Origin of the sequence: Gardnerella vaginalis (assembly GCF_040427915.1) — a bacterium.
Classification (GTDB): domain Bacteria; phylum Actinomycetota; class Actinomycetes; order Actinomycetales; family Bifidobacteriaceae; genus Bifidobacterium; species Bifidobacterium vaginale_C.
On record NZ_JBETXJ010000002.1, the window covers coordinates 1 to 57,671 of the forward strand.

Genomic DNA, 57,671 nt, shown 5'->3' on the forward strand with positions numbered 1-57,671 from the left:
GAAGCCAGCTGCTCCAACCGTCACTACCCCAGCAAACGGAGACGGTCAAGGCTCAGCCAAGATCACTCCAGCAACCGGTACTGATAGTCTGGAAATCACTTATACGCCAGAAGGTGAAAACAACGAAAAGACCATCACTGTCAAGAAAGGCAATGACGGAAACTGGACTGGTGAAAACATTCCAGAAGGCGTAACCGTTGATAAAACCACTGGTGAAGTCACTATTCCAGCAAACAAAATCAAAGACAATAGTGATGTAACCGCTCAAAACTCTAAGAACGGTACCAAGAGCGAAAAAGCCACTGGTAAAACAGGAACTAACCCATCAACCACTCCTGAAACTAAGCCAGCTGCTCCAACCGTCACTACCCCAGCAAACGGAGACGGTCAAGGCTCAGCCAAGATCACTCCAGCAACCGGTACTGATAGTCTGGAAATCACTTATACGCCAGAAGGTGAAAACAACGAAAAGACCATCACTGTCAAGAAAGGCAATGACGGAAACTGGACTGGTGAAAACATTCCAGAAGGCGTAACCGTTGATAAAACCACTGGTGAAGTCACTATTCCAGCAAACAAAATCAAAGACAATAGTGATGTAACCGCTCAAAACTCTAAGAACGGTACCAAGAGCGAAAAAGCCACTGGTAAAACAGGAACTAACCCATCAACCACTCCTGAAACTAAGCCAGCTGCTCCAACCGTCACTACCCCAGCAAACGGAGACGGTCAAGGCTCAGCCAAGATCACTCCAGCAACCGGTACTGATAGTCTGGAAATCACTTATACGCCAGAAGGTGAAAACAACGAAAAGACCATCACTGTCAAGAAAGGCAATGACGGAAACTGGACTGGTGAAAACATTCCAGAAGGCGTAACCGTTGATAAAACCACTGGTGAAGTCACTATTCCAGCAAACAAAATCAAAGACAATAGTGATGTAACCGCTCAAAACTCTAAGAACGGTACCAAGAGCGAAAAAGCCACTGGTAAAACAGGAACTAACCCATCAACCACTCCTGAAACTAAGCCAGCTGCTCCAACCGTCACTACCCCAGCAAACGGAGACGGTCAAGGCTCAGCCAAGATCACTCCAGCAACCGGTACTGATAGTCTGGAAATCACTTATACGCCAGAAGGTGAAAACAACGAAAAGACCATCACTGTCAAGAAAGGCAATGACGGAAACTGGACTGGTGAAAACATTCCAGAAGGCGTAACCGTTGATAAAACCACTGGTGAAGTCACTATTCCAGCAAACAAAATCAAAGACAATAGTGATGTAACCGCTCAAAACTCTAAGAACGGTACCAAGAGCGAAAAAGCCACTGGTAAAACAGGAACTAACCCATCAACCACTCCTGAAACTAAGCCAGCTGCTCCAACCGTCACTACCCCAGCAAACGGAGACGGTCAAGGCTCAGCCAAGATCACTCCAGCAACCGGTACTGATAGTCTGGAAATCACTTATACGCCAGAAGGTGAAAACAACGAAAAGACCATCACTGTCAAGAAAGGCAATGACGGAAACTGGACTGGTGAAAACATTCCAGAAGGCGTAACCGTTGATAAAACCACTGGTGAAGTCACTATTCCAGCAAACAAAATCAAAGACAATAGTGATGTAACCGCTCAAAACTCTAAGAACGGTACCAAGAGCGAAAAAGCCACTGGTAAAACAGGAACTAACCCATCAACCACTCCTGAAACTAAGCCAGCTGCTCCAACCGTCACTACCCCAGCAAACGGAGACGGTCAAGGCTCAGCCAAGATCACTCCAGCAACCGGTACTGATAGTCTGGAAATCACTTATACGCCAGAAGGTGAAAACAACGAAAAGACCATCACTGTCAAGAAAGGCAATGACGGAAACTGGACTGGTGAAAACATTCCAGAAGGCGTAACCGTTGATAAAACCACTGGTGAAGTCACTATTCCAGCAAACAAAATCAAAGACAATAGTGATGTAACCGCTCAAAACTCTAAGAACGGTACCAAGAGCGAAAAAGCCACTGGTAAAACAGGAACTAACCCATCAACCACTCCTGAAACTAAGCCAGCTGCTCCAACCGTCACTACCCCAGCAAACGGAGACGGTCAAGGCTCAGCCAAGATCACTCCAGCAACCGGTACTGATAGTCTGGAAATCACTTATACGCCAGAAGGTGAAAACAACGAAAAGACCATCACTGTCAAGAAAGGCAATGACGGAAACTGGACTGGTGAAAACATTCCAGAAGGCGTAACCGTTGATAAAACCACTGGTGAAGTCACTATTCCAGCAAACAAAATCAAAGACAATAGTGATGTAACCGCTCAAAACTCTAAGAACGGTACCAAGAGCGAAAAAGCCACTGGTAAAACAGGAACTAACCCATCAACCACTCCTGAAACTAAGCCAGCTGCTCCAACCGTCACTACCCCAGCAAACGGAGACGGTCAAGGCTCAGCCAAGATCACTCCAGCAACCGGTACTGATAGTCTGGAAATCACTTATACGCCAGAAGGTGAAAACAACGAAAAGACCATCACTGTCAAGAAAGGCAATGACGGAAACTGGACTGGTGAAAACATTCCAGAAGGCGTAACCGTTGATAAAACCACTGGTGAAGTCACTATTCCAGCAAACAAAATCAAAGACAATAGTGATGTAACCGCTCAAAACTCTAAGAACGGTACCAAGAGCGAAAAAGCCACTGGTAAAACAGGAACTAACCCATCAACCACTCCTGAAACTAAGCCAGCTGCTCCAACCGTCACTACCCCAGCAAACGGAGACGGTCAAGGCTCAGCCAAGATCACTCCAGCAACCGGTACTGATAGTCTGGAAATCACTTATACGCCAGAAGGTGAAAACAACGAAAAGACCATCACTGTCAAGAAAGGCAATGACGGAAACTGGACTGGTGAAAACATTCCAGAAGGCGTAACCGTTGATAAAACCACTGGTGAAGTCACTATTCCAGCAAACAAAATCAAAGACAATAGTGATGTAACCGCTCAAAACTCTAAGAACGGTACCAAGAGCGAAAAAGCCACTGGTAAAACAGGAACTAACCCATCAACCACTCCTGAAACTAAGCCAGCTGCTCCAACCGTCACTACCCCAGCAAACGGAGACGGTCAAGGCTCAGCCAAGATCACTCCAGCAACCGGTACTGATAGTCTGGAAATCACTTATACGCCAGAAGGTGAAAACAACGAAAAGACCATCACTGTCAAGAAAGGCAATGACGGAAACTGGACTGGTGAAAACATTCCAGAAGGCGTAACCGTTGATAAAACCACTGGTGAAGTCACTATTCCAGCAAACAAAATCAAAGACAATAGTGATGTAACCGCTCAAAACTCTAAGAACGGTACCAAGAGCGAAAAAGCCACTGGTAAAACAGGAACTAACCCATCAACCACTCCTGAAACTAAGCCAGCTGCTCCAACCGTCACTACCCCAGCAAACGGAGACGGTCAAGGCTCAGCCAAGATCACTCCAGCAACCGGTACTGATAGTCTGGAAATCACTTATACGCCAGAAGGTGAAAACAACGAAAAGACCATCACTGTCAAGAAAGGCAATGACGGAAACTGGACTGGTGAAAACATTCCAGAAGGCGTAACCGTTGATAAAACCACTGGTGAAGTCACTATTCCAGCAAACAAAATCAAAGACAATAGTGATGTAACCGCTCAAAACTCTAAGAACGGTACCAAGAGCGAAAAAGCCACTGGTAAAACAGGAACTAACCCATCAACCACTCCTGAAACTAAGCCAGCTGCTCCAACCGTCACTACCCCAGCAAACGGAGACGGTCAAGGCTCAGCCAAGATCACTCCAGCAACCGGTACTGATAGTCTGGAAATCACTTATACGCCAGAAGGTGAAAACAACGAAAAGACCATCACTGTCAAGAAAGGCAATGACGGAAACTGGACTGGTGAAAACATTCCAGAAGGCGTAACCGTTGATAAAACCACTGGTGAAGTCACTATTCCAGCAAACAAAATCAAAGACAATAGTGATGTAACCGCTCAAAACTCTAAGAACGGTACCAAGAGCGAAAAAGCCACTGGTAAAACAGGAACTAACCCATCAACCACTCCTGAAACTAAGCCAGCTGCTCCAACCGTCACTACCCCAGCAAACGGAGACGGTCAAGGCTCAGCCAAGATCACTCCAGCAACCGGTACTGATAGTCTGGAAATCACTTATACGCCAGAAGGTGAAAACAACGAAAAGACCATCACTGTCAAGAAAGGCAATGACGGAAACTGGACTGGTGAAAACATTCCAGAAGGCGTAACCGTTGATAAAACCACTGGTGAAGTCACTATTCCAGCAAACAAAATCAAAGACAATAGTGATGTAACCGCTCAAAACTCTAAGAACGGTACCAAGAGCGAAAAAGCCACTGGTAAAACAGGAACTAACCCATCAACCACTCCTGAAACTAAGCCAGCTGCTCCAACCGTCACTACCCCAGCAAACGGAGACGGTCAAGGCTCAGCCAAGATCACTCCAGCAACCGGTACTGATAGTCTGGAAATCACTTATACGCCAGAAGGTGAAAACAACGAAAAGACCATCACTGTCAAGAAAGGCAATGACGGAAACTGGACTGGTGAAAACATTCCAGAAGGCGTAACCGTTGATAAAACCACTGGTGAAGTCACTATTCCAGCAAACAAAATCAAAGACAATAGTGATGTAACCGCTCAAAACTCTAAGAACGGTACCAAGAGCGAAAAAGCCACTGGTAAAACAGGAACTAACCCATCAACCACTCCTGAAACTAAGCCAGCTGCTCCAACCGTCACTACCCCAGCAAACGGAGACGGTCAAGGCTCAGCCAAGATCACTCCAGCAACCGGTACTGATAGTCTGGAAATCACTTATACGCCAGAAGGTGAAAACAACGAAAAGACCATCACTGTCAAGAAAGGCAATGACGGAAACTGGACTGGTGAAAACATTCCAGAAGGCGTAACCGTTGATAAAACCACTGGTGAAGTCACTATTCCAGCAAACAAAATCAAAGACAATAGTGATGTAACCGCTCAAAACTCTAAGAACGGTACCAAGAGCGAAAAAGCCACTGGTAAAACAGGAACTAACCCATCAACCACTCCTGAAACTAAGCCAGCTGCTCCAACCGTCACTACCCCAGCAAACGGAGACGGTCAAGGCTCAGCCAAGATCACTCCAGCAACCGGTACTGATAGTCTGGAAATCACTTATACGCCAGAAGGTGAAAACAACGAAAAGACCATCACTGTCAAGAAAGGCAATGACGGAAACTGGACTGGTGAAAACATTCCAGAAGGCGTAACCGTTGATAAAACCACTGGTGAAGTCACTATTCCAGCAAACAAAATCAAAGACAATAGTGATGTAACCGCTCAAAACTCTAAGAACGGTACCAAGAGCGAAAAAGCCACTGGTAAAACAGGAACTAACCCATCAACCACTCCTGAAACTAAGCCAGCTGCTCCAACCGTCACTACCCCAGCAAACGGAGACGGTCAAGGCTCAGCCAAGATCACTCCAGCAACCGGTACTGATAGTCTGGAAATCACTTATACGCCAGAAGGTGAAAACAACGAAAAGACCATCACTGTCAAGAAAGGCAATGACGGAAACTGGACTGGTGAAAACATTCCAGAAGGCGTAACCGTTGATAAAACCACTGGTGAAGTCACTATTCCAGCAAACAAAATCAAAGACAATAGTGATGTAACCGCTCAAAACTCTAAGAACGGTACCAAGAGCGAAAAAGCCACTGGTAAAGCCGGAAACAACGACGGAAATTCCGGTTCTGGTTCTGATTCTGGTTCTGGTTCTGATTCTGGTTCTGATTCTGGTTCTGGTTCTGATTCTGGTTCTGAGACTGGAAACAGCAATAGTTCTGAATCTGATTCGGGTAACGATTCCACGTCTAATAATGGCGGTTCAGATAGCGGATCTACTACTGGTGGTAGCAGCTCTACAGATTCCGGCGCTCAAAATAGCACCAATGGATCAAGTAGCGCTGATAATGCTAACAACGCTGGTAACGCTGAAACTGGTAATACTGGCAACGGCAATGCTGGCAACAGCAAAGCTGGTAATGCATCCACTGGTGCTTCAGGTTCCAACGCATCTACTAAGTCTGGCAACAAGGTTCCTGCAAAGCATTCGTCCCAATTAGTAAACACTGGTGCTGAAGTGGAACGAGTAGGATTGATCAGCGCAATGATTGGTGTACTGGGAGCTGCAGCAGCATTCTTCTCTCGCAAGAAGAATCGCGAGTAAAAAGTTCACCTACAAAATTAAACAAAAGTAAACTAATAATTGAAAATAATTAGAAAAAGGAGCTGAGCCACAAACCCAGCTCCTTTTTCTATATCACTGCTCGCTTACACACACAATCTCTTATATTGTGATTCAAAACATATCTTATTTAAGAAAAACCATCTTTGAATATATTCAAATAAACGATAAAAAAAAAATCAATAAAAACAATTTTTAACAAAACTGCAATATAAAAATTGTTCTTAAAACACATTTCCGCACATAAACAGCTGGGTGCAAAGTGTGTGCACCTTTTAACGATAGCCCTCGCTAAGCCTTGCTACGCAAAGCCTAAACGCAGGAACTAAACTGCGCACATAGTAGGTGTCATCAAAACGCTATTTCGAAACAGTCACGATTTGTAAAGGAACGCAACCGATTCTGTATGTATTGAGTGAATGGGTAGTATATTTACACTTTTTTGAGTGCACACTATAGATATTGTGCGCACTTTTTAACGATAGGAAAAAGCTATCGTTAAAACTTTAATTGCCATTTATAACTTTCTCAATATCTCTTTTCCCATAAAGCACACGAGAAACCACAACTTCATGCTTTTCTTCAAAAACAAAATAAAAAATAAGAAAATTATCACACGCCATGAACCTTAAACCTCTACTTCTCCATGGCTCAAAACTAACTAAACGATGCACAAGAGGAAACTCATCAAGACTCAATATTGCTTTCTCCAACCTATTTACCTGCCCCTGCGCGTTTTTCAAAGACAGTAAATTAAACGCAATATAAGCGTAAATACCACGCAAGTCTTCCTCAGCCTCACGCGAAATGTGCACAGCGTAAATCATAAGTCAAATTCCTTATGCAAAGATTCAAAAACCTTACTCGCAGGCTTCACATCACCAGACAAAACCGACTTATAACCCTTTTCCAACTCATCATTCAACTCACCTTGAGTCATAGAACTCACATCACACGGCTCTCTATAACCCAATTTCACATCAAAAGGAAGCCCTTGCTGTAAAACAACCTGCTTATAAAACATGGTAATAGCACTCGAAGGAGGAAGACCCAAAGAATTCAATATATACTCTGCCTGCTCTTTTAACTCTGGATCAATACGAGTATACAAGTTAGCTGTTTTCGCCATACAATCACCCCTTATTTCTTACGGCGATTATACAACATTGCATTGGCATTGCAATGGCACTGCATTAACATTAACATTAGAAAATTACACTTATACGTAATATTAAAAACGCAAAAATCACGCTCAAAAATCGCGAGAACCCGGCTTAGATCCACCGCATGCTAAACATTTTAACGATAGCCCTCACCAAGCCTTGCTACGCAAAGCCTAAACGCAGGAACTAAACTGCACGCAAGTAGGTGTCATCAAAACGCTATTTTGAAACAGTCACGATTTGTAAAGGAGCGCTACTGATTTTGTATGGATTGAGTGTTGGAATATATAACACAGAAAGCAAACAGTTTCAGAGTTCAGAAGGAAAAGTTTCATTGCATACAAGAGTTAAGAAACTAGAAATAATATTTATGTAACGATCTCTTACCATAATAGCGGGATTCATTAATATCTTTCATCTGAAATTATATGCTCTATTCCACTATGCTCCGATTTAAGATATTCTTTCATAAATGTCGGGTAAGCCTTGCACTTATCAAGCTCATCTATAGATAACCAATGCATTGTCTCTTTAGCACCTGACTCTGTAGTACTATGGCTCGTAAAATCTCTTTTGCCCATGGACTTCATCAAGTAGTAGAGTGTAAGCTCATGGAAGTCTACTCCATCTAAGCCGGAGCTGCCGATGAATAAGTTCTCGTGTATGACGGCAAGGTGATCGACCTCGTAATTAAGACCTGTCTCTTCAAATACTTCTCTCTTTACAGCTTCTTCTGATGTCTCACCGATGTGAACCGCTCCGCCAACTGAGTAGTAATAGTCGTCCTCATCATTTCCTGCAAATAGCACACAACCTTCTTCTACTATGATGGCTGCTGCTCTATATCTAAATGCTTTTTTATCGTTAATAAATCCGCAATTATGTTCCATAGTTTACTCCTTTATTTTTTATCTAATAACTGTGACTTATGGTTCAAATGCAAACAAGTTCCCAATCTTAATTGAAAATCCAAGTGATTGATACATTTGTATATCACACTGTGCACAAGCAACAATCATTGAACTTATTACACTCAACCCTAGAACTTCGATATGTTTCCTCAAACAGCAAAATCACACTCAAAAATCGCGATGAATCCAGCTTAAAGCCGCTTCGCATTAAACCTTTTAACGATATCCCTCGCTAAGAGACCTAAAACGCAGGAACTAAACTGCACGCAAGTAGGTGTCATCAAAACGATATTTTGAAACAGTCACGATTTGCAAAGGAACGCCACTGATTCTGTATGATGAGTTTCCGGATATAAGTCGAACGCGCGCAAAGACTGAACACTGTAGCCAAGCTCTCTAAACGTGCCAACATCGCGAGCAAGACTAGTCGGATCGCAAGCAACATACACAACGCTTCTTGCTCCAGACTTCGCAATCTGCTTACAAACTTGAGCTTTAGCACCAGCGCGCGGAGGATCTAACACAACAACATCAGGATGCGCAAATCGGCGAACAATCCTAGATGACTTACTCGCCTTAAACACCTGCGATTCAAGCGTTTGCGCAACATCGCCTTCAAGCGCTTCAACAACATCCCTGCTAAGACCAGCACGCCCAATGTTTCGCCTTGCATTCTTCACAGCAATCGGCGCACCCTCAATACTAAGCACGCGCGCTGGTTCAGCAGCACCAAGAGCACCTGCAGCACCAGAAGAATCTCCGCCAACATTAGCCAAAGTCGCAAGCGGAATAGTAAACAAACCCGATCCAGAATACAAATCCCACAAAACCGTATTCTTACTACGCCCACCAAGAGCAGAACGAACTAATCCCAAAACGTAGTTCACCAAATGCTCTGGAGCTGCGCGATGAATCTGCCAAAAACCGCGCGCGTCAACATCATAATCAAAAGTACGCATACGTGATGAATCACCATCAACAGCAACGCGTACACGCTCACGCAACAAAGCCGAGCCTGCAATCAGTTCATCATTTACTATAAGCGCATAATTTTCGCCAATCGCATCAAGAAGCGCAGCCTTGTCACCATAAACACCAAAATCCAAGCCCTCAACCCTAGGCTCTGGAACAGCAAGACGAATTTGCGAATTTGGCTCAAATTCTCGATTCCACAAATCCAAAGAATCCGCAACTGCTAAAACAGCGCGCGACGCAAGTGGCATAGTATCAATCGCAATGCGATCATGCGACTCGCGCTTACGCATAGACAAACGCCCTTCATCATCCGCCACCAGCTCCATGCGCGTACGCCAATTAAATCCGTTAAGCTCCTCATCCCCCGGCACGCGCTCAACAGTAATATCACTAGCAGAAACATCCATATGCGCTAAACGCTGGAATTGATTGGCAATCACGGACGCCTTCCAACGAATCTGCCCAGGCAAAGAAACGTGAATTAAATCTGCTCCGCCAACTCCGCCGCCCTGAGCCAAAGGACCAGCGAGCTTCCATTGCGGCTCCACACGATCCACACTAGGCTCCAAAACTTCCACAACTTCACCGGTGAAAAAGTGCGCTTTTGCACGCATCGGCTCATCCATGCGCACAACAACCAGCTCACCAGGTAACGCAAATCGCACGAATACAACGCGTCCGTCAAGATGACCTACGCATCTTCCTTGATCCGCATATCTCTCGATTCGCATCGTCACTTGCATAAACTACCCCTTAGCTTTGCGTTTAGTTAAGCTGATTTTACTTCACTTGAATTTACATCGTTTTTATCTTCGTCAATCTGATTTTCTTCACGATAATTTTCTTCGCGATTTTTATGATGAAGACGCATAAACGGCGTTGCGATAATCAAGTAAGAAACCCAAATTGCGAGCGCCCAGAACGGCAAACCCATAATCAATCGAACTGTACCAAGCCACACAACGTGATTTGTCAAATATAATGGCACTTGTAAAACGAGTCGCAGCGCAAAAACACCAATCCATAATCCAGTAACATACATGTACGCTCGCTTAAGAGGCTTATAATCAAGCCATTCGTGCAGCCACAAGCCAAAATTTTCCGTAGGCATTTTGCGAATTGACTCAATCACAAGACCTAAAGCAGGCACGCGAACAATCATCGAAATAGCAAGAAGCGCACCGTATACAGCATTTGTAATAAAGCCCATCATGTAGTAGTCGCGCGCTTGGTGACTCGTCCACACCCAAATAAGGCAAATCCCTACAGAAACCAACCCACTTAACGCGCCCATAATCGATTGGCGTTGAACAAGTCGAGCTACAACTTGCAAAACTGCGAGAGCTGCAGACGCAATAACTGTTGTTTGTACGTTTCGCGTTACAACAAAGCAAATAACAAACAGCAAGCCTGGCAGCATGGATTCGATTACGCCTCGAACTCCACCAATGGAATCAATAACAGAAAACGTGTTTCCTTCAGATCCAATAGAAGCCAAAGATGCTAATCCTGAGCGTTTTTTGCCGCGCGAATTTTTTTCCAAGACAATATCCTTTGCTGCCTTACTTTTACTATCGACTTTTAACTATCGACTTTTAACTATCGACTTTTAACTATCGACTTTTAACTATCGACTTTAACTATCTGATTTCAGAAAACATTGGTCCACGAGTTAGCGTGGTTTTGACTTCTACTTGCTGATCTGCACCAAGTGGACCTTTTGGACGACCTAGATTTTCTTCAGAACCAGCAGAATCGTCAGATCCAGCAGAACCATCTTTACCTGCACTACTTGGCACAACCAAATCGTGCATTGGAATCATATCTCTAGGAGCAAGTGGCTCTGTTCCGCGCTTTATAACAATATCACTAAACCACTTGTTAAGAAGCACAGTCTCTTCGCTTGTTTTTTGTGACTCTAAAGCAGCACTCCCAGAGAACACTCCGCGGAGCATCCAACGCGGACCATCTACACCAACAATTCTGGTTTCCACTGTCTTATCGTCAACCTTGACTGGAAGTATGAGTTCCTTGCCAAAAACTCCATTCACTTCCCTAGCATTAGAGTTTCCCTTAAGCAAATCCGCACGAACTTCACTCCATATCCCTTCTGTTTTAGGAGCTGCAAATGCTTCAACCTCAATGCTAGAAGATTTATATGTAACAGTTATGCCAAGAACTTGACCAGTTTCACGCTGCTTTTTTACTCGCAACTCTATACCTTGCAAATATGGAATATATATGGAGCCGAAATCAACATAAGTACCTAAATTAGGTAGTTTTTCATCAGATATGTCCCATGGACCTCTAAGACTTCCGCGTCCTAAGTACGTGTCTGCATCATATCCGCCTGCAGCCAGCTCGCTTAGAGCGGAATTTTGGGATTGAGATTCTGCAAGATTCTCAGCATCATCTTTGGCAGCTTTCGACTTGCGCTTGGATTTAAACCATCCCATGGTTCCTCTTTTCTAATGGATTCTTCTTAATAAGCTCTAATGCCATTTTTCGATGAATACTTTACATATTTCTAATGGCTATTTTTACTCAACTTCACCAGATTATCACAAGCAAAGCAAAATCACACATTATATTTTATGTTTAAAGCAGCATGGTCAGACCAGCGAGAATCGTAGCTTTGAGCACGATCAATCACGAATCCGCACGCAGTTTCTGCAATTTCAGGTGTTGCAAACTGATAGTCTAATCTCCAACCAACGTTATTATCAAAAGCTTTACCTCGTTGACTCCACCAAGTGTATGGTCCTTGAATATCGCCAGCAAGCATTCGCATAACGTCCACAAATTCATACTCGTTAATCCAGCGATCAATATAAGCGCGTTCCTCTGGCAAAAATCCAGCACTTTTCTCATTCGCTTTAGCGTTTTTAATGTCAAGAGGCGTGTGTGCAATATTAAAATCACCACACAAAATCGCTTGATTTCCGCCACTTGCAGCAATATCTCTAATCTCCCCTAATCGCTTTAACATAGTATCTAGAAAGCGGAATTTTTGCTGCATTTTCTGCGGATCATCAACGTTTCCAGCGTGAACATACACAGAAGCAACAGTAATATCATACCCTTGCGGGGTATGTACGTCAGTTTCCACCCATCGCCCAGAATCAACATCCTCGCTTAAACCAGGCAAACCGTAACGCTGCTCTACAACTGGCAAAGACGTTACAAGCGCCACACCAGCTCTACCTTTTATTTCACAAATCTGATTTGTAACAGAAAATCGCCTGTTATTTTGCCCAGATTCATCACTCTTAGACACATACAAATCCTTGATTTTACCCATAATCGGGTCAATCGCATCTTGCGGAGCGCGAACCTCTTGCATACACCACACATCTGGCGTGTGATCTTGAACCCAATCGAGCATCCCCTTGCGCCAAGCCGCACGAATCCCATTCAAATTTGAAGTCGTAATCGTAATCATAAGATCCACTCTAATATGCGCACAACACAAAATAGGCAAAAATAAAGGTGCAGAAGTTTTGACTCCCACACCTTTATTTTAAATTTAAATTTATTTTAAATTTATAGTTTATAAGACGCTCGTTTTGCGACTCATAAACCAGCTTGCGATTAATCCAATCCAAGCTCCAAGTTTCCACCTGGGATTGCATCGAGAAGATCGCGAGTGTATTCCTTTTGAGGATGATCAAACACTTCGTCGGTTGTAGCATGTTCAACAAGTTTGCCATGTTGCATAACAACAACCTCGTCCGCAATCTGACGAACAACAGCCAAATCGTGAGTGATGAACAAGTAGCTTAATCCTCGCTCCGCTTGCAAATCGTTAAGCAAATGCAAAACCTGATCTTGCACAAGCACGTCCAAAGCAGACACAGCCTCATCGCAAACGATTACGTCTGGATCCAATGCCATAGCACGCGCAATAGCAATGCGCTGACGCTGACCACCAGAAAGCTCGTTCGGGAAGCGAGTCATAACAGAAGCAGGCATGCGAACCATATCCAAAAGCTCGCGCACACGATTCTGTCTACTCTTTTTATCGCCAATCTTATGAATGCGCAAAGGCTCCTCAATAGAACGATAAATTGAATACATTGGGTCGAGTGAACCATAAGGATTTTGGAACACTGGTTGCACGTGTCTGCGGAAGTCAAGCAAATCAGCGCCCTTGAAATCAGCAATATTCTTGCCTTCGTAAGTAACTGTTCCACTTGTTGGATTTAGAAGTCGCAAAACCATGTTTGCAACAGTAGATTTACCAGAACCAGACTCACCCACAATTGCCAACGTTGTTCCGCGCTTAATTGAGAACGAAACATCGTCAACAGCTTTAAAAAGTTCCTTCTTACGCGGAAGCTTAAACTCGCGAGTTAAGTGATCTACTGTAATAATGTGCTCGCTCTTTTCAAGAGTTTGCTCACCTACTACGTGATGCTCAAGCAAATTATCCGCGTTGCCTCCATGCTCCTTAACCGAGATGATTCTCTGAGAAGCCAAGCTTGGAGCCGCTGCAACTAATCGCTTAGTATACGGATGCTGCGGATGTTGCAACACATCTAGAGATGGACCAGACTCAACAACGCGGCCCTTATACATAACAACAACGTGCTGCGCGCGAGCTGCAGCCAAACCTAAATCGTGAGTAATAAAGAGCACGGAAGTGCCTAGAGAATCTGTAAGAGTATGCAAATGGTCAAGAATACGCTTTTGCACAGTTACGTCGAGAGCGGAAGTTGGCTCATCTGCAATAAGCAAGTCTGGTCGGCAAGCCAAGCCGATAGCAATCAAAGCGCGCTGACGCATACCGCCAGAAAACTCATGTGGGAATTGCCTTGCACGCGTTGCTGCATCTGGTAAACCAGCTTCATCTAGCAAACCAGCAATGCGGTCTTCAACACTTGCTCCAATAACATACTTTTTGGCGATTCCCCAAGCTTTGTCGTCGTTCACACCATACTTGATTAAATCGTCTGCAACGCGCCAACGAGTTTCAGAGCCTGGAACCCACTCTTTTTTGTAGTATTCCATAGCTTCATTAAACTTTTCAGCATTCGTTTGCTCACTAAGACCAGACTCTGCCAAAGCCTGCTTTGCAGCGTCCAATAATGCCGTAAGTTCTTTAGAACCAAGGAAGATTTCGTCTTCGTTGCTTTTAACTTCTACAGCATCTCCTGCTAAAGCTTCTGCAAGAGCGGAACGCTTTTCATGACTAACGTCAACGCCATTTGCAAGAAGAGCTTCTTTAACTTGGGTACCAATCCTCCAAACAGGATTCAAGTTGCTCATAGGGTCTTGCGGAACCAAGCCCATTGCTGTGCCGCGCAAAGCTGCATAATCTTTAGGCTTTAGATTGCTTATTTCTTGACCTTTAAGCTTAATAGATCCGCCAGTAACGTGACCTGTTCCAGGGAGTAAACCAAGAACCGCCATTGCGGAAGTTGACTTTCCAGAACCAGATTCACCTACAATTGCAACCCACTGACCTGGGTAAACGTTGAAGCTCGCATCGCGAACAGCGTGTACGGCTTTTTTAGAATCCGTTGTAAAGTCAACCTGAAGATTTTTGACTTCCAGCAAAGGACCCTGTTCGCGTTGCATTGCAAGGGTATCTACATTTTTACGTGTTGCTGTGTTCATAATCACTATTCCTCCACGCTAACTTACGCCTTACGGCTCTTTGGATCCAACGCATCTTTTACAGCGTCGCCCATCATAATAAAGGCGAGAACAGTAATAGCGAGCGCAATAGACGGATAGAACAAAACTTCTGGATTTGTAGTAAGAACATTCCTAGCGGTAGAAATATCTACACCCCAGCTAACGGTCGTAGTTGGCAAACCAATACCAAGGAAGCTAAGTGTCGCTTCCAAAACAATGTAAGAACCAAGGGATGTTGTTCCTACAACAATGATTGGAGCCAGCGAGTTTGGAATAATATGACGGAAAAGATTACGCATTGGAGTTGAACCTAAAGCTGTAGAAGCCGTATTAAACTCAAGATTCTTGGATTCCATAACGGCACTTCTTGCGATTCGAGCAACGCCTACCCATCCAAAGAGAACCATAACAAACACGATTTTCCAAATCGACTTAGATGTGCGGAACATTTGCAAAACTACGATTGCGCCCAACAGCATTGGTAGAGCCAGGAAGATATCGGTGATTCGGCTGAGAATCGCATCAATCCATCCGCCGAAGAACCCAGCTAAAGCACCAATTAACGAGCCAACTAACACAACCAAAGCGGTTGCTAGCAAACCAACGCTTAGAGATGTACGAGTTCCGTATACGACTCGAGCATAAATATCACAGCCTTGCATATCAAATCCGAACGGATGCGCAGCAGAAGCCGGCTCAAGCGAATGTTCCAAAACGCAATAATTAGGATTGTGCTTTGTAAGAACACTTGGGAAAAGTGCAACAAAAATAATCGCAATAATCAAAACTGCAGAAACAATAAACAGTGGGTTTCTGCGCAAACTACGCCAAGCATCTGCCCACATGCTTGTAGCTGGAGCAGATTCATCTACGGAATCCACTTCTTGAAGAGGTGTATCGTCAAGAGGTGCTACGTAACGTTCCTGACCAGGTAGCGTATTGTATTTTGAAGCGGAAAAGTCGCCAGCAACCATAGTTGCAGCTGCTGTAGCATTATTTGTAGTCAAATTATTTTCCATCAAATTATCTTCCATAATGTCTGCTCTCCTTACGCGTAGCGAATGCGCGGATCTAGAGCCGCGTACAACATGTCAACAAGAAGATTGCTGACTACAAATATCAACATAAGAAGCGTAACTATAGAAACAACAAGGTTTCCTTCTCCTTTTAGTATTCCCTGATACGTAAGGAATCCAACGCCATGAATGTTGAAGATTGTTTCGGAAATCATAGCGCCGCCCATAAGAGCGCCCAAATCCTGACCTAAGAATGTAACAACAGGAATAAGCGAATTGCGCAAAATATGTCGAACAATAACAGAGCTTTCTTTTAAGCCCTTTGCGCGAGCCGTTCGAACATAATCGAGAGATATGTTTGACGAAACTTCCGACCTTGTAAGTCGAATAATATACGCCATTGACACGGATCCAAGAACTATTGCAGGAAGAAGAAGATCATAGAATCCAGGATTATTGCTTGCTGTAACAGGCATAATATGCCACTTAACACCAAACACGTATTGTCCAATAAAGCCAGTGACAAATGTTGGCACAGAAATAAGAAGAAGTGATACAACCAGAATTACACTGTCATACCACTTCCCTTTCTTTAAGCCAGAGATTATACCAAAAGCTACGCCGAACAAGGCTTCAAAGGCAAACGCCATCAACGCAAGCTTAATGGTTACTGGAAATGCGCGACCAATTTCGTCAATTACTGGCTGACCAGCAAAAGTATGACCGAAATCAAGAGTCAAAGCATTTTTCAAAAACAGCAAATACTGAATAATAAATGGCTTATCCAAGTTATACTCGGCACGAATCTGCGCTTCAACCGCATGGTTAATTGGCTTATCTCCAAACATTGCTTTTACTGGGTCTCCAGGCAAAGCAAACACCAAAGCGTACACCAACAATGTTGTGCCGAGAACCACAGGAATCATCTGCAGAACACGACGCAGAACATATTTACCCATTGGTTTCTCCTTATATAATTACTTAAAAATTCGCAGAGCACACACCCAACTTTTGTGGCTTGCATATTGATTTAACCCAACCCAAGTAAAAACACAAAGTGCTGCCTCGAATAGCGATAGAATTTTGCAATTTTATTCGCCATTCGAAGGCAGCAGCACGTTTTTACATGCTATTTAATTATGATTTATTTTTTACTATAGCTACTTGATCTTCGATCTTAGATCTTTACTTGTGGAGCTTGTAGTAAAGTGGCATATTCTGCCAATCCATTACAAAGCCCTTCAAGGTTGGAACCATAACAGCCTTAGCGTTCGAGTAGAACAGTGGGATGTATGGAAGATCCTCAAGAAGAATCTCGTTAGCTTGCTGATAAAGCTTAGTTGCCTCAGCTGGCTGAGAAGAAGCAGCCTTCTTAAGCAAATCATCAAACTTAGAATTCTTGTAATCAGCTTCGTTGGAGCCATTTCCATCTGCAGCAACAGAAGCAAATTCCTGAGTCAAGTAGTTTTCTGGGCTTGGGTAATCTGGCATCCAGCCTGCACGCCATGCACCCTTAATCTGACGCTGTTCGCATGCGTTACGGAACTCTTGGAATGTTGGAACTGGAGTGGTTTCAGCATTGATACCAAGATGGTTCTTGAGGGAGTTTACAACTGCATCGAACACAGACTTAGCATTACCATCAGCGTTGTAAGTAAAGGTAAGAGGACCATCATACTTAGAGATCTTGTCTGCCTTTGCCCAAAGTTCCTTAGCCTTTTCTGCGTTAAACTTAAGGTTTTCGTGTCCCTTAAGATCAGCCTTGTAGCCTGGAGTCAAAGGAGAAGTGAACTCATTTGCAGGAGATGCAGTACTATTAAGAACCTTCTTGATGATGGTTTCACGGTCGATTGCCATAGAAACAGCTTGACGACGCAAGCGGCCTTCTTCGGTAGTTACATCGAAGTGTGGCAATTTTGCAGGAATACCGAACTGCTGGATTACAGAACCTGGACGGTTGTATGCCTTAACAGTGGTGTCCTTTTGGAAAGTCTTGGTTTCAGTATCTGGAATGTTATCGGTCATATCAAGATTGCCAGACTGAACATCGCGGTAAGCAGCGGTTCCATCGGTGTAAATCTTGAAGGTAACACCATCATTCTGAGCCTTACGTGGGCCATCGTAATCTGGGTTCTTTACAACTTCAATCTGCTTGTTGTGATCCCAGGACTTAAAGAGGTATGGACCAGAAGAAACTGGCTTTTCGCCATAAGCCTTTGGATTCTTGTAGAAGGATTCTGGAAGAGGAGCAAATGCAAGGTAACCAACCTTAATAGCAAACACAGAATCTGGCTGGTTCAAATCGACAGTAAAGGTGTACTTGTCTACAACCTTCAAGCCAGAAAGCTGCTCGTCGCCCTTAGTGTCATTCTTCTGCAAGTCTTCGTAGCCCTTAATTGTCTGGAAGAAGGAAGCGCACTTCTGAGCATTCTTAGCGTTTGCTACGAAGCTCCAAGCCTTGGTGAAGCTTTCTGCGGTGATTGGTGTGCCGTCACTAAACTTCTTATCTTTCTTAAGCTTAACAGTGTACTGAGTTGCATCAGCGTTTGGAGTTACGCTCTCGGCATCTTCGTTTACTGTATTGCCCTTTTCGTCAAAAGTGACCAACGTGGAGTTGACCAGCACAGCAGGACGGGCGCCAGCATTTTCGTTAATATTTCCTGGAACAAGCTCGTTCTGAGGCTCGGAGTCGTTTACGGTAATAACAACCTTGCCACCATTTGTTTGAGCGGTCTTCGAAGCAGAAGAACCGCATCCACCGAGCAGCATAGCAACCGAGCAAGCAGCTGCGGCAAAAAGTAATGCCTTATTCTTCATATGTTTTCTCCTAACGTTGGGTATGGCAGGATTCCATTAATTATCACGAAAAAGTCTCATTACAAGCTTTACAGGCTTTTACAGGCTTAATAAATAAAATCCACCTAGTATTTATTGCCAGATGGATTCTTTGCAAAGCCAATAAGGAGGCCTCTTCGTTGATTAAAATTCAATCATACGGATTTTATTAAACAACGCAAGCTAAAAGTCTAAATGTAAAATTTACAGTTATTTTGTCTATTAATCATAAAAATAACTATTGCTATATAAAATTATGGGATTAAATCGTATTTTATATGGTATTTTGCCAAGCCTTTTAAATCTACGACGATATTACAAAAATGTAAATTTGCACTAGAAATATGTAACAATCATGTTAAACGATGCAAAATATTCAACAAGACATTCAAATATTAAACAAAATAAAAGTGGTGTAAATTCGCACCCAAATGCACGAGTTTACACCACTTAATAAATAAAATCAAATAAATATTGAAATTATTTTTAAAATATTTTTATTATATTTTCACCTATTGGTAAATACTACTTAGACTCGCTAGCCTGATGTTCAAGAGCAGCCGCAACCAATCCAGCAAACAGTGGATGAGGCTTAGTTGGACGAGACTTAAACTCTGGATGAGCCTGAGTTGCCACGTAGAATGGGTGAACTTCCTTTGGAAGCTCCACAAACTCAGTCAAATTACCATCTGGGCTTTGACCACTAATACGCAAGCCAGCTTCGCGCAAACGATCCTTATACGCCACATTCACTTCATAACGGTGACGATGACGCTCAGTAACATGCGTAGTACCGTAAAGCTCAGCAACAATCGAGCCTTCTTCAAGCGTTGCAGGGTAAGAACCAAGTCGCATTGTATGACCCATATCTCCCTTACCGTCCACAATATCCTTCTGCTCTTCCATAGTCGCGATTACCGGATCGCCACAATCCTTCTCGAACTCAGTGGAATTAGCATCCTCAAGTCCAAGAACGTGACGAGCGTACTCAATAACCATAGATTGCAAGCCAAGGCAAAGACCAAGCGTTGGCAAACCATGCTCGCGAGCGTAACGCAAAGCGCCGATCTTACCTTCAATACCGCGAATACCGAAGCCGCCTGGAATAACCATTCCATCCATTTGATCAAGAGCCGCAGCCGCACCTTCTTGAGTTTCGCACTTGTCAGCAGCAACCCAGCGCACGTTAACCTTAGCCCAGTTTGCAAAACCGCCAGCCTTAATAGCCTCGGTAACGGAAAGATATGCATCCGGCAAATCAATGTACTTGCCAACAATCGCAATGTTTAGCTCATGCTTTGGATGATGAACGCGCTCAAGCAAATCTTCCCACTCGTTCCAATCAACATCGTGGAATGGAAGCTCAAGCTCACGCACAACGTAAGCATCCAAGCCCTCGTTGAACAAAATCTTCGGCACATCGTAAATGCTTGGAGCGTCAACGCAGTTCACAACGCCTTCAGCATCAACATCGCACATAAGCGAAATCTTGTCTTTAATGCCTTGATTAAGCGGACGATCCGAACGCAAAACAAGCGCGTCTGGAGAAATACCAAGAGAGCGAAGCATCATCACAGAATGCTGAGTTGGCTTAGTCTTTAATTCGTGAGCTGCGGCTATATAAGGCACCAAAGAAACGTGCACAAACATGCAGTTTTCAGGACCTAAATCGCGACGAACTTCGCGAGCAGCCTCCAAAAATGGCTGGGACTCAATATCGCCAACCGTTCCACCGATTTCCGTAATAATCACGTCTACATCGTCGCTAGCCTGCGCGCGCATACGCGACTTAATTTCGCCAGTAATATGCGGAATAACCTGCACGCACTGACCCAAATATTCGCCAGCACGCTCCTTACGAAGCACAGACTGATAAATCTGACCAGTTGTAACATTCGCTTTTTGACTTAAGAAAACATCGAGGAATCGCTCGTAATGACCAATATCAAGATCTGTTTCTGCGCCGTCTTCTGTAACATAAACCTCACCATGTTGGAATGGGTTCATTGTACCTGGGTCAACATTGATATAAGGATCGAGTTTTTGTTGTAAAACGTGAAGACCACGACTACGCAAAAGTCTGCCTAATGAAGATGCAGTAAGACCTTTTCCGAGGGACGAAACAACGCCACCAGTGACAAAAATATGCTTTGTAATATGCTCCTGAGAGTTACCATGTTTTCTTCTAACCATGGAACTCCATAGTATCTTCGAGCCTCGACTCGGAAGAATAATTGAAAAGTCAAATCAAAGTCAAATCAAATGAGCAACAGCCTCGAGCGCAAGCTTATAACCGTACAATCCCATGCCTGTAATAGTTCCAGTTGCAACAGGACTAATCACGCTTATTTTCCGGAAAGAATCGCGGGCAGAAGGATTAGAAATATGCACTTCCATTAGTGGCACTCCAGCATCCAAAACCATGTGCGCAGCATCCGCGAGCGCATAACTGTAGTGCGTAAAAGCAGCAGGATTCATAACTACTGGCATATGAGCATCAGCAGCTTCGTGCATCCAATGAACCATTTGCGCTTCGTCGTCGCTTTGGCGTACTTCTACCTGTAGATTAAGCTCTTGCCCCCACTTTTTGCAAAGCGCGCACAACGTTTCAAAATCTTGACTACCATAAACGTCTGGCTGACGAACACCTAACCGCCCCAAATTTGGACCATTCACTACTAAAACTTTACGGATGTTTATAGCATTTTCTGCATCTACCATTTTCTAACCTCTAATCTTATTAAACGCATCTCGAATCGCCTCCAGCGGCGGATTATCTAAGTGAATCGGGTTTCCAATCCCGTCTAAAACAACAAATCGTAAGGTGTTGCCTCTAGCTTTTTTATCTTTATGCATCAAATCAAGAACCTTATTAAAAGCATCGTCACTGCTGCCGCCGCCATTCCAAGATATTGGCAATCCAAGTGATTTCAAAAGTGAACGATGATACTCAACGTCTTCTGGACTTAAATAGCCCAAAATTTGCGCAAGGCTCGCAACAAAAACCATTCCAACAGCAACCGCGTTTCCGTGGCGCCAAGAAAAATGCTCAATTTGTTCAATCGCATGCCCAAGAGTGTGACCGTAGTTCAAAAACTCGCGCAAACCCTTCTCTTTTAAGTCGTTAGAAACGTGGTATGCCTTAACGCGCACGCTTTTTTCTATCAAATCGCAAACCATATTATTTAAATCTGCATCGTCTAAAATAGAAGGACCATCAACAGAGCGCAACTTGCTAGCATTTTGAGGATTTTCCAGAATTTTTAAGATGCTAGAATCGCCAATAAACCCTGATTTTGCAACTTCTCCAAGTCCTTCAACAAAAATATCGTTAGGAAGAGTAGAAAACGCGCAAGTATCTGCCAAAACGCCAGCAGGAGTGTAAAAACTACCAACCAAATTCTTACCAAACGCAGTATTTACACCAGTTTTACCGCCAGTCGAAGCATCAACCATAGCAAGAAGCGAAGTTGGGCAATTAACATAACGGATTCCACGCATCCAAGTAGAAGCAACAAATCCAGCCAAATCCGTGGCTGCTCCACCACCCAAACCAACAATCGCGTCAGAACGCGTAAAACCAGCGTTTCCAAGACGTTCCCAAATAGAATCCGCAACCTTAACAGTTTTACCAGCCTCAGCATCTGGAATAAGAATGTCGAAAACATCGTAGCCAGCAGCGCGCAAAATGGTTCTTGCTTTATCGCTATGTCTTTGCACAGGCTGAGTGTGGATCAAAGCTACTCGAACAGGCTCTTTTCCAAGTAGTTGCGGCAAAAGGCTCATGGCACCTGCGCCAATATGAACATTATAATCTTCAATACCTTTACCAGTTACATGCACTATTCGTTGCATAATCATATTCTTCAACTTTCTTGCGGCAGGTTTTGGCGTCAAATTGTAAACACGAGCATGCAAATTCGCCACTTTGCAAAACACAGGATCACGCTTATCAAACAAATCCATCCATCGTTTTGCGCCATCTTCGCCGCTTAACATAGGACGATTAGAATTCCAGCTTACGCGCTCAATTGCATCACTTGCATTTACTTGCAAATACACAACACGACCGCCTAGCTTTGTATATTTTCTTAAGACACCTTGCGTCTCCTTACGCATTGGAGCACCGCCACCTAGGGCGACTATTGGGGCGGATTGTGAGAGAGTTTGAGGTTCAGAAAAGTCGCAAGCTTTTGAAGAATCAGAATCTTTAACTAAATTAGAATCTGGGAAAATAGCATCTCTAACAATTTGAGCTTCAATATCTCTAAAAGACTCTTCGCCAAAAGCTTTAAAATATTGACTAATCGGCATATTGATTTTTTGCTCAATCAAATCGTCTGTGTCTATAAAAGGAACATTCAAAATATGCGCTAATTCCTTGCCAACACGCGTTTTTCCAGCTGCAGGCATACCAATTATGACAGCTAACGGGATTTGACTTTGCGATACATCTTGCGAAATGTCTTTCAAAGAATCTCGAAGCGAATCTAGTAAGGAATCATGCAAGGAATCTTCTTCGCTCATCTCATATGCTCTTTCCAAGATTGAACGTAATTTCTAGCATTTTTAGCGGTTTCTTCTAGCGAATCTCCGCCGAACTTTTCTAACGCATACTTCGCAAGTGTTAACCGAACCATTGCCTCTGCAACTACGGAAGCAGCTGGAACTGCCGTAAAATCGGAGCGCTGATTAATCGCTTGAGCTGGCTCGCCAGTAAGCACATCTACAGTGTGCAAAGCGCGAGGAATGGACGGAATCGGCTTCATTGCAGCGCGCACACGAATCGTCTCACCATTTGACATTCCACCTTCAATGCCACCAGCACGATTGCTAAGGCGCGTGATTTTGCCATCTTCGCCTGTTACGATCTCGTCGTGAGCAACCGAGCCAGGGCGATTTGCTTCTTCGAAACCGTCTCCAATTTCCACGCCTTTAATAGCTTGGATTCCCATAAGCGCAGCAGCTAGCGCCGCATCCAAACGGCGATCCGACTCTACATACGTTCCAACTCCAGCAGGCATGCCGTATGCCAAAACCTCTACTACGCCGCCAAGCGTATCTGCATTTGCTTTTGCTTCATCAATGCGAGCAACCATGCGAGCTTCGGCATCTTTATCGAGAGTGCGAACTGGCGAAGCATCCAGCACATCAACATCATCTGGAGTTGGTAGGGGTAAACTTTTGTTTATATATTCGCCGCCGATTCCAATAACATGCGCAACTGTTCGCACACCCAATGCCTGCTGCAAAAACGCATCAGCCACAGCGCCTAAAGCCACGCGAGAAGCCGTTTCCCTGGCACTCGAACGCTCCAAAACCTCGCGAGCATCACTAAAACCATACTTACGCATGCCTGTTAAATCCGCATGCCCTGGGCGAGGCCTAGAAAGCGGCGCGTTACGACCTTCCGCACTTAAATCATGGTCTAGCGGGTCGGCGCTCATAACTTCCACCCACTTTGGCCACTCACTATTTGCGATTTCTATAGCAATTGGCGATCCAAGAGTAACACCATGACGAACGCCCGTAAGCAAACGCACTTTATCTTGCTCAAACTTCATTCGCGCGCCGCGACCGTAACCAAGACGCCTGCGCGCAAGAGCCGAAACAATGTCCGCGCTAGTAATCTTAACTCCCGCTGGCACGCCTTCAATCATTGCCACCAGCGCTTCACCATGCGACTCCCCTGCCGTTTGCCATCTAAGCATGCCTTCTCCAATCGCGTTGTGCGTCATATTTATTGTTATACTTCTTGCACTTAATACTGTACTTTATTTTAAATCAATACTCGATTCTAAATTCTTTATTTTACTAACAACTAAGTATTGCTAATAATCTACGAAATAAATCGCAAAAAGCCTTTAACCACATTGAGTGAAATTTGTTGCATGCTTTCCTATTTAGCGTTGCGCGAGGGCTGGGTAATTCTTGTCTCACAACGCTCCGCCTCTTACGTGTAGTCTGTTGTTGCGTTTGTTCCGATTTGGCTTTGATTTTATTTTTTTGGTTGAAGTTTGTTTGTAGTGGTTAATCATTTGGATTATTTGGTATCGGCTGCCGCTCTTATACTGTTCGACCAAGAATTACCCAGCCCTCTTACATACTTGAACAATTGCGTGGCTTTCATCACCGAGATTCTCGATTTTTCTTGCTCTCTCGGCGAGTCACCACCTTCGGCGCTGAGGCTCGCCTCGCTTGCGGCGAAAAATCTCGAATCTCCACCTGACTTAACGCTATAAAATCGCAGCAAAAAGTTCAAAGCATAACAGCGATGATTGCAGATGCAGCTAATACGGGTACGAACGGGATTTTATTTTGTTCATTTTGAACAAGATGCACGCGGAAAAATCGCAAGCAGACTTTAGAGCAGATTTTCCACACTAAAATCCAAATTAATCCAAATATTCCAACTAATGCAAACCAGTAGATTATGCAATCAAATCCAAATAGCGCCAAAGCTTGAGCAATCATAGAAGCGCACGTAACGTCGCCAAATCCAAGTGCTCCGCGCACGCAAAGTTTTTGCACCAAAACGTAGAATGCAAAAACTGATACTGCAAAAAGCCAGCCACGTAAAAGAAAATTAACATTATGAAAAGTAATCATCGAAAAAATAAGGTTTGCGGCAGATTGCGCAAAAGCAGCTAGTACAATCCAAAGTCTAGGAACAACGCGGCTGATTAAATCCGTTACGCACACTGCAATCATGCATATAAGCGTTGGTGTTGCAAATAAACAAGTAACAATAAACTGACTCATTTGATTATGCTAAATAAGCGAAAATTGCATTGCAACAAATTTCACTCAATGTGGTTAAAGGCTTGTGTGGTTATGCAGATTGCACCAAGTATGGTAGAGATTCGAGATTTTTCGCCGCGAACGAGGTGAGCCTCAGCGTCGCTAGATGGTGACTCGCCGAGAGAGCAAGAAAAATCGAGAATCTCGGTGATTAAAGATACGCAAAAGTTTTAGATATTCAGAAGGTTTGATGTATTTCTATACGAGCAATAAAAGAGGAGCGTAGCGACGGGACTTGCGAGGAGAGAAATACTCAAACCTCGCGCAACAACAAATAAGGGGAATCGTTCGCGCGGTCTAAGCGCGAAGGTAGGTCGTCGCGCTAGTTGGCGTTTTCGTTGGAACGCTTATACTCGTCGCGAATCTTCAAGAAATCATCGTAGTTATCCGCAAACTTAGTTTCGCCAGTCTTTAAGTTAGTGGTAACAAAATAAATCCATGATCCTTTTTCTGGATTAAGAGAAGCCAGAATAGCATTATCTCCAGGAATACTTATAGGAGTAGGCGGCAATCCTTTGTGAATCCTAGTGTTGTATGGATTACTCGCATCATCTAATTGTGCTTGCGTAAGGTTAATTGCCTTAATTCCAATACCGTAAGCAACCGTAGTGTCCATTCCCAAAGGCATGTCTTTAGCTAAACGGTTTAATATTACGCGCGAAACTTTACCATAGTATTCACGATTATTTACTTCTGCTTCCGCAATAGACGCAATTTTGAGAATATCTTGACGCAGTTTTCCTTTAGGAACTCCCAATGAATCGAGTTTCTGAATACGCTTATCTACCATTTTGGCAAGTATTTTAGTAGCAGATTTCATGGATTTTACGTTGTAAACTCCAGGCTCCAACCATCCTTCAAAGCTTCCGCCCGCTTCTGGAGGCAAAACTCCCATTCCGCCTGCGTTCTCAATTTCTTTAAATTGAGTAATGTCAATTCCAGAGATTTGTGCAGCCTTACGAATAACGTCTGTTGATCGTTCTCCTGCTTTAACGTCTAAGAATCCGCCTGCTTTACTTTGATCTGAAAGAATATTTACAACATCAATTGAGTTCATATGCTTTTTAAGTGCATAAATTCCTGGGTATAAAATCTTGTTGTTCGCAGCAACAATATTAGAAAAAGTGGACTGTGACTTTACAACTTGCGCTTTAACAAGATTGTTCCCAACTTCTACAGATCCTTGACCTGGCTCAATCGTAAACTCAACAAATCCGCTTCCAGGTCCTGGCCAATCGTCCATAATCGTAGACTGATTGTTGGTTTTTATGTAAACCGCAACCCTGTATAATCCATATCCAAGAACAAATAGTATTGCAAAAATTAGCGTAAGAATAAACGCTATTATACGTTTTCTCTTGCTTTTACGTCTTTTTTGTGCTTTTAAATCTTTGCGCGATTTTGGAGGCACAGGTGGATTATGAGTTTCGTGACTCCACTTAGCGTTTTGATCGAAAAAATCGTCGATATTCTCAGTCATTAAACGCTTCCTCCCGCTTGGATTGCTGGTTACTATTTCACAGTGACATTATTTCAGGATAACATTGTTTCACAATATTGTCGTAGCTATTGGCTGCTTTAATTATTTTTGCAATCATTCTTATAATCGTCAATCGCAGATTGCAAAATTAACACTGCTGACTGCTGATCAACCATAGGACGATGCTTTCTTGTCGAAAAATCTGCATCTAACAGTTGTTTATGCGCCGTAACAGTTGTTAGTCTCTCATCTTTCCAAACAACTTCTGGAATAAAATCGAGAGACCAATCTCCATAATCAAAAAGCGACTTCATTCTTTTGACTAAATTAGCACCCCAACGACGCGCTTTTTTAGCAGATTTTCCTTCAGTTCCATCTAATTGCAAAGGAAGACCTATTACAACACGGCTAACACTATTATCTTCGATAATGTTTAAAACATCTTCAATCGCATTAAACGAATCACCATAGGATTGAACATTCCCAGCAGGATGAGCGAAAGTGAGCTCAGGGTCGGAAAGAGCTGTTCCGACCCTTGCATCACCTAAATCAATACCTAACCACACCATTCTTTGTGCCGCTTTTGGTAAAGATTACATCGTTTTATTTAAGCTGATAGCAGCACGCTAAGCAAGCTGAGCAACTTGCGCTTTAACAGCATCCAATGCTTCGTCAATCTTAGAAGCATCAGTTCCGCCGCCTTGAGCGAAGTCTGGCTTGCCGCCGCCACCGCCACCAAGCACCTTGGAAGCAGTACGCACAAGATCGCCAGCCTTGGCACCTAGACCACGCGCGGCGTCGTTAGTCGCCACCGCCACCATTGCACGATCCTCCTCATTCACGCCACACAGCGCCACAATCACAGGAGCATCCTCACCTAAGCGAGAACGAACATCCAGTGTTGTTTTGCGCAAGGCATCGAAGGAACCAAAGTTGCCAACATTCTTTACAGCAAGCTTAACCGTTGCGCCACTTTGTTTAGCCGCCTCAACCAATTCTGGAACAGCATCGTTAAGCTGAGCCTCATACACCGAAGAAAGCTTGCGGTCTGAATCCTTCATCTTGTTGAGTAAGGACTCCAAGCGCTCAGCTAACTCATCTGGGCGTGCATTAACCATGCCAGCAAGTTGCGCCACCAAAGCGTGCTCACGAGCACCATATTCATACGCCTCTTCGCCGCACAATGCATCAATACGGCGTACACCAGAACCAATGGAAGACTCGGAAAGAATGGTTACCATACCAATCTTGCCAGTGCTCTTAGCGTGAGTACCGCCGCAAAGCTCGCGGCTCCAACCGTCGCCAATCTCAACAACGCGCACAATATCGCCGTACTTTTCGCCGAACAAGTGCATTGCTCCAAGCTTGAAAGCGTCATCGATTGGCATTTCCTTTGGAACAACCTGCAAATCGTCACGAATGCGCTCGTTTACGCGAGCTTCTACACGGAGTAGCGCATCCTTATCAACAGCCTTTGGCCACTGGAAGTCAAAGCGCAAACGATCTGGATCAACTACAGAACCGCGCTGAGTTGCCTGTGGACCAAGCTCTTCGCGCAAAGCCTTGTGAAGAGTATGCGTAGCAGTGTGGCTTCGAGCCAAAGCAGCCCTACGAACCTGATCAATATTCGTGTTCACTGGAGCTCCAACACTCAAAGTACCTTCAGTAAGTCGGCAGCTATGAACAATCAAATCCTTAATTGGACGCTGAACATCGTCAACTTCCAGAATTGCGCCGTCATCAGAAATGATCTCACCCTGATCAGCAATCTGACCGCCGCGCTCAGCATAGAATGGCGTGCGATCGAGAATAACTTCAACGTTTGCAGGAGCGGTAACGCTTTTAACAGAGCCCTTACCTGCTTCAACAATTGCTAAAACGTTTGAACGGCTTGAGAAGTCAGTGTAGCCGAGGAAGTCGATTGGCTTTTCAAGCTCCTTCTTAATGTCGTCGTAAACGCTAACGTCCACATTGTGACGCTTCTTCAAAGCATCAGCGCGAGCGCGACCTTTCTGCTCGCTCATAAGCTCACGGAACTTAGCTTCATCAACCTTAACACCCTGCTCAGCAGCCATCTCAAGAGTCAACTCGATTGGGAAGCCGTAAGTATCATGCAAAGTAAATGCGTCGGAACCACCAACAATAGGGTCATCCTTGTGTTCTTTCTTAGCTTTTTCAACAGCCAAGTCAAGAATAGTTGTGCCCTTTTCAAGAGTTCTGCGGAACGCGTCTTCTTCACCATATGCAGCTTCGCTAACCTCGTGGAAAGTGTTGTTAAGCTCTGGGTAGCTTGGTTCCATTGCAGCCTTAGAAACTGGGAACAAGGTTGGAAGAACTGGGTCCTGAACGCCGAGCATGCGCATTGCGCGAACAGTTCTGCGAAGAAGACGACGAAGCACGTATCCGCGTCCAACGTTACTTGGACGCACACCATCGCTCATAATCATCAAAGCGGAACGTACGTGATCTGCTACAACGCGGAAACGCACGTCAGCATCATTATTATCGCCGTACTTTACACCGCTAAGCTTTTCTGCAGCTTCAATAACTGGATAAACTTCGTCTGTTTCGTAAATATTTTCCTTACCCTGCATAAGGTAAGCCAAACGCTCCAAACCAGCGCCAGTATCAATATTCTTCTGGTCAAGCTCACCAACAATATGCAAATCAGTCTTGGACTTTACGTTATCTACCTGGAAGTTTTCGAAAACCAAATCCCAAATCTCAATAAAACGAGATTCGTCAGCAGCAGGACCGCCATCCTTACCGTATTCAGGACCGCGATCAACGTAGATTTCGGAGCATGGGCCGCCAGGACCAGGACCACCAGTAGTCCAGAAGTTATCTTCCATACCGAAAACTTGCATGTGCTCTGGGTCGAAGCCCTCGTTCTTCCAAATTGCACGAGCTTCATCATCGTCGGTATAAGTAGTTACCCAAAGCTTTTCAGGGTCAAATCCGTATCCGCCCTTATCTTGCGGAGTTGTTAAAAGCTCCCAAGCGTAGTGAATCGCTTCTTCCTTGAAATAATCACCAAACGAGAAGTTACCAACCATCTGGAAGAACGTGCCGTGACGAGTAGTCTTTCCGACTTCGTCAATATCAAGAGTACGCACGCACTTCTGGTTAGACGTCATTCTGCGAGAAGGAGGCGTTTGCTCTCCCAAAAGATAAGGTATGAATGGAACCATGCCTGCAATCGTGAAAAGCGTCGTTGGATTTGGTGAAATCAGCGATGCTGAAGGCACGACCATATGACCATGATTACCAAAGTAGTCAAGATAACGCTTTGCAATTTCTGCTGTGCGCATAGGTACGAACTCCTTGTGTTATATTAAAACGCCATGCAACAGGGCGGCACAAAAGAATATCATACCATCATGCTTTAAGGCGCGAGTCGCAGAATGATTAATCTGCAAGACCAATTTTGATTATAAAACTTTACCTATAAAAACTTTAGTTATAAAAAACTTTCAAGACTCATTAGCAAGCTTATTTTATTTAGCATACTTATTAGCATACTTAGTATTAAGCTGCGACTCGTGAGTTTTTCTGCTGGAATTAAAATCCTTAAATAAAGACAAAATCGTGGTTAAAGTAAAATTCTTCGGATCTTTATCAAAGAAAAAATCTCCAACACTTTCTGGGAATTTTCCTTTAATATAAGCGCGAGCCTTAGTAACAGACATCACGCCTATTACTATTCCTATGCAAAGCCAGAATAAACGCTTAAACATCACTCCCCCTTAGACTCACTAGACTCACCAGAATTAGCTGCGTGGCGCGCAGAAGATTCTGAAAAATCTGTTGGAACTGTAGGCTTATTGAAGAATGCGTTAATAGTGTCCTTAAGAGCATATCCAGCTGCAGCAATCTTAATAATAGGTTTTCCAAGAAAAGCACCATACAAATCTGTAAGAGCACCAACATTAGTCGCAGTGGTGCGAGCAGCATCCGTAACAGCATTAACATCTTCTAAGGTTTTGTTTACTTGCTTTACCGTAGTAACAGACTCATCAATAGCAGGCAAAGCATGTTCACCTGATTCCTTAACGGTTTGAGCAATCTGATTAAACATCTTACCCAACCTAATCAGAGGATAAATCATAAAACCAGAAAGAACCGCAAACGAAATCGCGGCAATCAGAGCGGCTATGTCTCCAACGCTCATCGTAACCTCTTTCCTGCTGTTTTTACGCGCGACCAACCCACGCAATGTATTTAAAAGATTAACGAAGAGTCAAGACTCTTCGAGTAAACCACTAACACATATCTTTCTTAATATATCAACACTAATATATCAATATATAAAAGTAGATTTACAGTACGATCTACTCGTTGTAACCCTTAATGGTTATAGCCTGATCAAGTGGCTTAGAAATGTCAAAATCTAAACGAGTCACACTACCATTTTGCGGACGCTCGCTCAAATCGTAGCCAGCAGGCGCAAAACGATGCATAAGACTTAAAAGCGTGTTCCCGTGAGATATTTGCAAAACACTATCCCCATCTTTTAACACTGGATTGCTGGCGATTATTTTAAAACCGCCCTCAACACGCTTCCAATACTCAATATCCGACTCAGCATCATGGAACGGGTCCGCCTCTTTAAGCATGTCGCGAGTAGCCGAAAGCCCAAACTTTTCAACGATTTCGTTATATGTTTTAGCACCATGAGGCGCACCTGCCGCCCACCAAGCCATATTCATGTCTTGTCCTTCAAAATATCCGTAGCATTGCTCACGAAAATGCATATCGCTTATGAGTTGTGGTAGAGCATGAGTGTGTTTTTCGTTTTCGCTTAAAATACGCTCAGCAGTGATTTGCGCACGAGTTGTATCTGAGCAATATGCTGCAGCAAAAATGACATTCGCTAATTTTTCTGCTGCACGATCTGCGTCTGCAAGTCCTTTATCGGTAAGAGGAGAATTTGACCAGCCTTGAAGACGATTGTAGCAATTAAACATGGTTTGACCATGACGAACTAAATAAAGATGCAGCAACATAACTTAATCATCTCACTTTTAATAAATTGTTTTACACAATGTTTTATGCAATGCTTCATACAGTGCTTTAAACAATGCTTCGTATAGTGCTTCACACAGTGCTTCACACAAATTGACTTTGTTATTGTTTAATCAGACTAATACAAGTAAGACTAATACAGGTCAGACTAATCCAAATCAACATCGCCTAATTCTTGGAACCTACTTGCAATCAGCTCTGGCGTTGTATCAGAAATCCAAGATGCCATCCCAGCTTCCGATCCAGCCAAATACTTGATTTTGTTAGCATCTCGCATAAACGAGAAGAATTGTAAATTAAGACGATAATGCGCACGACGAGAATCATGTACAGGAGCCTGATGCCATGCTGCAACATAAGGCAAGTCAACAAATTCGCTAGAATTTGCAGCACTCATACCCGAAGATAAGTTGAAAGCAGCCGAACCTGCAAACGATTTAGCACCAGAGTCGCCATTAAAACCAAAGAATTTATTAGCACGTCTAAGAAGTGTTATATAAATTTGTGCCAAATCCCAACGCTCTTGGTCATCAAGCTGATCCAAAGTAAGAACATCACGAACAGGAGCAACATGAACCTCGAGTGGCCATCGAGCAGCAGCTGGAACATACGCAACCCAACTATGATTATGCATAATCACACGCTTTTTAGCCTCAATCTCCGAATTCATCAAATCCTTAAGAAGATTACTGCCAGTACGCTCAAAATAAGCCTCTGTGTGACGCAACTCCTGCTCCAACCTAGGAGCAATAAACGGATAAGCATAAATCTGACCGTGAGGATGATTCAAAGTCACACCAATTTGGCTGCCGTGATTTTCAAAAGGATAAATCTGCTTAATGCCATCAATTTGGCTAATTTCCGCGGTTCTAAACGCCCAAGCTTCAACAATCGTTCGCATACGCAAAACAGAAAGATTAGCTGGAAGCATGTTTTCGTTGGAACTAAAGCAAATCACCTCACAACGACCAGCTGCAGGAGCCTGCTTCCATAACGGATTGCCGTCAACGTAGGTTGTTGTGTTTGGCACTCCTGCAACCTGAGCCATAGCTGGATAGCGGTTTTCAAAAACAACAACGTCGTAGTCTTCGTCTGGAATCTCGCCATCTTGATACTCAGATTCTGGCTTTCTACCAGCGAATGGGTCGATTCTTGATTGCTGCTCACTATCGCTATTTAAGCTATCACTATTTGAACTCTCTCTAAGAATGGGGGCTGGTCGTTTTGCCCACAGCCTAGACATAGGAATCCAATCTCCTGTAAGCGGATCCTGACGCATCTGTGGAACTTCGCTAGGAACCTCATTACCTTCGCTATCAAAATGAGAAGTAAAGCGATACGCCAACTTTCTAGGGTCAATCAGTTCCCTTGTTTTGTGTCCGCTAACATATTCTGGATTGTCGTCGATGTAGAAAAAGTCGCGACCGTCGGAAAGCTTTGTTGCCGTAATACGAATATGCTCACGTGCGTAAGTTCCTGGGCGATACAACTTATACGGATACTCTCCACCGAAATCTCGAATAGGAGTTTGAACAGTCGGAATTTGTTGCGTTTGGTAGAAGGCATTATCGCCTAGCGAAGAGCGCATTGGCGACTGTAATCCTTGGTATGATTCCGAATGCGTAGTAGATTGCGCAGACTGCACGTTTTCAGCCGCCTCTTCTTCTGCTTGAGCTACAAGACTACTCAGCGAAGAATCTCCAACACCCGTGCTGGTTATCTTGTTAATAACCGAGTCGTTTGCGCCGCCAGCCTTGTTCCTAGCGCGAATTACATTAATGTCTATTGCATCAAAAGCATCTGTGTCTTCCAAGCTTTTTTCAACTTGACGCTCATCTGCCTTCTTATGCGTAGTGCCATCTTCGTCAATCTCAAATCCTGCTGCAGCGCCACCTTCAAATCCACCGCCAGGACCAGCGAAACCAGCTGTTGTTGGAATATTGTGAAGTCCTGCAACTTTTTTAGGCTTTTCCACAAAATCATCCCCTTCAAAAATGTTATTGTTTAGCACGTCTTTTGCGTCTCTTACATCTTCTGCATCTTCTGCATACTGTGCGTTGTGCGCATTCATATATTGCTGTGCTTCTTGCACCGCTTGCGCATCTTCTTCACTGCTAATTTGAGACATCTTTGACTCCATCGTCTCTTTATTCTTCTTTATCTTCTTTTATTTTCGTATAACTTCTTATTCTTGTATCTTCTTACTTACAACGCTTAATAGACGCTTAGTTATCTATTATATATTTTCTGATTCAACACTCGCAGAATGTTATATTTTGTAATATAACGAATATTATTGTGAATAATTATATGTGATTTTGTTTTTTTATTAAACTGTTTTGTTATAAAATGTGCGGTTGCTGGCGACTAATCCCAAACAAAAGTTAATACATCACAACATATCACTATCTTTTAGCATAATTCAGACTGCTTTTGATGCAAACACGCTATAACTTCCTGCTTTTGTTTACCATTTGACCCAATACGTAAACAAACACGGGCAATCGTTCCTGCTTTTGTTTACCAAAACACCAAAAAAGGGAACAAACACGGGCAAGTGTTCCTGCTTTTGTTTACCATTTGACCCAATACGTAAACAAACACGGGCAAATTACAGCAAAAATCGCCGCCACAACGCATTGACCCCCACTATGCAATGCACAGCAGGGGTCAAGCGGTATGTCCTTAAGAATGAAATCCAGAATTTAGCGAGCGTAGTACTCGACGACGTACTGGATGTTGACTTCAACTGGAATCTGATCGACTTCCGGCTTACGAGTCAAAGTAGCCTTCAAAGAGGCAAGATTCACATCGAGGTAACCAGGAACTGCTGGCAAAACGTCACGATGAACGCCTTCAGCAGCCATCTGGAATGGCACCATTGTCTGGCTCTTAGCGCGAACCTGAATGGTCTGGCCTGGCTTAACACGGTAGGATGGGCGATCAACAAGATTGCCATCTACCAAGATGTGACGATGCACAACAAACTGGCGAGCCTGAGCGGTTGTGCGAGCAAAACCTGCGCGCAAAACCAAAGCGTCAAGACGGGTTTCCAAATCGGTGAGCATTGCGTCACCAGTCTGACCTGCAGTGTGCGTACCCTTTTCGTAAGCTGCACGAAGCTGCTTCTCGGAAAGACCGTACTGAGCGCGAAGACGCTGCTTCTCGCGAAGACGTACTGCGTAATCGGACTCGGTACGACGACGAGTGCGGCCGTGCTCACCTGGAGCATATGGACGCTTCTCGAAAATACGCTGAGCCTTTGGGGTCAAAGCGATGCCGAGGGCGCGAGAAAGACGCACCTGACGGCGAGAACGCTGAATATTAGTCATTACTAATCCTTTATTCTGTCGTTATCTGAACGGAACGTGAACCAAACATTTATGATTATTCACGCTGAGCCGGCCTCTCCAGTGCTTCTTCGTGCTAACACACGAACGCGAAAGCATTAAAACGCTGAAATAACGCCATAATTCTTACGCGCCGACCCACTGATGGGCTAAGGCTCCAGATAATGCCTACGAAAATAGGCATCGTTCCTTATGCTACTCCACACCGTAGATACTCGCGCTCGCGCAACAAAGCTCAGTCACAGAGTGCACGAAGTACGCCAGAATCCATTGTGTAAACACTGTTAGCGCTTGCAGCAACAGATTCATCGTGAGTAACGACTAAAACAGCCGCGCCAGAAGCAACACAATCGCGCAGCAGAGACACCACAGTTTGAGTGTTTTGCGAATCCAAATCGCCCGTAGGCTCATCTAACAGCAGCAAACGCGGGTTGTTAATCAAAGAGCGCGCAATCATAACGCGTCTCATTTCTCCGCCAGAAAGCTCACGCGGATAACAATGCGCAAGATCGTCAACATTAAGACGCTTAAGCAAATTTATAGCTCGAGAAGCCACATTCGTACAATCTTCTGGCTCAAATTTTTCCGCTGAATCGTCTACCCGCCTAGAAGAGGAATCAGCAATCTTAACGGGTAGAATAACATTATTTAACACATTCAAATTAGCAAGCAGTGTCTGCGATTGCGTAACAAAACCAATGTTTTTTGCGCGAATCGCAGAAATTTGCTCGTCGCTTACAGAAGGAGACGAAATATCATATTCAAAAATAGTAACGTTTCCACGCGTCGGCTTTAGAAGTCCTGCAATCATGTTTAAAAGAGTAGACTTTCCATTGCCAGATTTGCCCATAATCGCCACAAAGTCGCCAGCTTTAAGCGAAAAATCGACATTGTCTACAGCGATAAACTTCCTATTTTTGCGTTTAAATTCGCGAGTGACGTTTTTAAGATTTACTACTAAATCGTTACTAACAACTTTATTCGCCATTTTATTCGCCATCTCTTAAAGTCAAATACGCTTCCCTGCTTGCGATTCGCCCCACAATAATCGCAGAAGTTACCAAAACACTAGCGAGCGAAAACGCTACGGAAACTGCCGCAAGCGCGCACACAAACCAAACATTCGACTCCAAGTACGGCAATTGCAACTGTTGAGAAATAACAACATTATATGGGAACAAAATAAGCGAAGCAAAAGCAACGCCAATCACGCCTCCACAAAAACCAATCGCCGACGATTCACGCGCGACCATCTTTAGAAGCATGCTCTTATTGGCGCCCAAAATCCTAAGAGAAGCAAATTCTCTTTTGCGCTCCGAAGTAGAAGATGCAAAAACGCACACAAGAATCAGCATTCCCACAAGCCAAAACGCAAGAATGCCAAGAAAAATCGCCTTGTTTAGCACTTCTAAACTCTTTTTAGTCTGCTCGGTAATTCCTCCTGGAAACACCATTCCAAGACTTTTAATTCCGCTAGTTTTACGAATATTTTCCGCAACGTTTTGCGCACTAAAACCCTTACGCACTTTTACAAGAACCGCACTAACAGCCTTGCGTGCATATTTTGCAGGAATCGCAGTGTGTCCAACTTTCGACGAATATTTAACAACCGCTGGAATCGTATCTCTGTTTACAAACACTGAGTTGTCTAAGCTAGTGCCTGTTTTAGCAAGTTGCGCAACAATCGGCCATTCATGCCCATACAAGCGAACTGTGTTTTGGTAAGACACAAGCACATTTGCGCCCGCAATCATCTGACCTTTTTTAAGCTCGCTTTTGTGCTGTGAATAAATCCATGGAGCGATTACAAAGTCACTAGTAGGGTCAAAACCTATGATTTGCAACTTTTCCGCACAGCATCCAGCCGATAGAGAAGATATGTAAGTCTGTACGCTTGCTTTTTCAACGCCTTTTGACTTTCGTACAAAATCCTCAATATTGTTTGTAAAGTAAAACGTGCTAGATCCGCCATTAGTTAGCAACGCTTCCGCGCGATTGTAAGTGTTTTGCGGAATAACCATAATATCCGCGCCAAGACGAGCGCGCATACTACTTAAACCATTAGAAAGATTAAGTGAGATTAGCGAGCCGCCAAAAAACACTGCAGCTAAGCATGCGGAAACCACGATTAACGCGGCGGTTCTAAGCGGCTTTTGCTTTAGGTTTTCTAGCGGCAATCGCTTTAATGTAATAGTGTGCATAGTAAATTACTTAGATGCGCACTAGCAAGCAGACTTAGTGTCAAGATACACGCTAACAGATGCAAACACTAATGCGAGCACAGATAGCACAATTAACGTTGGGCGCATAACAGATGTGCAATGCATCATCGGGCTTTTGCAAACACCAATAAGGAACGTTGTAGTAGCGATCATAAACAGAGAGTTAATGATTACAGCAATATTTAAGCCAGCGCGAACGTGTTCTTTAACAAATAGCGCAATAATACCTAGAATTGCAATAACTACGCCAATTCCAATAGCCACGCGGCTGGTGTAGTAGCATGCCATAGGTTGCATCATCATAGGCATTTTAGACATTTTAGCCATTTTGTGCATGCCTCCAGTTGAGCATGGTTTTGCAAATGTCAATGGCGCTATAGCAATAAGAATTCCAAAAATAATTGCATGAAGCGATGCGAATAATTTGTTCTTCATAATAAATACCTCATTAAATCTAGTTATTATTTTTAGTGTTGCTTTTTAACGCAACACGCTTTACGGCACTCACGTTTGTAAGCGCCACGCCTTTTAAAATCTCGTTTATAAATACAATCGCAATGCTTAAGAGCTTAATCAACTTCCTCTTGAGTCACGAATCTTACAACATTTGCGGTTTCGTTTACTTTTATATTTTTCCTACTTTTATATTTTTTCGTATAGCTTAATAGAAAACAAGTCTTGAATATTTTGTTTTAGTGTATATAATCACGCACTAGTTATAACAATATTACAATTGATATTTTAAAGTAATCTTCAGTAAGATTGCATTATTTTAAGTGCAACATTTATAAAACGAAAAAAATTACAATTTTACAATTTCTCAATCGGTGCAACTCTTAACATAAGTCTTTTTACACCATCCGAACCAAAGTCAACTGTAATAATTGAGTTTCTTCCCTTGTCTTGCGTTTTAAGAACAGTTCCAAGACCGTAAGTGTCGTGAGAAATTTTGTCACCTTCGTGGAAATCATTGATGTTTAAGTGATTGTCCTTTTCTTGCAAACTCTGTTTTTTGTAAGACAATGATGATGAAGATGACTGCAAATTTGATGTGGATGATTGATACTGGTAGGATGCACTAGATTTTCTGGCGATTCGAGTGGTGACTTTTCCAGACTTTGAACCATATGAATTGCCATATGAATTAGAGCCATAAGACTTTGAACCATAAGACTTGCCATAATGCGATTTTCTGTAACTCGATCCGCCGTAAGTGGTGTACGAATCATCGTCCCAACCGCCATCGCTTCCAAAGTCACTGTCAAAATCGCGGTCAAAATCACTACCCGCTCCCCTAAGCCCAGCTCGCATAACAGATGCCTCAGTGCGCTTCCAAGAAATCAAATCCGCAGGAATCTCGTCCAAAAACTGGCTTTGAATCATTTCCGCAGACTTGCCCCATTGTGATCTCTCAGCCGCCCAAGTGACATACAAAATCTTCTTAGCGCGAGTTATACCAACGTATGCAAGACGACGCTCCTCGCAAAGCTCCTTTTGATTGTCAACACAACGCGAATGAGGGAAAGTGCCCTGCTCCATTCCAGTCAAAAACACAACAGGATATTCCAAACCTTTAGCTGTATGAAGTGTCATAAGCGTAACTTTTCCAGTATCTTCGCCCTGGTCTGGAAGCTGATCCGAATCTGCAACTAAAGCCGTAGTCTCCAAAAAACCAGCAACATTAGCATCAGGCGTATTCTGTTCATATTCAGCTGCAACCGATTGCAATTGAGACAAATTATCTACTCTAAATTCGTCTTGAGGGTCCTTAGACTCTCGCAAATCCTGCAACAATCCGCTTTGATTAAGCACGTTCTCTACAACCTTAGAAGGCTTGGAATCGTTAGCTTCCATAAAGTCGATAAGCGAAGTCATAAGATCCCTAAAACTCTTAAGCGCATTAAAAGTTCGAGATGAAATACCAATTTGTTCTGCAATCTTATCTATCTGATTAAGAGTAGACCAAAAACTTATAGAATTTTCTTTTGCATAAGACGTAATCTGCGACTCAGCACGTGCTCCAAGACCACGCTTTGGAACGTTTAAAATGCGGCGCATATTGACATCGTCATCAGGATTTGCAATAGATTGCAAGTAAGCAAGCGCATCTTTGACTTCGCGACGTTCATAGAACTTAGTTCCGCCAACAAGCTGATACGGTAAACCTGACTTAATAAGCGCATCTTCCAAGCTACGAGATTGCGAATTTGCGCGATACATAATCGCAATATCCGAGTAGTTTATGCCATCTTCGCCACGCAAACGCGCGATTTCTTGAGCAACCCAAGAAGCCTCACCTTGCGCATTATCAGCAACATAACCAATAATCGGCGAACCTTTACCTAAAGAAGTCCACAACTTTTTAGGCTTTCGATTAGCGTTGTTGGAGATTACAGCATTTGCAGCATCCAAAATGGTTTGCGTAGAGCGATAATTCTGCTCCAACATAATTGTTGTAGCGTTTGGAAAATCCTGCTCAAAGTCTTGAATATTGCGAATATCTGCACCGCGGAAAGCATAAATCGACTGGTCTGAATCACCAACAACCGTGATTGAAGACTGCGGAAGTTGAGTGGAATCTGGTGAAACTGATGAATCTGGTAAATCTGCGGAATAATCATCCACACCTGCATCATCCACACCTGCAAGCTCACGAATCAACACGTATTGCGCGTGATTAGTATCCTGATACTCGTCAACCAAAATGTAGCGGAACTTTCGTCTATAATACGCACTAACTTGCGGATTTTGGCGCAAAAGCCTAACCGTTAACATAATCAAATCGTCAAAATCAACAGCATTCGACACGTTAAGCCTATTTTGATACTCCGCGTAAACAGCAGCGTAAAGCGCATCAGCATTGCCAGCAGCATTAAAGCTAGATGCACCAGATACAGACGCGCCTAGCTTATAATCTGGAGCACAATTTTTAAGATTTTCCTGCCAAGTAACCAAATTATTTTTAAAATCAGATATCTTAGACAATAAAAGTTTAGGCGTAAACTTTTTAATGTCGATATTCAATTCAGATTCGATTATTTTGACAAGACGCTCACAATCCGAAGAATCGTAGATAGAAAAGCCCGATTTTAAGCCGATTGAATCACCATGAGCGCGAAGAATCTTAACGCAAGCAGAATGGAAAGTGGAAACCCACATGCTGTTTGCATTATTGCCAATTAGGTTCGCAAGACGCTCACGCATCTCAGCTGCAGCCTTGTTAGTAAACGTGATTGCAAGAATCTGACTCGGCCACGCCTTGCGATTAGCCAAAATCCAAGCAATTCGACGCGTAAGAACACGCGTTTTGCCACTGCCTGCACCTGCACCGATTAAAAGCGCGGGCCCCTCGTATTGAACAGCCTTATATTGCTGAGGATTTAGACCTTCTAAGAGTGATTGTGGATTGATTTCGGGTAGGTCGGAAGATTGTGCGGATGTTTGAGCGTATTGGGCAGCGGAAGAAGATTGAGCTGTTTGGGAAGATTGTACGGAATTTGAAGATTGCACGGAAAAGTCGCCAGCAACCGTAGAAGCAGAAACTTCGCTCGTCATATCTTTATTAATAAGCGCATTACTCTGCTCGCTGTCATCTTCTGGATTGCCAAACAAATCAAAATCATAACCGTACTTGCTCAAAAGCCCCTCGCTCCTGTGTTTCAAATCGCAAAAATTAAACTCTAACCAATTTTAACGAACACCAGCTAAACACAATCGCAGCGTTTTGCGAATCGACGATTAGTCGCGCTATTCCCGCGTTTGTTCCCTTTTTGGGTCGAAATGTAAACAAATGCAGGGGGAAAGAAACAAACTCGGGGAAAGAAACAAACTCGTGCTATACGACATACCTTCGAGCTTAAAGAGTAACGCACTAAGTGAGTCAAAGCGGGGGGTAAGCTATACAAATACACGCTACATACGCAAAATACGGCGCAATTTGAAAGGAATAATCGTGCAAGAACTTGAAGAACGCATCCAAAAAGAAGGCATTGTTAAGCCGGGAAATGTTTTGAAAGTTGACGCATTCCTTAACCACCAGTGCGATTGCGCGCTTTTTGACGCAATGGGCGCAGCTTGGGCGGAGCATTTTAAAAATTCACAAATAAACAAAATTCTAACAATTGAGTCTTCGGGAATCGGAATCGCGTGCGTTGCGGCTCGTCATTTCGGAAACGTTCCAGTGGTTTTTGCAAAGAAAGCGCAATCGATCAATCTAGACGGAGACCAATACGTGTCTACCGTATTCTCGTTCACAAAGCAGCGCGAGTTCCCAGTGATTGTGTCTAGAAAGTATTTAAACGCAGACGACCGTGTTTTAATTTTGGACGATTTTTTGGCTAATGGCAAAGCTTTACAAGGGTTGATTGACATTTGCCACCACGCTGGAGCCACAGTTGCTGGCATCGGTATTGCAATTGAAAAAGGCTTCCAAGGCGGCGGAGATGCATTGCGCGAAGCTGGGTATGATTTGGATTCGCTTGCGATTGTGGACGCAATGGATCCTAACGATGGGTCAATCACCTTCCGCAAATAGACTAGTCAATGTGATTGTGCGCAAATTGTGAAAAAATTAAGCATAATTCTTCACAAATCGCAATTTTGCGTAAAAATACGATAAAGTAGTTCGGTTAGTGTTTTCAGCATGATACTTTCAATAGGCTAGATAGGCTAGTTTCAACTGATTAGGCGGCTAAACGTATGAGTGATGTTGTGATTGTAAGCGCAGCGCGCACACCGATAGGAAAATTCGGAGGCGCATTAAAATCGCTCACATCGGTTGAGTTAGGAACAATCGCAGCAAAAGCCGCAATCGAACGCGCAAAAATCAGTCCAAAATCTGTAGATCAAGCGATTTTTGGCAACGTGCTTCAAGCAGGCAGCGGTCAAAACGTTGCGCGCCAAATCGCCCTTAGCTCGGGGCTTGATGAGTCAAGTTGTGCAATGACAATCAACGAAGTTTGCGGATCTGGTCTTAAAGCCATACGACTCGCGCAGACGGCGATTTGCATGGGCGACGCACAGATTGTAGTTGCTGGCGGCACGGAAAGCATGAGCAACGTGCCTTTTTATGCACAAAACGTGCGATTTGGTGGACTTCGCTACGGCAACAGCGCACTGGTTGATGGACTAAAAAAAGACGGTCTTTGTGACGCTTTTACTGGCAAAGAAATGGGAGTTACCGCGGAAAACGTGGCTGCAAAATTTGGAATATCGCGCGAGCAGCAAGACGCTTTCGCATTAAAATCTCACCAAAAAGCTGTTTTTGCACAAAATAATGGCGATTTTGACGCAGAAATTACGCCAGTGCAGCTTTATGACGGAACTGTGATTAACCGCGATGAACATCCGCGAGCCAACACGTCTATGGAGCAGCTTGCTAAGCTTAAAACGTTGTTTAAAGCGGATTTTGATGTGCGCGAGGCGAATGAAACTCGCGAGGCGAATTTTAGCGCAAAACACTCGCCTACTGTAACCGCTGGAAACGCGAGTGGCATCAACGATGGCGCCGCAGCACTCGTCTTGATGAGCAAAGACTACGCAATCGAGCACGAAATCGACTATTTGGCAGAAATCGTGGGATTTGCAGAAGGCGGAATCAGCCCAGATCTTATGGGATACGCGCCAAAACACGTTATGGAACGCATGCTAAAAAACACGGGCTACACCGTTGAAAACATTGACCTTTTTGAGATTAACGAAGCGTTTGCCGCACAAAGCATAGCGGTATGCCAGCAGCTGAACATTAACGAAAGCAAACTGAACATAAGAGGCGGAGCAATCGCTCTCGGACATCCTTTGGGCGCTAGTGGAGCCAGAATTTTGACAACACTTCTTTACGCACTTAGAGACAATCACATGCAAAACGGTGTTGCAGCTCTGTGCGTGGGAGGCGGAATTGGAGTGAGCATGCAAGTTAGGATGCGAAAGTAGTAGTAGTCTTCGTCGTCGTAGTTGTAGTAGTAGTCGTAGTCGTCCGTAGTAGTAGCGTTGCGATACGCGAGTTTACTGGCGAATATTGCAGTACTTCTGGCGACTTTGCTGTTGATGGCGATTCGTCTGTTGCTGGCTGCTTGAAAATAGCGTCAATAGCGTCAAAGCAACATTGCAAAAGTGAAAATCGTGAAAATAGCGCAAAAAAAAATGGAGAAACATGGCAGCTTTTCGAGAATTAAGCGTAGAACAGCGCATAAAAACTCTGGAATCAGAAGGCGCGCTTAGCGAGGATTGCGCGCAACTGCTGCTCGAACAGCTCGCACAAAGCAGCGAAACAAACATTCCTGCAAGCGTTGCGAACAGCATGATCGAAAATCAAATCGGGCGATTCAGCCTGCCAGTAGGCGTTGTGCGCGGACTAAAAGTAAACGGAGTAACGCGAAACGTGCTGATGGCTACAGAAGAGCCATCCGTAATCGCTGCTGCATGCAACGGTGCAAAAATCGCAGCAAAAAGCCTAGAAAATGGCGTTGTGGCACACAGCGCACATTACGTTACGAGTACACAAATCGTGTTTGAAGACAAAGACGGAAGTGTAGCCAAAAAACTAGACGAAATAATGCGCGACGAGTCAAAACGCACGACGATTAGTGAGGTTGCGCGCTCCGCACACCCATCAATATACCAACGCGGCGGCGGATTAGAACGCGCGCAGGCGGCGACATTGGACGGCTTCGCCAAACTAACACTAGACATAAACGCGTGCGACGCAATGGGAGCAAACATAGCAAACACCATTGGCGAAGCCGTGAAAACCCAGCTGGAAAGCTGGGTGGGGCGCAAGGCGCTAGTGGCAATTCTTGCCAACTCCAGCCGCGCAGCAACAGTCGCCGAAGTGCGCATACCCGTAGAAGCGCTTGTGCCTAGCGCAAAAACAGCCGCGGCTGGAGATGCCGACGGCATGCGCCTTGCGCGCCGCATCGCCGCCTTAAGCTCCCTAGCCACCGTAGACGCGGAGCGCGCTGCAACCCACAACAAAGGAATCCTAAACGGAATAGTGGCAGCAGCACTCGCATCTGGCAACGACACACGCGCATTACAAGCAGCAGCACACGAATGGGCAACAAAATCCGGTCGTTACATGCCTCTTTCAACATGGACCTTGCAAAATTCAGGTCAAATCCTTTACGGTCGTATCGAAATCCCATTGCAAATCGGCACAGTAGGTGGCGCAATCTCCTCACTTCCAATGTCAAAAGTCGCGCTGCAAGTTGCTGAAGTCGAAAACGCCAATGATTTCCGTAACATTCTTGCCGCCGTTGGACTCGTACAAAACCTGGCAGCCCTTCGCGCACTCGCAGGTCCTGGAATCCAAGCTGGTCACATGCGACTTCAAGCCGCAAACATCGCTATCGCATCTGGCGCACATGGAAACGAAATTCAGAAGGTTGTGCACGCGCTTCTAAACGAAAAGCGTTCAGATTTGAACACGAATTCTGCAAGGATGATTCTTGATAATTTACGAAAAGACAAAAATACTTAGAGTTTACAATAATAATTACACGTGTTACTCGGTTAACTACGACTTTCTTCTGTTTGGGATAAGTCGCCAGCAACCGCGCCGTAAAATTTACACCACTAAAATCGCCCTTAAAAAAAAAATAGGAAACCATGAGCAATACTTCAAAAAACACGCCAAAAGTCGGAATCGACCGCATAACTTTCGCAACTCCAAATTGCTATCTAAGCATGAAAGATCTGGCGATCGCGCGCGGAATAGACCCGAACAAATTCACGATCGGAATCGGTCAAAGCCAGCAAGCGGTGCCGCCAAATCATCAAGATATCGTAACACTTGGCGCTCAAGCTGCGCTGCCGCTGCTGCCGTACATCGATAACAGCCGCCTCAAAATGGTGATTGTTGGCACAGAAAGCGGCGTCGATGCCAGCAAATCCAGTGCGCTCTACATTCACCGACTGTTGGATCTCAGTCCGTGGGTGCGCTGCGTTGAAGTAAAAGAGGCATGTTATGGCGGAACTGCGGCGCTTATGATGGCTCGTGACTACGTTTTGACGCATCCTAGCGCGCAAGTTTTGGTGATTGCTGCAGACATTGCGCGCTACGGCGTGGGAACTCCTGGCGAGGTGACGCAAGGCGCTGGTGCTGTGGCGATGCTTGTAAGCGAGAATCCGCACGTGTTGCAAATCAACGACGACAGCGTTGTAAAATCGGCGGAAATCCAAGATTTTTGGCGACCCGTATATCAAAGCACAGCTTTGGCGCGCGGAAAGTTTTCAACCGAGCAATACATTCGCATGTTCTGCGACGTGTGGCAGCGGTACAGCGCGGAAAACGACTGCAATTTCAACGATTTTGAGGCGATTTGCTTCCATCTTCCATACACAAAAATGGGGCTTAAGGCGCTTCAAGCTGGGTTGGAGGAAAATTCGGGCGCGTCTCTTACGGGCGATACACGCGAACATCTTCTTGCTCGATACCAAGACAGCACACAATATAGTCGCCGAATCGGCAATATTTACACTGGTTCACTCTATTTAGGATTAATTTCTTTACTTGATTACGATTATTTTAGGAATTCTTGCGATTCATCGACGGTTGCTTGCGACTTATCTTCTGCAACGCGCACAAACGAATCGCAGACATGCCTGTCTCCCTTACTCCCAGGCCAAAAAATCGGCTTGTTCTCATACGGTTCTGGCGCTGTAGCAGAATTCTTTAGCGCAACACTTGTTCCAGACTGGCGTAGCGCGCTGTTTTCTAATCAGCACTTAAAGTCGCTAAACAATCGCACGCAATTAAGCGTTTCGCAATACGAGGAGATGTTCAACAGCGCGGCGCCTTATTCTCCGCAAGATTTTGTAAGCAGCCAGGAGAATCGAAGTGGCGCTCGATTCGTGCTTGACTCCATCAAGTCTCAAGAGCGTAACTATCGTTCTATCTAATCCAGTTTCCCGAAAATATATAAAAACACACAAAAACAATACAAAAACGTTGATATATCAAGGGTTTTCGACATGAAAAAGGGCTTCTAGCGATTGGCTAGAAACCCCGTTCGCGGATGAGGCGAGATTCGAACTCGCGGTAGGTTTCCCTACAACGGTTTTCAAGACCGTCTCCTTAGACCGCTCGGACACCCATCCATGTGTGTTAACTACGCAATATGCGCATCAATCACACAAGCGAATAGCCTACCATAATCCCTAGGAAAATGCGCACACTCGTATCTAGTCGCGCCTATTTCCCAGCAACTCCAGTAAGTAGACAAACATGTTGATGAAGTCCAAATAAAGATTAAATGCGCAAATAATCGAAACACGCTTAATCATTTCTGGCTGATCAGCATACGCTTCAAAAATCGCACGAGTCTTCTGCGCATCATAAGCCGTAAGACCTGCAAAAATCAGCACAGCAATTGCAGCAATAAGTCGCATTGTTCCAGCACTTGGAGCAACAAACATAAGAATTACTTGGCTCACGCACAACACCAGCAAAGCCACCATAAGAATCGGGCCAGCCTTAAGCATATTCACTTTTGTAGTGAGCGCAAGCATTGTAAGACACAGGAAGAATCCAGCAGTTAAAGCCAAAACCATTGCAATAGAGCCGAGACTAAACACAGTAAAAATCGTACTAAGCGTAAATCCAGTTAGTGCAGCATACGCATAGAACATCGCACGCGCAGCAAAAACGCTCATTTTCATAACTCGCATTCCAAGAATGACAGCAAGCGCTACTTGCGCAATAATAATGCCAAAGAAGCCGAACCTACCCGTAGCATACAAATAAGAGTAAAGCGCACCCGTACTTTGCGTAAACATTGCCACAAGCGTTGTAACAATTAGCCCAACAGTCATCTCTGCGTAAACTCGACGCACACTCACTCGCTCTGCCTGCTCACGCACATAAGTAGCCTGCGCGTCAACAATTGTTGGGTTTTGTGCAAAGTTGCCAGCATAATTGCTGTTAAAATTTCCAAAATCTCCCATAATTCCTCCTAAATCCTTATTAAGCCCTATAAATCCTTAAGTATCTAATTATAGTACATTTGTACGACTATGTGTGTCGTGCTACAAAAAGCGGAGATGTAGGTCGTCGTTCGCGCGGTCTACGCGCGCGAACGTCTTCGCCGCACGTAAAGTCCACTGGACTTTACGTTTAAGCGGCTCAGCGCTCCGAATTGCCTTTTCGCGCTACGCTTTAAGCGAAAAGGCAGGTCGTCGCGCATTAGCTGTTACGACTCAGGCGCATCCTCCACGCGCGGCGCACCATTAATATCGCGATGAATCCCTTGCATTTGCGCCTCAATTGCCTGCAAATTCTGCGCGCATTCAAGCAGCGTCTTAGAATGCTCCGCCAACTTTGCGTCCGGCAAATCAGCCTTATAGCGCAACGCGTGCTCCAAACTCGCCCAATAATCCATTGCGATTGTACGGAATTGCACCTCCACCGGCGTGTAATGTGCACCCGACGACAAAAACACTGGCACAGCGTAAATCACATGCAAACTGCGGTACCCATTCGGCTTTGGGTTTTTAATATAATCCTTAACCTGCAAAACTTGAATATCCGTTTGCTTAGAAAGATATTGCGCAACCGCGTACACGTCGTCGCGATAGTTGCAAATCACGCGGATTCCAGCCACGTCGAACAGGTTGTCACGAATCGAACGCGTTGATATGCTTAGGTTTCTGCGGCGCAGCTTCTCAAAAATCGAGTGCACGGATTTTAGTCGCCGCTCCATGTGATGCACGGGATTGTGCGAAAATCGCACCTGAAACTCGCCGTCCAAAATCTCCAGCTTCGTGCTTATTTCGTACATCGCGCCTTCGTACACTTGCATCATGTTTACGAATTCGTCCATTTGATCGGGCGGAAGATGAGGCGTTTCGCTTTTTATAGATGATTTTTGCGCGGACTTTTCGTCAGCGGTTGCTGGCGACTTTTGCGCCTCTGGCGCAGCGGTTGCTGGCGATTCACCATCCCCCGCTCCTTGCAAGCTGGCGTAAAGTTCGGCCAAATTTAAACGATTATGACGATCAAGTATCACGGTTCTTATTCTACTCGTAATTTTGTTATAAATCTGATAATCGCCTGAGAATATGCATGCGCTCCGACCTGCCTGAGCGCTTAAAGCGTAGCGCGAAAAGGCAATTCGTAGCGCACTAAAATCATCAACAATTGCTTGCATAATTAATGACATTTACGTTACATCATATATAATTATCGTATACATTTATGCAAAAGTATAAAATTCTACACTAAAACATAAGAGCAGGAACCAAGATGACTACAGTAACAACAGACATAGTAAACGTAAACTTTCGCGCAAAGAAAGAAGACAAACTCAACGCAGAACGAGTTTGCAAAGAACTCGGAATCTCTATGAGCGCCGCGCTGAACGTGTTTATCAAAACGATTGGTCGCGAAAAGAGAATACCGTTAGATTTTTCGCTTGACCCATTTTACTCGCCGTCAAATCAAGCATATTTGAAATCGCAGATTGATGGCGTTAAAAATGGCACCATAAAGCTCGAAGAGCACAATTTAATCATGGATTAGATTAAACCTTAGGATTCAAACAGTGAGAAAAATTGCTTGGACTCCAGACGCTTGGAGTGACTATCTCTATTGGGAAAGCGATAATAAAACTCGTAAAAAGCTTAACAATATTATTAAAGAGATTATGCGGAATCCAATCGACGGAAAAGGTAAACCCGAACCACTTAAAGGAAACTATTCTGGTTGTTGGAGTAGACGAGTAAGCGATAAAGATAGAATCGTATACTCGTTTACAGATGACACGATTATAATTTATGCTTGCAAAGGCCACTACGACGATAAATAACGCAAAGACACAAACAACACGGAGGCAACACTACGAGCAGCTTAATTAGACGGCAGATTCTGCCAGAATTTATACCAGTTGGCGCGCGAATCGTAGTGCGAACGTACAAAATTGCGCAATTAGGCGATGCCAGCGAACAAGCAACAGACGGCAGCGCTCAAAAAATCGAATACCACGACGCGATTGGTCACGTAATCAGCTGGGACGGAATCACATTGCATCTTATGCGCGACGCGGCAGCAAACGGAAGCCGACCAGAGCAAGAAATGTTCATTGACGCGCGCACAATCGTAAGACTAAAGCCAATACCCGAGCGCAAACATCGCAGCTAATACGCGCTAGTGTTACAAATGTCTAACTCGCGAGACAAATATAACGAATCCAAGCCAAAAAACGTTACAAACACCTCACGCGCGAGACAAATGTAACGCGTATACGCGCGCCCACAGCAGCGCGAAAAGGCAGGTCGTAGCGCTATTCAACAACGCCGTTGGAAATCAGCTCGCGCGCAACCTCTCGATACTCCTTAGCAGTCTTATGCTCAGGAGCAAAAATCGTAATCGGAACCGCCGCAACAGTGGAATCTGGCAGCTTAATCGAACGCGAAATAACAGAATGCAACACGCGCCCCTGGAAAGCCTCGTAAATCCTTTGCAAAACCTCTTCGCTGTGCAAAGTACGCGTAAACATAGTAACGAGCACACCAAACACTTGCAAATCTGGGTTAATTCTGTGCTGCACTTTTTCAATCGACTGCATAAGCAGCGCCACACCTCTAAGCGCAAAGAACTCCGCAGCAACAGGAATAATCACACCATCCGCCGCCGTAAGCGCGTTTACAGTGAGCAAGCCAAGCGAAGGCTGGCAGTCAATAATAATAACGTCGTATTCGTTACGAACTTTGCGCAACACGCCAGCCAAAATCTGCTCGCGACCAACTTCTGTAACAAGCTGCACCTCTGCAGCAGAAAGATCAATGTTTGCAGGCATAACATCAATGTTTTCGGTGGCAGTGTGGCGAATCACATCGTGCACGTCTACAGAAGAATCAAAAAGCGCCGTATAAACCGTGTTATCAAGCGCGTTCGCATTAATCCCAAGCCCCACCGTTGCAGCGCCTTGCGGATCGAAGTCAACAATTAAAACTCGCCTACCGTATTGACTCAGCGCACCAGCGATATTGATGGAGCTGGTAGTTTTACCAACGCCACCCTTCTGGTTACACATAGCAATAATGCGCGCAGGACCGTGCGTTGTAAGCGCATCTGGCGCGCGGAAAGTCTCATATTCGCGTCCAAGTAAATCAGTAGGCATACGCTCCAGTTTATCAAAAGGTATGTTCAGTGGATTTGCGCGTCTACGTGTAGCTACCTCGCGCGCGGATGACTCATAACATACGCCTCCATAAGCGCATCTGGGCTTATATGCGTATAAATTTGCGTTGTTGTAACGGACGCATGACCAAGCAGCTCCTGCACAGTGCGAACATCGGCGCCTCCTGAAATCAAATGCGTTGCAAATGAATGTCGAAGCGTGTGAGGATGCAATTCTTTGCCAATTTTAGCCATTTTGCCCGCACGCGAAATCGCCTCCCACGCGGATTGGCGAGACAGTGATTTTCCACGTTTATTTAGGAAAATCACGTGAGAATTTGCGGATTTTGACGATGAGTTTAAGGATGAGTTGAGTCGCGACTTTGCGGTTGCTTGCGACTTTTGCGCGCGACTTGCAAGAATCGGCCTAGCTTTATCTAAATAATCGCGCAACGCACGAACCGCGCACTTTCCAATCGGTACAAGTCTCTGCTTTTGCCCCTTGCCACTAAGCCGCACAACTGATTCTGCCAAATCAATGTCCTCGAATTTTAAGCCAACCGCCTCGCTCACGCGCGCGCCAGTCGCGTACAAAAATTCCACAAGCGCACGGTCTCGCAAAGAGACGGCATCCGTACTACCAAAGCCGCCAGCCGCATCGATTACGCGCTCCACTTCGCTAATACTTAGTACGTCTGGAAGATGCTCCGCTTGCTTTGGCGCTTTGACTTCTGCAGAAGGGTCGCTTGCGATTTGCGCGTTGGAAAGCATGAATTTGTTCCACTCGTGGATGCTTGCGATTCGCCGCGCAATCGTGCGAGGCCCTAAGTTTTGTGATGCCATTGCTTGTGATGCCATTGCGCGCACGTATTCTTCAATATCTAGTTGCGTGATTTTGCTAACATCGTTGATTTTTCGGGCTTCGCGCAGCCAGTTCGTGTATTTTGTAAGATCCGACTCGTAAGCTTCAACGGTTTTTGGAGAAAGCCCGCGCTCCACGCTTATGTGGTTTAGAAACTGCTGGATTTTTGGGGAAAATGGCGATTGCTGCGATTCGGTCATATGTCAATTATATGCCGCTCGAATCTACCACTTCGAGTTGCGTAATGCGCAAACAACCGCAGAGTCGCTAAACGTCACGCCAACAATCTGTTCGCCGCTTTGCGCGCTTTGAATCAGCTGACTTTGCCAATCACCAGCACAATCAAGCGCAAATCGAAGCTCGCGCAAATCGCCAGCCGACTCATCGCAAGCAACCGCGCGCTCCTTATACTTGTACTCGCGCCAAGAATCAGCCTTAGCAAAAAACGCGCGCTCATCACACTCATCGCGCTCATCGCTAGCAACCGCAGAATCGCCATCGCTCCCCTCAAGCATCTTCTTCGCAAAACTCAACTCCTCAATAACACTACCCAGCAAATCCGCCACATTTCGCCGATTTTCCGCAACCATTGCACGCGTGCGATCTGGATCCGTAAGCGCCACTCGCGTCATATCTCGCCAAGAACCAGCCGACATTTGCAACGCAACATTGCGATTTTCGCTTCCGCACAAAACGTTCGCCAGCGCTGTAGAAACAACGTGCGGCATGTGCGAAATCAGCGCCGCCGAAGCATCGTGTATAGAATCGTTCAACACAAGCGCGCGATTGCCACACAACGCCACAATAACGCGCAAAACCGCCAAAAACCGCCAAAAATCACTATTCTCATCAACGCTAACTGCCCAAAGTGCGCCGTCCAGCAGCTGCGCGCTAGACGCCTGCCAACCCGTAAACTCGCTTCCAGCCATAGGATGCGCGCCAATGTAGCAATCACCAAGCCCCGCGGCCTTAACCTGCTCGCGCACAAGCCCCTTAACGCTACCAACATCCGTCAAAGTTGTGTGCTGCCTGTTGATTCCGCGCGAAATCTCGCCAAGAACTTCTGGCATAGAGGCAAGCGAATTGCATAAAATCAAAACATTTGGCTGCAAGCGCGCAAGCTCCGCAACGCTTTCAACGCAAGTGATTCCAAGCGCCCTTGCTTCTTTATACATTGTTTGATGGCGATTATACGCGTACACTTTGCAGGAGCCAGTCGCAGCCAAACGCTTTGCGATTGATCCGCCAATAAGTCCAAGTCCAACAATACCAACAGAAAATTTTTGAGAAAATCCAGCATCTTCTACCATAATAATTCTCTTTCTGCATGCATTACGTTCAAAGCGCTCAAAGCATCAACTGAAGCATCGCCTGGAGCATCAATACACACTCCTCCATTAGGCAGCATCCAATCATTCATAACCGGATTATTGCGATTATCAGAAGGATACACCGCTAAAACTCGCACCCAATCACCATGTTCAACAACTTCTTGAATCATAGCTTTACACGTAGAATCCCAAGGAGCAGCATCAACAGTGGCAATAAAACTATATAAACCATCTTGACCTTTAATCGGCCTAGACATAAAAGAAGTCATATTAAGACCATGATCGCGCACAACGTCAAGCAAATTTGCTAGCACTCCAGCACCTGTACAACGCGGAATAAAAGCAATAATCGAAGAAAAAGATGAATAGCATTCGCGATGCATACTAACAAAATTTAAAGCTTCATCTCTAGGAGCTAACACTAAAAACTCAGTGCGAGCGCCAGAAAAATCTTCAACAGCTTCACTCACAATTTGCCTATTGTATAAATCAGCACAAATTTTAGGGCACAAAGCAACTTCGCCAGGAACTAAATCCCTACAAGCAGCAGCGTTTGAAGACGCGGTTTTTTCTTTCAATCCGTGCTTTTGAGCAAACTTACGGCATTGCGCCAACGCGTGAGGATGAGCAACAATAGTCGAACAGTTATCGATTGAATCCGACTGGCAAACAACAGCATCAAAACTTATATCAACGCCCAAGCGAGCAATGCCAACCATATTTTTCGCATCAATTAATAAATCTAAATTAGGTATTACTACGCCTTCAATATTGTTTTCCCACGCAATAATACCCAAATGGTAGCAATCTTCAATTTTGCTAGCAATATTACGAATATTCTCACACGCAGTTGGAATAAGACGCAAAGCATCTAACGATTTACATTGTTCTTTAACTTTTAAAGCAGCTTGATGAGTAAAAGAACCTTCCGGCCCTAAATAGCATAATTTACGGGCATTATTACTGTTCTTATTACTATTCATGACTATATTGCTATTCATGACTATTCCTCAAAACTACTCTAAGACTATAAGACTATAAGACTTGTAAGTAAGACTACTGCATAATGTTATTTTTGCACAAATATGCAGCAAATTCACCTATAAAAATTCACCTATAAACTAACTTACACTTATTTAGCACCGCTTATTTAGCACCGCTTATTTAGCACCGCTTATTTAGCACCAGAAATAATAAAAAATTTATTAGGCATAAAAAGCAAAACTACGTGAGCGATAATAATGCCATAAAGCCAAAAATATCCAGCATTTTGCGCTATCCACGGAAGATTATCCACGCCAAATCCAACGGCAACAAGCACGCCTCGAAACGCGCCAAAAATCCTAAACCATCCAAGCGCAATCATCCACACAACCGAACAGCACAGGATTGAGTGCAAAATCAAACCAAACATGCCACAAAGCATGCGAGCAAAACACGCGCTCAAAGTAACAAGCAAAAGCGCGATTACAAGACCGTACGGAAAGTTATACATAGCGCCCATTCGATGCGCAAAAGTGCCCAAAACCGCGCAAAATACCGCTAAAACGCATGAAGCCGCACACTTGCTAGCAAATAGCACGGAATGCGACTTCATGTTGAACATCATTTTAAGGAATCACGCAGCATTATTTTGACGACGCTGCTTAGCACGCCACTTATACCATTCATCACGGCTCAAAATAATCTTGCGCACGCGAATCGACTCGGGCGTAACTTCCACACACTCATCCTCGTTAGCAAAGTCAAGCGACTCTTCCAAGCTCATCTTAATTGGTGGAGTCAAAGTCTCAAGCACATCAGCGGTTGAAGAACGCATGTTAGTCATATGCTTAGCAAGCGTAATGTTAACATCCAACTCGTCTGGCTTATTGTTAATACCAACGATTTGACCTTCGTACACAGGGCTTTGCGGATCCACAAAGAACACGCCGCGCGCCTGCAAACGCTGCATAGCATAAGGCGTTGCAACACCCTTACGATCGCAAACCATGGAGCCATTCTGGCGAGTTACAATCTGACCAGCCCAAGGCGCGTAGCCTGCAGAAATAGAGCTTGCGATTCCCGTTCCGCGAGTTGCAGAAAGAAGAGCTGTGCGGAAACCAATAAGACCACGCGAAGGAACAGTAAATTGCAAGCGAATCCAACCAGATCCGTGATTGCTCATAGAATCCATGCGGCCCTTGCGATCCGCCATAAGCTGCGTAACAGTACCCATGTATTCTTCTGGAACATCAATCGTAGTGTTTTCCATAGGCTCGTTAATTTGGCCATCAATCGTCTTAGTAACAACTTGAGGGCGGCCAACTGTAAGCTCGTAGCCTTCGCGACGCATTTGCTCCGCCAAAACTGCCAACGCCAACTCGCCACGACCCTGAACTTCCCAAGCATCTGGGCGGTCTGTTGGAAGAACCTTAATAGACACGTTACCAATAAGCTCTCGATCAAGCCTATCTTTAATCATGCGCGCTGTAAGCTTGTGATCCTTGCCTTCTGTGCCAGCAAGCGGCGAATCGTTAATGCCGAAAGTCATGGAGATAGCTGGGTCGTCAACGTGAATCAATGGAAGAGGCTTTGGATCGTTCTGGTCCACAATCGTCTCGCCAATCATAATGTCGTTAACGCCTGCAACTGCAACAATATCTCCAGGGCCTGCAGATGCAACAGGAGTGCGCTCCAAGCCTTGTGTGCGCAAAAGCTCGGAAACGCGGAAGTTTTCAATAGAGCCGTCTACACGAGAAAGCCCGTAAGTTTTACCCTTTTCCAAAGTGCCATTGTAGATTCGCACTAAACCAAGACGACCCAAGAAGTCAGAGGAATCAATGTTTGCAACGTGCGCCTGAAGAGGTGCGCCTTCCTCGTACTCTGGTGCTGGAATGTTGGAAATAATAGAGTCAAAAAGCGGCTCCAAATTATCATTGTCTGGCAAACCGCCGTTTTCTGGCTGATTCAAGGATGCATAGCCAGTTTTTGCAGCGCAATAAATAACAGGCAAATCAAGAAGCGAATCAATATCAAGATCAATTCCTTCTTCAACAACGTCTTGTGCAAGACCGAGAAGCAAATCTGTAGCTTCGCTCACAACCTCGTCAATACGCGCGTCTGGACGATCCGTTTTGTTAACGCACAAAATCACTGGCAACTTTGCCTCAAGAGCCTTGCGTAGAACGAATCTAGTTTGCGGAAGTGGGCCTTCGGAAGCATCAACAAGCAGTACAACACCATCAACCATGGAGATGCCGCGCTCCACCTCGCCGCCAAAGTCGGCGTGACCTGGGGTATCGATTACGTTGATTGTAATTCCCTCTGGATGACCGTACTTTTCTGCGAGCGGACCCGTGTATTGCACAGCAGTGTTCTTGGCAAGAATGGTGATGCCTTTTTCGCGCTCAAGGTCGTTGGAGTCCATTACGCGGTCTGGCACTTCTTCTCGCTCAGAGAATACGTGCGACTGCTGAAGCATGGCATTTACGAGCGTTGTCTTACCATGGTCAACGTGCGCTACGATTGCCACATTTCTGATATCACCGCGAACAGTCATTACAAACCTCTTCCGTTTTATTTAGCCAAACTTAAACGAGTTTACTCGCGGCTTTAGACACGCCGCTTATGCAATCGCAGACTCGCTGGCACCTTCTGGCAAATACTTGTCGTATCCTTCTTCTTCCAACTCGTCTGCAAGCTCTGGTCCCGCCGTCTTTACAAAGTGACCTTGCGCAAAAACGTGCACAATATCTGGCTTAATATACTTTAAGATTCGTGTGTAATGCGTAACCATCATAATTCCCAAACCAGTGCTTTCTTTGGCACGATTTACGCCTTCCGAAACAATTCGCAAAGCATCCACATCTAGACCAGAATCCGTCTCGTCTAAAATCGCAAACTTTGGCTTTAAAATTTCTAGTTGCAAAACTTCCGCACGCTTTTTCTCGCCGCCAGAAAATCCCTCGTTTACAGAGCGAGACGCAAACTTTGGATCCATTCTTAAGCGCTTCATTGCCTCGTTAAGTTCTTTAACCCACGCGCGCAAAGTCGGAGCCTCGCCACTCACTTCTGTTTTTGCTGTACGCAAAAAGTTCGTCATCGACACGCCTGGTACTTCCACCGGGTATTGCATCGCAAGGAACAGACCAGCTTTTGCGCGCTCATCTGGAGTCATCTTCAAAATATCTTCGCCGTCGAGAAGCACTTGACCCGAATCAACTTCGTACTTTGGGTGACCTGCCAAAGTGTATGCGAGAGTAGACTTTCCAGAGCCATTAGGACCCATAATCGCGTGCGTTTCGCCAGAATTAACTGTAAGATTTACACCCTTTAAGATTTGCTTTCGTCCTTCTTTTGTTTCTACAGACGCGTACAAATCCTTAATTTCTAAAGTTGACATGTTTCTATCTCCTATTCTTCGGTTGCTGGCGATTCGTCCGTCTTAGCTAAACGACGCTCAATCGCAGCCATCAAATGATCTACGATTTGCGGCACGCCAATCTCCTCAATAAGCTCGTTAAAGAATCCGCGCACAACAAGCTTTCTAGCATCCGCTTCACTCACTCCGCGAGATTGCAAGTAAAACAGCTCCTCGTCGTCGAATCTGCCTACAGAACTTGCGTGACCTGCGCCAATAATATTGCCGTTTTCGATTTCC

Annotated in this window: 46 protein-coding genes, 1 tRNA gene and 1 pseudogene (1 of these 48 running past the window's edge); 8 read left to right on the top strand and 40 right to left on the bottom strand. The window is 44.6% G+C overall.

Annotation, left to right across the window (positions count from 1 at the left end; genetic code table 11):
- Positions 1 to 6,286 (top strand): annotated as a pseudogene (locus tag ABVC65_RS00085) (hypothetical protein); the annotation flags it as partial.
- Between the two features lie 524 nt (positions 6,287 to 6,810).
- Here ABVC65_RS00085 and ABVC65_RS00090 read toward each other — a convergent pair.
- From ABVC65_RS00090 to ABVC65_RS00225, 28 genes are all read right to left on the bottom strand, one after another.
- On the bottom strand, positions 6,811 to 7,131 hold the full coding sequence (locus tag ABVC65_RS00090) for a type II toxin-antitoxin system RelE/ParE family toxin (RefSeq protein WP_016809114.1): 321 nt from the start codon (positions 7,129 to 7,131) through the stop codon (positions 6,811 to 6,813).
- Entirely contained in the window at positions 7,128 to 7,433 is a 306-nt protein-coding gene (locus ABVC65_RS00095) for a type II toxin-antitoxin system RelB/DinJ family antitoxin (protein ID WP_353582283.1), read from the bottom strand. The genes ABVC65_RS00090 and ABVC65_RS00095 overlap by 4 nt, the downstream gene beginning before the upstream one ends.
- 438 nt (positions 7,434 to 7,871) lie before the next feature.
- Positions 7,872 to 8,357, bottom strand: coding sequence for an NUDIX hydrolase (locus ABVC65_RS00100; protein WP_353582284.1), 486 nt, complete (start codon positions 8,355 to 8,357; stop codon positions 7,872 to 7,874).
- A gap of 323 nt (positions 8,358 to 8,680) precedes the next feature.
- Positions 8,681 to 10,096: a class I SAM-dependent RNA methyltransferase gene (locus ABVC65_RS00105; RefSeq protein ID WP_353582285.1), complete on the bottom strand. Its 1,416-nt coding sequence runs from the start codon at positions 10,094 to 10,096 to the stop codon at positions 8,681 to 8,683.
- 26 nt (positions 10,097 to 10,122) lie between these two features.
- The gene (locus ABVC65_RS00110; RefSeq protein ID WP_353582286.1) at positions 10,123 to 10,896 is read right to left on the bottom strand and encodes a DUF3159 domain-containing protein; all 774 of its coding nucleotides are present in this window, start codon (positions 10,894 to 10,896) and stop codon (positions 10,123 to 10,125) included.
- A gap of 97 nt (positions 10,897 to 10,993) precedes the next feature.
- Positions 10,994 to 11,809, bottom strand: coding sequence for a DUF3710 domain-containing protein (locus ABVC65_RS00115; protein WP_004123629.1), 816 nt, complete (start codon positions 11,807 to 11,809; stop codon positions 10,994 to 10,996).
- A gap of 122 nt (positions 11,810 to 11,931) precedes the next feature.
- Complete coding sequence (locus tag ABVC65_RS00120) at positions 11,932 to 12,795, bottom strand: exodeoxyribonuclease III (RefSeq protein ID WP_353582287.1); 864 nt, start codon at positions 12,793 to 12,795, stop codon at positions 11,932 to 11,934.
- A 149-nt stretch (positions 12,796 to 12,944) separates the two neighbouring features.
- A complete protein-coding gene (locus ABVC65_RS00125; protein WP_353582288.1) occupies positions 12,945 to 14,972 on the bottom strand; it encodes an ABC transporter ATP-binding protein in 2,028 nt (675 codons plus the stop codon).
- A gap of 23 nt (positions 14,973 to 14,995) precedes the next feature.
- Positions 14,996 to 16,027: an ABC transporter permease gene (locus ABVC65_RS00130; protein WP_353582289.1), complete on the bottom strand. Its 1,032-nt coding sequence runs from the start codon at positions 16,025 to 16,027 to the stop codon at positions 14,996 to 14,998.
- Positions 16,028 to 16,041: 14 nt separating this feature from the next.
- Entirely contained in the window at positions 16,042 to 16,968 is a 927-nt protein-coding gene (locus ABVC65_RS00135) for an ABC transporter permease (RefSeq protein WP_004121041.1), read from the bottom strand.
- A gap of 226 nt (positions 16,969 to 17,194) precedes the next feature.
- Positions 17,195 to 18,826 carry a peptide ABC transporter substrate-binding protein gene (locus tag ABVC65_RS00140; protein ID WP_353582290.1) on the bottom strand — a complete coding sequence of 544 codons (1,632 nt, stop codon included), beginning with the start codon at positions 18,824 to 18,826 and terminating at the stop codon, positions 17,195 to 17,197.
- A 543-nt stretch (positions 18,827 to 19,369) separates the two neighbouring features.
- Positions 19,370 to 21,037, bottom strand: a complete 1,668-nt coding sequence (locus tag ABVC65_RS00145; protein WP_065189675.1) for a CTP synthase — start codon at positions 21,035 to 21,037, stop codon at positions 19,370 to 19,372.
- A gap of 60 nt (positions 21,038 to 21,097) precedes the next feature.
- Positions 21,098 to 21,565, bottom strand: coding sequence for a type II 3-dehydroquinate dehydratase (gene aroQ / locus ABVC65_RS00150; protein WP_353582291.1), 468 nt, complete (start codon positions 21,563 to 21,565; stop codon positions 21,098 to 21,100).
- Positions 21,566 to 21,568: 3 nt separating this feature from the next.
- Positions 21,569 to 23,371, bottom strand: a complete 1,803-nt coding sequence (locus tag ABVC65_RS00155; RefSeq protein ID WP_353582292.1) for a bifunctional shikimate kinase/3-dehydroquinate synthase — start codon at positions 23,369 to 23,371, stop codon at positions 21,569 to 21,571.
- On the bottom strand, positions 23,368 to 24,555 hold the full coding sequence (gene aroC / locus ABVC65_RS00160; protein WP_353582901.1) for a chorismate synthase: 1,188 nt from the start codon (positions 24,553 to 24,555) through the stop codon (positions 23,368 to 23,370). Before aroC ends, ABVC65_RS00155 begins: the two co-directional genes overlap by 4 nt.
- A 547-nt stretch (positions 24,556 to 25,102) precedes the next feature.
- Positions 25,103 to 25,606 carry a peptidase A24 gene (locus ABVC65_RS00165; protein ID WP_353582293.1) on the bottom strand — a complete coding sequence of 168 codons (504 nt, stop codon included), beginning with the start codon at positions 25,604 to 25,606 and terminating at the stop codon, positions 25,103 to 25,105.
- Between the two features lie 361 nt (positions 25,607 to 25,967).
- On the bottom strand, positions 25,968 to 27,125 hold the full coding sequence (mltG, locus tag ABVC65_RS00170) for an endolytic transglycosylase MltG (RefSeq protein ID WP_353582294.1): 1,158 nt from the start codon (positions 27,123 to 27,125) through the stop codon (positions 25,968 to 25,970).
- Between the two features lie 98 nt (positions 27,126 to 27,223).
- Entirely contained in the window at positions 27,224 to 27,694 is a 471-nt protein-coding gene (gene ruvX / locus ABVC65_RS00175; protein WP_004123649.1) for a Holliday junction resolvase RuvX, read from the bottom strand.
- Between the two features lie 57 nt (positions 27,695 to 27,751).
- Positions 27,752 to 30,436 carry an alanine--tRNA ligase gene (alaS, locus tag ABVC65_RS00180; protein WP_353582295.1) on the bottom strand — a complete coding sequence of 895 codons (2,685 nt, stop codon included), beginning with the start codon at positions 30,434 to 30,436 and terminating at the stop codon, positions 27,752 to 27,754.
- Positions 30,437 to 30,622: 186 nt separating this feature from the next.
- On the bottom strand, positions 30,623 to 30,862 hold the full coding sequence (locus ABVC65_RS00185) for a hypothetical protein (RefSeq protein ID WP_353582296.1): 240 nt from the start codon (positions 30,860 to 30,862) through the stop codon (positions 30,623 to 30,625).
- Entirely contained in the window at positions 30,862 to 31,296 is a 435-nt protein-coding gene (locus ABVC65_RS00190; RefSeq protein ID WP_004113368.1) for a DUF948 domain-containing protein, read from the bottom strand. The genes ABVC65_RS00185 and ABVC65_RS00190 overlap by 1 nt, the downstream gene beginning before the upstream one ends.
- Before the next feature lie 160 nt (positions 31,297 to 31,456).
- Positions 31,457 to 32,131: a histidine phosphatase family protein gene (locus ABVC65_RS00195; protein ID WP_353582297.1), complete on the bottom strand. Its 675-nt coding sequence runs from the start codon at positions 32,129 to 32,131 to the stop codon at positions 31,457 to 31,459.
- Between the two features lie 167 nt (positions 32,132 to 32,298).
- The gene (gene galT, locus ABVC65_RS00200) at positions 32,299 to 33,693 is read right to left on the bottom strand and encodes a galactose-1-phosphate uridylyltransferase (protein ID WP_419185116.1); all 1,395 of its coding nucleotides are present in this window, start codon (positions 33,691 to 33,693) and stop codon (positions 32,299 to 32,301) included.
- 1,162 nt (positions 33,694 to 34,855) lie between these two features.
- Entirely contained in the window at positions 34,856 to 35,482 is a 627-nt protein-coding gene (gene rpsD, locus ABVC65_RS00205) for a 30S ribosomal protein S4 (protein WP_004113375.1), read from the bottom strand.
- Between the two features lie 253 nt (positions 35,483 to 35,735).
- Positions 35,736 to 36,500 (bottom strand): ATP-binding cassette domain-containing protein, encoded by a 765-nt coding sequence (locus tag ABVC65_RS00210; protein ID WP_019261391.1) that lies wholly within the window; start codon positions 36,498 to 36,500, stop codon positions 35,736 to 35,738.
- Positions 36,490 to 37,701, bottom strand: a complete 1,212-nt coding sequence (locus ABVC65_RS00215; protein WP_353582299.1) for an ABC transporter permease — start codon at positions 37,699 to 37,701, stop codon at positions 36,490 to 36,492. The genes ABVC65_RS00210 and ABVC65_RS00215 overlap by 11 nt, the downstream gene beginning before the upstream one ends.
- Before the next feature lie 21 nt (positions 37,702 to 37,722).
- Positions 37,723 to 38,157 carry a DUF4418 family protein gene (locus tag ABVC65_RS00220; protein WP_016828767.1) on the bottom strand — a complete coding sequence of 145 codons (435 nt, stop codon included), beginning with the start codon at positions 38,155 to 38,157 and terminating at the stop codon, positions 37,723 to 37,725.
- Between the two features lie 375 nt (positions 38,158 to 38,532).
- A complete protein-coding gene (locus ABVC65_RS00225) occupies positions 38,533 to 41,361 on the bottom strand; it encodes an ATP-dependent helicase (RefSeq protein WP_004121078.1) in 2,829 nt (942 codons plus the stop codon).
- A gap of 313 nt (positions 41,362 to 41,674) precedes the next feature.
- Between ABVC65_RS00225 and ABVC65_RS00230 the strand changes: the two genes are divergently transcribed.
- Both ABVC65_RS00230 and ABVC65_RS00235 read left to right on the top strand, forming a co-directional pair.
- Positions 41,675 to 42,256, top strand: coding sequence for a xanthine phosphoribosyltransferase (locus tag ABVC65_RS00230; RefSeq protein ID WP_353582300.1), 582 nt, complete (start codon positions 41,675 to 41,677; stop codon positions 42,254 to 42,256).
- A 164-nt stretch (positions 42,257 to 42,420) separates the two neighbouring features.
- Positions 42,421 to 43,653, top strand: coding sequence for a thiolase family protein (locus tag ABVC65_RS00235; protein ID WP_353582301.1), 1,233 nt, complete (start codon positions 42,421 to 42,423; stop codon positions 43,651 to 43,653).
- On the opposite strand, the gene ABVC65_RS00240 is transcribed toward ABVC65_RS00235, so the two are convergent.
- Complete coding sequence (locus ABVC65_RS00240; protein ID WP_353582302.1) at positions 43,637 to 43,831, bottom strand: hypothetical protein; 195 nt, start codon at positions 43,829 to 43,831, stop codon at positions 43,637 to 43,639. The genes ABVC65_RS00235 and ABVC65_RS00240 overlap by 17 nt on opposite strands.
- A 42-nt stretch (positions 43,832 to 43,873) precedes the next feature.
- Here ABVC65_RS00240 and ABVC65_RS00245 point away from each other — a divergent pair, with 42 nt between their 5' ends.
- Entirely contained in the window at positions 43,874 to 45,199 is a 1,326-nt protein-coding gene (locus ABVC65_RS00245; protein ID WP_353582303.1) for a hydroxymethylglutaryl-CoA reductase, degradative, read from the top strand.
- A 128-nt stretch (positions 45,200 to 45,327) separates the two neighbouring features.
- Positions 45,328 to 46,620, top strand: a complete 1,293-nt coding sequence (locus tag ABVC65_RS00250; RefSeq protein WP_353582304.1) for a hydroxymethylglutaryl-CoA synthase — start codon at positions 45,328 to 45,330, stop codon at positions 46,618 to 46,620.
- 113 nt (positions 46,621 to 46,733) lie between these two features.
- On the opposite strand, the gene ABVC65_RS00255 is transcribed toward ABVC65_RS00250, so the two are convergent.
- The 3 genes from ABVC65_RS00255 to ABVC65_RS00265 all read right to left on the bottom strand — a co-directional run bounded on the left by ABVC65_RS00255 (position 46,734) and on the right by ABVC65_RS00265 (position 48,725).
- Positions 46,734 to 46,818, bottom strand: a tRNA-Ser gene (locus ABVC65_RS00255).
- Between the two features lie 84 nt (positions 46,819 to 46,902).
- The gene (locus tag ABVC65_RS00260; protein WP_020761134.1) at positions 46,903 to 47,664 is read right to left on the bottom strand and encodes a Bax inhibitor-1/YccA family protein; all 762 of its coding nucleotides are present in this window, start codon (positions 47,662 to 47,664) and stop codon (positions 46,903 to 46,905) included.
- 245 nt (positions 47,665 to 47,909) lie between these two features.
- On the bottom strand, positions 47,910 to 48,725 hold the full coding sequence (locus tag ABVC65_RS00265) for a GTP pyrophosphokinase (protein ID WP_353582902.1): 816 nt from the start codon (positions 48,723 to 48,725) through the stop codon (positions 47,910 to 47,912).
- 236 nt (positions 48,726 to 48,961) lie between these two features.
- On the opposite strand from ABVC65_RS00265, the gene ABVC65_RS00270 reads away from it, so the two are divergent.
- The 3 genes from ABVC65_RS00270 to ABVC65_RS00280 all read left to right on the top strand — a co-directional run bounded on the left by ABVC65_RS00270 (position 48,962) and on the right by ABVC65_RS00280 (position 49,855).
- Positions 48,962 to 49,237, top strand: a complete 276-nt coding sequence (locus ABVC65_RS00270) for a type II toxin-antitoxin system RelB/DinJ family antitoxin (protein ID WP_004121092.1) — start codon at positions 48,962 to 48,964, stop codon at positions 49,235 to 49,237.
- Between the two features lie 22 nt (positions 49,238 to 49,259).
- On the top strand, positions 49,260 to 49,523 hold the full coding sequence (locus tag ABVC65_RS00275) for a Txe/YoeB family addiction module toxin (RefSeq protein WP_004121095.1): 264 nt from the start codon (positions 49,260 to 49,262) through the stop codon (positions 49,521 to 49,523).
- 71 nt (positions 49,524 to 49,594) lie between these two features.
- A complete protein-coding gene (locus ABVC65_RS00280) occupies positions 49,595 to 49,855 on the top strand; it encodes a DUF6725 family protein (RefSeq protein ID WP_353582903.1) in 261 nt (86 codons plus the stop codon).
- A gap of 142 nt (positions 49,856 to 49,997) precedes the next feature.
- On the opposite strand, the gene ABVC65_RS00285 is transcribed toward ABVC65_RS00280, so the two are convergent.
- The 8 genes from ABVC65_RS00285 to sufD all read right to left on the bottom strand — a co-directional run.
- A complete protein-coding gene (locus ABVC65_RS00285) occupies positions 49,998 to 50,837 on the bottom strand; it encodes a ParA family protein (RefSeq protein WP_004113420.1) in 840 nt (279 codons plus the stop codon).
- Positions 50,838 to 50,890: 53 nt separating this feature from the next.
- Positions 50,891 to 51,898, bottom strand: coding sequence for a site-specific tyrosine recombinase (locus ABVC65_RS00290; RefSeq protein ID WP_353582305.1), 1,008 nt, complete (start codon positions 51,896 to 51,898; stop codon positions 50,891 to 50,893).
- A 24-nt stretch (positions 51,899 to 51,922) separates the two neighbouring features.
- Complete coding sequence (locus ABVC65_RS00295) at positions 51,923 to 53,008, bottom strand: prephenate dehydrogenase (RefSeq protein ID WP_353582306.1); 1,086 nt, start codon at positions 53,006 to 53,008, stop codon at positions 51,923 to 51,925.
- On the bottom strand, positions 53,002 to 54,030 hold the full coding sequence (locus ABVC65_RS00300) for a prephenate dehydratase (protein ID WP_004125340.1): 1,029 nt from the start codon (positions 54,028 to 54,030) through the stop codon (positions 53,002 to 53,004). The genes ABVC65_RS00295 and ABVC65_RS00300 overlap by 7 nt, the downstream gene beginning before the upstream one ends.
- 173 nt (positions 54,031 to 54,203) lie before the next feature.
- A complete protein-coding gene (locus tag ABVC65_RS00305) occupies positions 54,204 to 54,638 on the bottom strand; it encodes an alcohol dehydrogenase (RefSeq protein ID WP_353582307.1) in 435 nt (144 codons plus the stop codon).
- Positions 54,639 to 54,647: 9 nt separating this feature from the next.
- The gene (gene typA, locus ABVC65_RS00310; RefSeq protein ID WP_353582308.1) at positions 54,648 to 56,570 is read right to left on the bottom strand and encodes a translational GTPase TypA; all 1,923 of its coding nucleotides are present in this window, start codon (positions 56,568 to 56,570) and stop codon (positions 54,648 to 54,650) included.
- A gap of 66 nt (positions 56,571 to 56,636) precedes the next feature.
- Positions 56,637 to 57,413 (bottom strand): Fe-S cluster assembly ATPase SufC, encoded by a 777-nt coding sequence (sufC, locus tag ABVC65_RS00315; RefSeq protein ID WP_004113429.1) that lies wholly within the window; start codon positions 57,411 to 57,413, stop codon positions 56,637 to 56,639.
- 11 nt (positions 57,414 to 57,424) lie between these two features.
- Positions 57,425 to 57,671: the 3' portion of a Fe-S cluster assembly protein SufD gene (gene sufD, locus ABVC65_RS00320; protein WP_353582309.1), read on the bottom strand. 1,031 nt of this gene lie beyond the right edge of the window; the window shows 247 of its 1,278 coding nt (coding positions 1,032-1,278); its start codon lies beyond the right edge, outside the window; its stop codon occupies positions 57,425 to 57,427.

Excerpts from the sequence above, each read along its gene's own strand:
- aroC (WP_353582901.1), bottom strand. The coding sequence starts at position 24,555 with ATGCTTAGATGGCAAACGGCAGGGGAGTCGCATGGTGAAGCGCTGGTG.
- ABVC65_RS00305 (WP_353582307.1), bottom strand. The coding sequence starts at position 54,638 with ATGATGTTCAACATGAAGTCGCATTCCGTGCTATTTGCTAGCAAGTGT.
- ABVC65_RS00210 (WP_019261391.1), bottom strand. The coding sequence starts at position 36,500 with ATGGCGAATAAAATGGCGAATAAAGTTGTTAGTAACGATTTAGTAGTA.
- ABVC65_RS00130 (WP_353582289.1), bottom strand. The coding sequence starts at position 16,027 with ATGGAAGATAATTTGATGGAAAATAATTTGACTACAAATAATGCTACA.
- ABVC65_RS00145 (WP_065189675.1), bottom strand. The coding sequence starts at position 21,037 with ATGGTTAGAAGAAAACATGGTAACTCTCAGGAGCATATTACAAAGCAT.
- ABVC65_RS00220 (WP_016828767.1), bottom strand. The coding sequence starts at position 38,157 with ATGAAGAACAAATTATTCGCATCGCTTCATGCAATTATTTTTGGAATT.
- ABVC65_RS00295 (WP_353582306.1), bottom strand. The coding sequence starts at position 53,008 with ATGGTAGAAGATGCTGGATTTTCTCAAAAATTTTCTGTTGGTATTGTT.
- ruvX (WP_004123649.1), bottom strand. The coding sequence starts at position 27,694 with ATGGTGTGGTTAGGTATTGATTTAGGTGATGCAAGGGTCGGAACAGCT.
- sufC (WP_004113429.1), bottom strand. The coding sequence starts at position 57,413 with ATGTCAACTTTAGAAATTAAGGATTTGTACGCGTCTGTAGAAACAAAA.
- ABVC65_RS00250 (WP_353582304.1), top strand. The coding sequence starts at position 45,328 with ATGAGCAATACTTCAAAAAACACGCCAAAAGTCGGAATCGACCGCATA.
- rpsD (WP_004113375.1), bottom strand. The coding sequence starts at position 35,482 with ATGACTAATATTCAGCGTTCTCGCCGTCAGGTGCGTCTTTCTCGCGCC.
- ABVC65_RS00215 (WP_353582299.1), bottom strand. The coding sequence starts at position 37,701 with ATGCACACTATTACATTAAAGCGATTGCCGCTAGAAAACCTAAAGCAA.
- ABVC65_RS00190 (WP_004113368.1), bottom strand. The coding sequence starts at position 31,296 with ATGAGCGTTGGAGACATAGCCGCTCTGATTGCCGCGATTTCGTTTGCG.
- ABVC65_RS00095 (WP_353582283.1), bottom strand. The coding sequence starts at position 7,433 with ATGGCGAAAACAGCTAACTTGTATACTCGTATTGATCCAGAGTTAAAA.
- ABVC65_RS00185 (WP_353582296.1), bottom strand. The coding sequence starts at position 30,862 with ATGTTTAAGCGTTTATTCTGGCTTTGCATAGGAATAGTAATAGGCGTG.
- ABVC65_RS00105 (WP_353582285.1), bottom strand. The coding sequence starts at position 10,096 with ATGCAAGTGACGATGCGAATCGAGAGATATGCGGATCAAGGAAGATGC.
- ABVC65_RS00120 (WP_353582287.1), bottom strand. The coding sequence starts at position 12,795 with ATGATTACGATTACGACTTCAAATTTGAATGGGATTCGTGCGGCTTGG.
- ABVC65_RS00135 (WP_004121041.1), bottom strand. The coding sequence starts at position 16,968 with ATGGGTAAATATGTTCTGCGTCGTGTTCTGCAGATGATTCCTGTGGTT.
- ABVC65_RS00090 (WP_016809114.1), bottom strand. The coding sequence starts at position 7,131 with ATGATTTACGCTGTGCACATTTCGCGTGAGGCTGAGGAAGACTTGCGT.
- ABVC65_RS00300 (WP_004125340.1), bottom strand. The coding sequence starts at position 54,030 with ATGAATAGCAATATAGTCATGAATAGTAATAAGAACAGTAATAATGCC.
- ABVC65_RS00270 (WP_004121092.1), top strand. The coding sequence starts at position 48,962 with ATGACTACAGTAACAACAGACATAGTAAACGTAAACTTTCGCGCAAAG.
- typA (WP_353582308.1), bottom strand. The coding sequence starts at position 56,570 with ATGACTGTTCGCGGTGATATCAGAAATGTGGCAATCGTAGCGCACGTT.
- ABVC65_RS00115 (WP_004123629.1), bottom strand. The coding sequence starts at position 11,809 with ATGGGATGGTTTAAATCCAAGCGCAAGTCGAAAGCTGCCAAAGATGAT.
- mltG (WP_353582294.1), bottom strand. The coding sequence starts at position 27,125 with ATGACTGAGAATATCGACGATTTTTTCGATCAAAACGCTAAGTGGAGT.
- ABVC65_RS00165 (WP_353582293.1), bottom strand. The coding sequence starts at position 25,606 with ATGAGTCAGTTTATTGTTACTTGTTTATTTGCAACACCAACGCTTATA.
- ABVC65_RS00155 (WP_353582292.1), bottom strand. The coding sequence starts at position 23,371 with ATGAGCGAAGAAGATTCCTTGCATGATTCCTTACTAGATTCGCTTCGA.
- aroQ (WP_353582291.1), bottom strand. The coding sequence starts at position 21,565 with ATGGTAGATGCAGAAAATGCTATAAACATCCGTAAAGTTTTAGTAGTG.
- ABVC65_RS00195 (WP_353582297.1), bottom strand. The coding sequence starts at position 32,131 with ATGTTGCTGCATCTTTATTTAGTTCGTCATGGTCAAACCATGTTTAAT.
- ABVC65_RS00290 (WP_353582305.1), bottom strand. The coding sequence starts at position 51,898 with ATGACCGAATCGCAGCAATCGCCATTTTCCCCAAAAATCCAGCAGTTT.
- ABVC65_RS00285 (WP_004113420.1), bottom strand. The coding sequence starts at position 50,837 with ATGCCTACTGATTTACTTGGACGCGAATATGAGACTTTCCGCGCGCCA.
- ABVC65_RS00125 (WP_353582288.1), bottom strand. The coding sequence starts at position 14,972 with ATGAACACAGCAACACGTAAAAATGTAGATACCCTTGCAATGCAACGC.
- ABVC65_RS00140 (WP_353582290.1), bottom strand. The coding sequence starts at position 18,826 with ATGAAGAATAAGGCATTACTTTTTGCCGCAGCTGCTTGCTCGGTTGCT.
- ABVC65_RS00260 (WP_020761134.1), bottom strand. The coding sequence starts at position 47,664 with ATGGGAGATTTTGGAAATTTTAACAGCAATTATGCTGGCAACTTTGCA.
- alaS (WP_353582295.1), bottom strand. The coding sequence starts at position 30,436 with ATGCGCACAGCAGAAATTGCAAAGCGTTATCTTGACTACTTTGGTAAT.
- ABVC65_RS00100 (WP_353582284.1), bottom strand. The coding sequence starts at position 8,357 with ATGGAACATAATTGCGGATTTATTAACGATAAAAAAGCATTTAGATAT.
- ABVC65_RS00245 (WP_353582303.1), top strand. The coding sequence starts at position 43,874 with ATGGCAGCTTTTCGAGAATTAAGCGTAGAACAGCGCATAAAAACTCTG.
- ABVC65_RS00235 (WP_353582301.1), top strand. The coding sequence starts at position 42,421 with ATGAGTGATGTTGTGATTGTAAGCGCAGCGCGCACACCGATAGGAAAA.